Raw genomic sequence first — 57,671 nt, 5'->3', positions numbered from 1 at the left:
AGCTTTACCACGGCTCAAACAGGCCTATCAACGTCAGGAGTATTTGGTATCACGGGTACTCCGATTCTTTGGCATTGGTGAATCACAGTTGGTGACAGAATTGCATGATTTGATCGCCAATCAGACTAATCCGACGATTGCCCCGTATGCGAAGGAAACGGAAGTCACGCTACGATTAACGGCTAGCGCTGCGGATGAGGCTGCTGGGCAACACTTACTGGATGACATGATTGCGACGATTAAGGATCGCGTAGGGGATTACCTCTATGGTTACGGTGATGACAACACGTTGGCCCAAGTGGTGGTTAATGACTTGATTGCACGGCACTTGACCATTACAGCGGCCGAAAGCTTAACGGCTGGTGAATTTCAGAGCACGCTAGGGGACGTTCCCGGCGTTTCAGCCATTTTCCCTGGTGGTTTTGTGACCTATGCCAATGAGGCGAAGCACGCGTTGCTGGGAGTTCCTGAAAAAACGATCGATGAACAGGGGGTCGTGAGTGCGGCCACGGCTAAGGAAATGGCAGAACGTTCCCGGCAAAAATTGAACACCGATTTTGCACTGAGCTTCACTGGCGTTGCTGGTCCCGACGCCTTGGAGGGCCAACCGGCAGGAACTGTGTGGGTCGGTTTAGCACAACGTGGACAAGCACCTCAGGCTAAGCTGATTCGGCTGACTGGGACCCGGGCAAAGATTCGGGAGCGAACAGTCATGACCGGCTTAGACTGGATTCGGCGAATTTTACGAGATGAAAAATAAAGGGGAACTTTTGTTCTTCTTTTGCTTGCATTTTCGAACATAAGCCGGTATAGTGTTACTTGAATATTGATGTTTCAAAGGAGGATTTGGATGGCTGACGAACGACAAGCGGCGTTGGATAAAGCGCTGAAGAAAATTGAAAAAGACTTTGGTAAGGGGTCCATCATGCGGATGGGCGACAATACCAAAATGCAAGTAAGCGTCGTACCATCTGGCTCGTTAGCTCTTGACGTGGCGTTAGGGGTCGGCGGTTATCCCCGAGGACGAATCGTAGAAATCTACGGTCCAGAATCTTCAGGGAAGACGACTGTGGCCTTACACGCCGTTGCCGAAGTGCAGAAGCGTGGCGGAACTGCAGCTTACATCGATGCTGAAAACGCCTTAGACCCAGCGTACGCAACGGCCTTGGGAGTTAACATTGATGACCTATTACTCTCACAACCTGATACTGGTGAACAAGGGTTACAAATTGCAGACGCCTTGATTTCTAGTGGTGCCGTTGACATTGTAGTCGTTGACTCCGTTGCCGCTTTGGTCCCTCGTGCTGAAATCGAAGGCGAAATGGGTGATGCGCATGTGGGTCTCCAAGCCCGGATGATGTCACAAGCCTTACGGAAACTTTCTGGGACGATTAACAAGACTAAGACGATTGCCCTGTTCATTAACCAAATTCGTGAAAAAGTTGGGGTTATGTTTGGTAACCCTGAAACCACCCCTGGTGGTCGAGCATTGAAGTTCTACGCAACCGTGCGGCTTGAAGTCCGCCGTGCAGAACAAATCAAGGATGGTACCAACGTGATTGGTAACCGGACGCGAATCAAGGTCGTTAAGAACAAGGTTGCGCCGCCATTTAAGCGTGCCGAAGTCGACATTATGTATGGTCGCGGGATTTCTCAAACCGGTGAATTGATCGATATGGCTGTTGAGAAGGAAATCGTTGATAAGAGTGGTTCATGGTACTCTTATGGGGAAGACCGCATCGGTCAAGGTCGTGAAAATGCCAAACAGTACTTGGCTGATCACGCTGACATGATGGCTGAAGTGAACCAACGTGTCCGGGCCGCTTATGGCGTCGCCGATGAGGATGATGCTCCTAAGAAGGCCAAGGATGACGCTAAGGGGAAGGACAAGACTGCTGAGAAGGATACCAAGTCTAAGGCCAAGCCTAAAGACTCGCCCACTCAGATGAATTTGACCCCAGATACGCCGACAAATAAATAAGTTGTTCCTGTAAAACGTTGTTTCGTTTTCCGACCGGGAGTCGGGGAACCACAGCGTTTTTTTAGTCGCCTGAAATGTTTTCGTGACAACCGGTCGAGATTCCAGTGAGTTTAGTTGACAGCGTTCATGGCAACCATTAAAATTAAACTTGTGTCAGTTATCATAATCACCATCTAAAAAAAGTCTGATTTTAAATTAGTCATTTTTGATGATGCGGAGGTGGAATCATGAGTGTTCCAATTATAATCCTCGCAATCATCGCTATCGTTGTTGGTGTTGTGGGCGGGTATTATTTTCGTAAATCTGTCCATGAACGCAAGCTAGATGCTGCCAAGTACACTGCTGAAGGTGTCTTGACGGAAGCCAAAAAGCAAGCTGAGACTGCTACCAAAGAGGCTTTACTTGAAGCCAAAGAGGACAGCCACAAATATCGTGCAGAGGTCGAACAAGAGCTGAAAGAACGTCGTGCCGAAGTTCAGAAGCAAGAAGACCGATTGATCCAACGGGAAGAAACGTTAGACCGGAAAGATAACTCTCTGGAAAAGCGGGAAAATTCGTTGAATCGACGCGATAAAAAGCTTAGCGGTGAAGAACAGAATTTAGCTAAGAAGCAACAGCAAGCAGACTCACTGATTGAAAAACGCCAGGCAGCGGTCGAAGAAGTCGCTGCCTTATCCCAGGAAGATGCGCGGGACCTGATTATTTCAGAGGCTAAGAAGGCTCTGGCGGGTGAACGTGCCAAAATGATTAAAGAAAGCGAAGAGACGGCGCGCAAGACGGCTCAGGCAAATGCCAAGGACCTGATTGTGTCTGCGATTCAAAGAAGTGCTGCCGATATGGTGACGGAAACGACGATTTCAGTTGTGACGTTGCCTAACGACGACATGAAAGGCCGAATTATCGGTCGTGAAGGGCGGAATATTCGGACGTTGGAGACGTTGACCGGGATTGACCTGATTATCGACGATACGCCGGAAGCCGTCGTTTTGAGTGGCTTTGACCCGTTACGACGGGAAGTCGCCAAGATTGCCTTAGAGAAATTGATTCAAGACGGTCGGATTCATCCGGCGCGGATTGAAGAAATGGTGGCAAAGGCCAAAAAAGAACTGGACGAACATGTCCGGGAGCTTGGCGAGCAAGCAACCTTTGATCTCGGGATTCATTCGATGCATCCCGAATTGGTTAAGCTCGTGGGTCGCTTGAATTTCCGAATTTCTCATGGGCAAAACGCGTTGGCCCATTCAATTGAGGTTGCCAAGATCACTGGGGTCTTAGCAGCTGAACTAGGTGAGGATGTTACGTTAGCAAAACGTGCAGGATTATTACATGATATTGGCCGCGCTGCAGAGCATGAAGATGACAATTCTTACATCGCAACGGGAACCGAACTGGCAAAGAAGTACCGGGAAAGTTCCGTTGTTGTAAATGCCATTGCTGCTCAGGCAGATCAAACGGCGCCGCAATCCGTGATTGCGGAACTGGTTGGTACCGCTGATATGATTTCAGCCACCCGACCAGGCGCGCGTTCTGATTCTCTCGAAAGTTACATTCACCGTTTGGATAAGTTGGAAACGATTGCCAATGCCTTTGATGGCGTTGACCATAGTTTTGCCATTCAAGCTGGACGTGAAGTGAGAGTCATCGTGCGGCCCGAGAAGATTTCCGACACGGATGCCGTTGTCTTGGCACGAGACATTAAGAAACAAATTGAAGAGGATCTGGATTATCCAGGTCACGTCAAAGTTTCCGTTATCCGGGAAGTCCGGTCAGTTGAATATGCGAAATAAGTCAGAGAAGCTAGGCCATTTTGGTCCTAGCTTTTTTACGTCAGATCACCTGCTGATTACGTTTTACAGCAATTAAACACCTCATAAGCCGAAAGCTAGGAATTCATGTTAAAATATAGGTTATTGCCGCTTGGTTTGCCGCGGTTAAACGTTAGGTGACCAAGCTTTAAAATTAAAAATAGCGGTGGCAGATTGCCTGTCACCACTGAGAACTGGTTAAAGACCAGATGGGCCCAGTGAGGGTCTAGATAGGGGAACGAAGATGCGAATTTTGTTTGTTGGTGACGTTGTTGGAAATATTGGTGTCGCCATGATTCATGAGTACTTGCCACAGTTAAAGCGGGACCTCAAGCCACAAGTGACCATCGTCAATGGAGAGAACTCGACGCCAGTCGGCCGCGGTATCAGTCAAAGTATTTATAAGCAACTCTTAAAGGACGGCGCAGATGTTGTCACGATGGGAAACCACACTTGGGACAACGCTGAACTTTATGATTTTATTGGTGGTGCCAACCGGCTAGTGCGGCCCGCTAACTTTCCTGGGGATACGCCGGGTCAGGGCTGGACTAAGGTAAAGGTGAATCAACAAACTTTAGCCGTCGTTAACATGCAAGGCCGAGTCTTCATGAATCCCATGGATGATCCCTTTGCGAAGATGAAGACGCTACTACCCGAGCTGGATACGGACTTTATTTTCGTTGACTTTCATGCCGAAACGACCAGTGAGAAACGGGCTTTTGCCATGCGTTACGATGGTCAACTCTCCGCAGTCGTTGGGACCCACACCCACGTACAAACCAGTGATGCCCAAGTGTTACGGGGTGGCACCGCCTTTATGACTGAAGCCGGGATGACCGGTCCTGCCGACAGTGTTCTAGGGATGAAGGCGGATAGCGTAATCGAACGTTTTGAAAATCAACGGCCGACCCGTTATACGGTCCAAGAAGTCGGTCCCGGATTGTTGTCCGGTGCGGTCATTGATCTCAACGATAAGACGGGACACGCGACGAGCATCAAGCCAATCTTGATCAGTCCACAACACCCGTATCAAAGCTAAGCTCTAACGGAAGGATGAACCATTTTTCATGACGAAAACGAACACAACGCCTATGATGGTGCAATACCAAAAGATTAAGGACCAGTATCCCGATGCCTTTTTGTTTTACCGGCTCGGCGATTTCTATGAAATGTTTAATGAGGACGCCGTCAAGGGGTCGCAACTTCTGGAATTGACGTTGACTACACGTAGTCATAGTGCGAAGAATCCCATTCCGATGTGTGGGGTTCCACATAAGGCTGTGCAAAGTTATATTGATATTTTGGTCGACCAGGGATACAAGGTTGCCATTTGTGAGCAGATGGAGGATCCCAAGCTGGCCAAAGGAATGGTCAAACGTGAGGTTATTCAATTGGTCACGCCCGGAACCCAGACCGACACAGGAGCTGCGGGAGCTAAACGGAATAACTATTTGACGGCACTGACAATGGCCGCTCCTGACCAATATGGCTTTGCCTATACCGACCTATCGACCGGAGAACTCAAGGCCGCCGAAATCAATGGCCGGGAAGCCGTCATCAATGAGCTCATGAGCCTCCAGACGAAGGAAGTTGTCATCGATGACAGCATTGCCGAAGATCTGCAGGCGACGATGAAACAATTGAGCGTGATGATCTCAAAGCAGCTTGAAATTCAGACCAGTTCGGAACTGAGTTACGTGGAACAAGACTTAACCACAGCAACATTGAAAAAGGTCGTAGGGCTGCTAGTCACTTACGTCACGGTCACCCAGAAACGTAGCCTGGCGCACTTGCAACGGGCAGTGGCTTACCAACCGACCGCGTTTTTGAAGATGGATCATTCGTCGCAGACTAATCTGGAGATCACCCAGAATCTGCGAACCAAGAAGAAGTCTGGCACGCTATTATGGCTGTTGGATGAGACAAAAACGGCGATGGGCGGGCGATTGCTGAAACAGTGGCTCGACCGACCGTTGATCAACCGCCAGCAGATCGAAGACCGCCAAGCCAAGGTGGGCACGTTACTCGATCACTATTTTGAGCGTAATAGCTTGCAGGCGGAACTCGTTAAGGTTTATGACCTCGAACGGCTCGCCGGTCGGGTGGCATTTGGAAGCGTTAATGGGCGTGACCTGATTCAACTCCAGACGTCGTTGGAGCAGGTGCCACAGATTCAGCACACGATTGAAGAACTGGGGGATGCGGTCTTTGATAGCATGCTCAACAATCTTGACCCCGTGAGCGACGTGGCGGATGCCATTCGTGAAGCAATTGTCCCCGAACCACCGCTGTCCGTCGCGGACGGTGGCGTCATTCGTGATGGCTTCAATGCCCAATTGGACGAGTATCGCGATGCGATGCGCAACGGCAAGACCTGGCTGGCGGAGATGGAAGCCCACGAGCGCGAGGTCACTGGCATTAATAATTTGAAGATTGGGTACAACCACGTTTTTGGCTATTACATTGAGGTGACGAAGGTCAACCTCAATAAATTACCGACCGACCGTTATGAGCGTAAACAAACGTTGGCGAACGCCGAACGGTTCTCAACGCCAGAATTAAAGGAAAAGGAACAGTTGATCCTGGAGGCTGAAGAAAAGTCAGTTGCCCTGGAATATCAGTTGTTTGTGGACCTACGCGAACAGGTCAAGACGGCCATTACGCGCCTCCAGAAGTTAGCGGCGACGATTGCCAGTCTCGATGTGTTGCAGAGCTTTGCCGTCGTCAGCGAAGACTACCACTTCGTCAAGCCAACGCTGGTCAAGGGGCACGACCTCAAAATCAAGCAGGGACGACATCCGGTTGTGGAAAAGGTCTTGGGTCGTCAATCCTACGTGCCTAACGATGTCACGATGGATGAACAGACCAATATTTTGCTGATCACCGGGCCAAACATGTCCGGGAAGAGTACCTATATGCGGCAACTCGCCTTGACGGTCATTATGGCTCAGATGGGGTGTTTCGTACCGGCCGAGGCTGCCGAAATGCCGATCTTTGACCAAATTTTCACACGGATTGGTGCGGCTGATGATTTAATTTCCGGCCAAAGTACCTTCATGGTCGAAATGCAGGAGGCCAACCATGCGCTGAGTCAAGCAACGGCCAACAGTCTGATTTTATTTGACGAAATCGGGCGGGGAACCGCAACTTACGATGGGATGGCGCTGGCCCAGGCAATCATTGAGTATGTGCACAACCGGGTTCACGCGAAGACGTTGTTTTCCACGCACTATCATGAGTTGACGGCGTTGGAGACTTCCCTGAAACAACTCCGCAACGTTCACGTTGGTGCCGTTGAACGCGATGGGGACTTGGTCTTCTTACATCAAATGCAACCGGGTCCCGCCGATAAGTCATATGGGATTCATGTGGCCAAATTGGCTGGAATGCCTGACAGTCTTCTACAACGGGCTGATGTGATCTTACGTGGTCTGGAACAAGAAGCTAAGGAAAAACCAGCTGTGGCGGCGGTCACATCATCTGCTCCGGCGACATCACAGGCAGCTACGGCATCAGTCGAGATGGCCACAACAGTGACGGGTGAAGCTGAACCGGCAGTTGCCGACACGGAGGTTGTGCCAAAGCAACCGGCAGAAGTGGCAACTCCCACAGCGGAGACGGACCAACAGTTGTCGCTGTTTACGGACGAACCGGAGCTGAATCCAGCACAAGCCAAGGTTTTGGCCCAATTAAAGGACCTCAACCTCATGGGAATGACACCGATGGCCATCATGAATCAAGTCTATCAATGGCAACAAAAACTCTCAAAATAGTGTAGAAAGGAAGGGGCGTTATGGCTAAAATTCATGAACTAGCGTCGGTGTTAGCCGACCAAATTGCGGCGGGTGAAGTGGTTGAACGACCCGCTTCCGTCGTTAAAGAATTGGTGGAAAATGCAGTCGATGCGCACAGCACTCAGATTGATATTACGGTCGAGGAGGCTGGTCTACAGCGCATTAGCGTCGTTGATGATGGGGATGGGATTGCCGACGAAGATACTGAGATGGCCTTCAAACGCCATGCCACCAGTAAAATTACCGATCGGCGGGATCTCTTTCGCATCAAATCACTCGGGTTCCGGGGCGAAGCGTTACCCAGTATTGCGTCCGTTGCTGACGTCACGCTCACCACGTCTACGGGCGGCGTGGGGACGCTGATTCACAATGTCGGGGGCATCATCAAGGAACATACCGCAGCCGAGGCGCGCAAGGGGACGACCGTGACGGTCAATGATCTCTTTGGAAACGTGCCGGCTCGGCTGAAATACTTGAAATCACCGGCAACGGAATTGGCACGGATCACGGACATTGTGAACCGGCTAGCGTTGAGCTATCCGAATATTGCTTTTTCATTGGTCCATAACGGTCGTGAGCTGACACGAACGGCCGGCCGTGGCGACTTACAGCAGGTGATCGCCGGTATCTACGGCGTCCAGAATGCGCGGAAGATGGTTGCCATTAACGGTCAGAATCCTGATTTTCAGGTCAAAGGGTATGTCAGTCTCCCTGAGTTGACGCGGGCCAGTCGACAGTATATTTCGCTGCTGCTAAATGGTCGTTATATTCACAATTTCCAGCTCAGTAAGGCGCTAGTTGCGGGGTATGGGTCGAAGCTCATGGTTGGCCGTTACCCCGTGGCCGTCTTGGACATTACCATGGATCCCCTGCTGGTCGACGTAAATGTGCACCCAACGAAGCAGGAGGTCCGGATCAGTCAAGAACCAGAACTGACCAAGTTGATTCAAGAGACCGTGTTCAAACGGCTATCTCAGGAAAACTTGATTCCGGATGTCTTTAATGAAATGCCGCAAAATAAGCGGGAAGCCGCGACCACGGATCAACTGACCATGGCACTTAATGATGTTTCCGCAAAATATGACATGTCGACCACGGCAACGCCAACCCCATCGTCTTCGGTGTCGTCATCAGAGAAACCAGTACCTGCACCGGAAGAGTCCGCTGCGGCCACCCCACAACCGGCAGTGGCTGCGGGGCCCCAACCGTTGCAAACACCGGAAGAGGTACCGGTTGCCCCAGTCGTCATTCATGACCGAGCTGATTTCAACCAACCGGCCGCTCAGGCGTTTGATGCCAAATACCGGACCGAACAAATCGCAGCGCCATTGGGTGGTGCTGTCGTGCAACAGCAATCAGAACCAGTCGCGACTTCGGCATCTCTGAACCATCCGATCCCCACACAACGTTTTCCACAGCTACGGTATCTGGGACAGGTTCACGGGACGTATCTGCTGGCTGAGGCTGACGATGGGCTATATTTAATTGACCAACACGCTGCACAGGAACGGGTCAACTATGAGTTTTATCGGCAGGCCATTGGTGAGGTCAGTGATGACGAACAAAAGTTGCTGGTGCCTATCGTTTTGGATTATCCAACCACGGACATCTTGGAACTCACGAATCATTTGGAGACGTTGGCCACGGTCGGGATTCATTTGGAATCGTTTGGGCCGAACAGCCTGATCGTTCACGAACACCCGACCTGGTTTAAGGCTGGCCAAGAGACTGATACCATCAAAGAAATGATTGATTGGGTCTTAAAAGATGGTAAGATTTCCGTGGCGGCATTCCGAGAAAAGACGGCCATTATGATGAGCTGTAAGCGTGCCATCAAGGCCAACCATCACTTGGATGACCAGCAGGCACGGGCATTACTGAAGAAGTTGGCCACGGCCGAGAACCCATTCAACTGTCCTCATGGCCGGCCCGTGCTAGTTCATTTAACGGATCAGGACCTCGAGAAGTTGTTTAAACGGATTCAGGATCCACATCACAGTGGGGATGACTGGGGAGAATAAATGAATGCTACTCGGTTGATTTTCCGGAAACTTTCGGCGTTCGGCTGTCAGGTTGACCGGCGAATGTGGTACAATTTGAAGAGCAAACATATGTTTTCTTAAAAGGAGATTAACTGGCATGTACGAATACCTTCACGGGACGGTAGCAGCTGTTTACCCGGACCACGTGGTGATCGACGTGAACGGTGTGGGCTACTTGGTCAATACGGCCAATCCTTACCGTTACGCGGTCAACGATGACCCGACTACCATCTACGTTTACCAAGCGGTCAGTGACACTGCACAGACACTGTATGGTTTCGTGGACTACGCGGAAAAGCAACTATTTTTAAAATTGATCAACGTTAATGGTATTGGGCCGAAGAGTGCGTTGGCCATCTTGGCTAATCCGGATCATCAAGGGCTGATGTTGGCCATTAAGACCAACGATGTCAGTTTTTTGACGAAGTTTCCTGGTGTGGGCAAGAAGACCGCTGGGCAAATCGTCTTGGACTTACAGGGCAAGCTGGATGATTTGGAACCGGCTGATAGTGACGAGCTGTTCACGCCAGAAGTGGCTGGTAGTGCTGGCGACAATCCCAAGCTCGATGATGCTATTGCGGCGTTGAACGCTTTGGGGTACAAGGAGACTGCCGTTAAGAAAATTTTGCCACAGCTCAAGCAGACAGCAAGTCAGACGACGAATGATTATCTGAGTGCTGGCTTGAAATTGTTGACGAAGTAACGTCGAAGGGAGGAATTTTAATGGCCGATGATGACCGTCTCGTTTCACCTGAACCAGAGGACGAGAATGAAGATTCAATTGAAAAGTCGCTCCGGCCGCAGACATTGGCCCAATACATTGGTCAAGACCCAATCAAGCACGAACTGCGTGTTTATATCCAAGCGGCCAAGCAACGTGAAGAGTCCTTGGATCACGTCCTGCTGTATGGACCACCTGGACTGGGGAAGACGACATTGGCGATGGTGATTGCCAACGAAATGGGTGTTCACATCCGTACGACCAGTGGCCCGGCCATTGAAAAACCCGGTGATCTGGTTGCGTTACTCAATGAATTACAGCCGGGCGATATTCTCTTTATCGATGAAATTCACCGCCTACCAAAAATCGTTGAAGAAATGTTGTACTCAGCGATGGAAGACTTCTACATCGATATCGTGGTGGGGCAGGGACCAACTGCCCATCCCGTTCACTTTCCGTTGCCACCCTTTACCCTGATTGGGGCGACAACACGAGCGGGACTGCTGTCATCGCCACTGCGGGATCGGTTTGGTATCGTTGAGCACATGGCTTACTACCAAACCAATGACCTGCAGGAGATCGTTCTACGCTCTGCAGATATCTTTAACACGACGATTGCGACTGAAGGCGCCCACGAGATTGCGTTGCGATCCCGCGGGACACCACGAATCGCCAACCGGTTGTTGAAACGAATCCGGGATTTCGCGGAAGTGTCACCCGACCATTCGATGATCGATGTCGAAATCGTCGACCATGCGTTAGCTCTGTTGCGGGTCGATTCGGCGGGATTGGATTCGACTGATATCAAGTTGCTGGAAACCATGATCGATTATTACGATGGGGGACCAGTCGGCTTGAATACCCTCGCCGCTAACGTGGGCGAGGAGACCGAGACCGTGGCCGCCATGTACGAGCCGTATCTGCTGCAGCGAGGGTATTTGAAACGCACCGCGCGCGGACGGGTCGTCACGGCAGCTGGTTACAAGCACCTCGGTCGTACCTTACCAGAAGATAATCGTGAGTAAGCTGGTTATTTAACCGGCGATAATGCCGAACATCTATAGAATTTTTAGAAATAATTGGACGGATTCCTTGGATTCTGGTAAAGTTGTCCAATAGATAGGATACGAAGGAGTGTAAGACATATGGGTGGACAATACTCAACTTTAATTATTTTAGTGGTCTTCTTAGGTTTAATGTATTTCTTAATGTTACGGCCACAACAAAAGCAACAAAAGAAGCACCGGGACATGATGAACGAATTGAAGAAGGGTGACCACGTGGTTACGATCGGTCGCTTACATGGTGTAATCGATGAAATCAACCAAGCCGACAAGACGGTGACGTTGGATTGCGATGGCATCTACTTGGTCTTCGATTTGCGTGCCATTTCTAACGTGACCTCACAAGCACCAGCCGCTGTTACCGCACCGGTTGCTGCTAGTGAAGCCGCTGCTAAGGAAGAACCAGCTGACGATGCCAGTGCTGCCGCAGAACCAGCTAGCGAAGCAGCTACCAGCGAAGCTTCTGCTGATGCAGACGATTCCGAAGCAACTAAATAGGTTTATGAGAGAGTGGTTCCCATTGTGGGTGACCGCTTTTTTTTTCGGCTAAATTTTTGGTGAGCTTTTGATTGAGAACAAACGCACGTTCGGTTATAATTTAAATGTTAAAGGTTAAAAGATAAAATTCAGGCCTCCTCTCAGGATGAGTAAGCATTCGCGCCGTTAAATTAGCCTAAATTGGGCGTACTCTGGCTGCCGGGGATTCCGCCTGCTGCGGGGGCACTTCAGCCTGGAAGAACACCAGTCTTCTCGCTCGATTTGAAGCCACGAAAACCACAAGCGTTGCCAAGAAAACAGTCATCTAATCCGTAGGGAGGTGAGCCGGATGGTACCGGAACAATTTACACAGCGAAAAATTATTCACGTGGATATGGATGCCTTCTATGCGTCCATCGAGGAACGGGATCATCCGGCCTTCAAGCGGCATCCCTTGATTATTGCCCGCGATCCGCGAAAGACTGGGGGCCGTGGTGTGGTGACCACTGCCAATTATGTTGCTCGGCAAGCGGGGGTCCATTCGGCAATGAATGCAAATGAGGCATTAAAGTTAAGTCCCAATGCAATCTTTCAGGAGCCTAATTTCCCTTTGTACCGCCAAATTTCGGCTCAGATTCATGCTATTTTTCACGAATATACAGATAAAATTGAGCCGGTGGCCTTTGATGAAGCCTACTTAGATGTCACGGAGAACAAGCATCACATTCATTCGGCCGTGCAGGTTGCCCATGCCATTCAAGCTGAGATTTATGATAAAACACACCTTACGTGTTCAACGGGCATTTCCTACAGCAAGTTTTTAGCCAAGGAGGCCTCCGATTTTCGTAAGCCGGTGGGGGTCTGCGTGATTTTACCGGAGGACGCGCATGATTTTTTGATGACGTTACCCATCGAGCGGTTTCGCGGCGTGGGGAAGAAGACAGTGCCCAAGATGCATGATTTGGGAATCCACAATGGCGCTGATCTTTATCGGCGGTCACAACTGGAATTGATTCATGATTTCGGCAAATTTGGTTATATTCTCTATCAGCGGGTGCGCGGCATCGATGATCGCCCCGTTGAGTATCAACGCGAACGCAAGTCAATTGGCAAAGAACGCACGTATGGCCCGCCGCTACAGACGGTTGGTGAGGTTGAGAACCAACTACAAAAGTTAGCTGAGATGGTGGCTGTGACGGTCAAGCAAAAGCAACGGCACGGTAAAACACTGGTTTTAAAGCTACGTGACAGCGAGTTCAACACGATTACCAAGCGTGTGACCCAGACGGACTTTTTGACAAATGACCCGCAAGTCTATTACGACTTGGCCCTGGAGCTCTATCACAGCGTTGCGGCCGATGATGAGCAGGTCCGTTTACTGGGCATCACGATTACGGGGTTGGCCGCACAGACGTTTGAGAACGTGCGCCTACCGCTGTTTGGCCAGAACTAAGCGGGTACAGGTTACCTGCTTTTTTCATATAAGCGCAGACTTTCTTTGAAATTACCCGGCAAAACTTGTATACTGAAACGCGGTATCGACGCGTCTTGGTCGACAAATCGGATAGAAAACGGGTGAACTATATGGCTATTGAAGCTGCCATTTTAGAAGAAATTAAAAAGTATCAAACGATTATTATTCACCGTCACCAACGGCCTGACCCCGACTGTATCGGGGCTCAGTTAGCCTTACGGGACATTTTACAAGCTAGTTTTCCGGAGAAGAAGGTCTTAGCCGTCGGGAAGCATTACCCGGGGTTTGACTGGATGGGTCAAGCCGACCAAGACGTGGCGGATGAGGTTTATCACGGGGCGTTAGTGATCGTTGTGGACACGGCTAACCAACCACGGGTAGACGATGAACGGTGGTCCACGGGGGCCGCTGTCATTAAAATCGACCACCATCCGAATGATGATGCCTTTGGCGATATTCAGTGGGTCTTGGATCAAGCTTCCAGTACCTCTGAAATCATTTATGATTGGTTCGCCAAGAATGAGTCGGCATTGACGATGCCCGATGATGCGGCACGGTTACTTTACGCGGGGATCATCGGGGATACCGGGCGCTTTATGTACCCGGCCACTTCAGCGAACACTTTTGCTGTTGCCAGCAAGTTGTTGGGTTATGACTTCTCAATGACGGCCGTTAATCAGGCCGAGGACGAAATCTCACCAGCAATGGCGCGGTTGTCCGCTTACGTTTACCAGAACTTAGAAATTTTACCTAGTGGGGCGGCTTACTTAAAGCTGACCGATGAAATCGTGGAATCGTTCGGCCTCGCTGCCAGCGATTCGACCTCTGCCGTGGTGCCATTACCCGGTAAGATTACATCGGTCGTTGCTTGGGCCATTTTCGTTGAAGCTAAGGACAAGACGTTCCGCATCCGGTTGCGGTCCAAGGGTCCTTCCATCAATGAATTAGCTAAGAACCACGGTGGAGGCGGTCACGCACTCGCCAGTGGTGCCACTGCCCACGATCAGGCTGAAATTGATCAGGTTATCCACGAACTCGATGAAGTCGTGGCTAACGATAAAGGAGAAAATGAATGACCGCAGATTTTAAAGAGTTTAAGTTGCAGCCGTACTTAATGACGGCTCTGCACAAGATTGGGTTCACGACACCCACCAAGGTTCAAGAAAAATTGATTCCCGTAATTGCTGCGGGAAAGGATGTTGTTGGCCAATCCCAAACTGGGAGTGGGAAGACGCATACGTTCTTACTGCCCATTTTTAACCAGTTAACGTCAGAAAATCAGGTTCAGGCCGTTATCACGACGCCAAGCCGGGAGCTGGCCTACCAGATTCACACGGCTGCTGAACAATTGGCGGCTGAGTCACCCTTTGAGATTCGGATTGGGAACTACGTTGGGGGAACCGACAAGCAACGTCAGATCAACAAGTTACGGCATTTCCAACCACAATTGATCATTGGGACACCAGGACGGGTATTGGACTTGATTCAATCACAGGCGCTGGACGTGCATACGACCCGGCAGTTCGTGGTCGATGAAGCTGATATGACCCTGGATTTAGGATTTTTAGATCAAGTTGATAAAATTGCCGGTCGGATGCCCAAGGACCTTCAGATGATGGTCTTTTCTGCAACGATTCCGCAACGACTCGATCCGTTCTTGAGAAAGTACATGAACCATCCCGTTATCGAAGAAATCCCGTCCGCAACGATCATTTCGGACACCATTGATAACTGGTTGATCTCAACTAAAGGTCAAAACAAGAACCAGTTGATCTACCAATTAATCACGATGGGGGAACCCTACCTGGTTTTAATTTTTGCGAATACCAAGACACGAGTTGAACAGATTCACGATTTCCTGCAGGCACAAGGGATGAAGGTCGCCATGATCCATGGGGGCATCAAGCCACGTGAACGAAAGCGGGTCATGCGTGAAGTGAAGAATCTTCAGTATCAGTTTGTCGTGGCGACCGACTTAGCCGCACGGGGAATTGATATTGAAGGGGTCTCTCACGTCATTAACGATGATATCCCGGAAGACCTTGACTTCTTCGTCCATCGCGTTGGCCGAACGGGTCGTCAAGGGATGCACGGCACGGCTATCACCCTGTACTCACCGGGTGAAGAAGCCAAGATTGCTGAGATCGAAGCCATGGGGATCAAGTTCCAGCCTAAACGAATCAGTAACAATGAGATCGTCGATTCCTATGACCGGAACCGCCGGACGCAACGGCGAAAGAGTACCGAAAAGCTGGACCCAACATTGATTGGTTTCGTGATGAAAAAGAAGCGAAAGATCAAGCCGGGTTATAAGCACCAAATCAAGCAAGAAATTCACCGGAAAAAGGACCAAGAACGGCGAATTGCCCAACGTCAAGATGCACGTAATGAGCGGAAACGACGGAAGCGAGAGTCAGACCGTTACCAATAAACGGTCGAACTCATGAAAAGGGCGCCAGCCTGATTGACAAGCTGGCACCCGCCACCTATAATTTCAAGTGGACAATTAAATATGACTTCGAGGACATACCCTTGAATCGTGATTTTCAGAAACGTTTTGGTCGCTGTGAAAAACGAGTCAGGATTCAAGTGGTGCTCCCTCAGTTTCATCGCGACTCAGCGTTATGAGTTTAAGAGGTTAACGATTAAAACATCGTTGCAAGTAGAGTGGTACCGCGCTTCGGCGTCTCTGCAGGCAACGGTGTTTTTGACATTTTTTTGGAGGTTATTGAGAGATGAAAGAGCTAACAAGTAGTCAAATTCGTCAAATGTACCTCGACTTTTTTAAGTCGAAGGGCCACACCATCGAACCAAGTGCATCACTTGTTCCCAAGGATGATCCATCATTACTGTGGATCAACTCTGGAGTTGCAACGATGAAGAAGTACTTTTCTGGACAGGTTGTCCCAGAAAACCCACGGCTGACCAGTTCACAGAAGAGTATTCGGACTAACGATATTGAAAACGTTGGGAAGACCGCTCGGCACCACACGTTATTTGAAATGTTGGGGAACTTCTCCGTTGGGGACTACTTCAAGAAAGAAGCCATTACTTGGGCTTGGGAACTCCTGACGTCGCCAGATTGGTTTGGCTGGGACCCAGAGAAGCTGTACATGACGGTTTATCCCAAGGATACTGATGCCAAGGCTGACTGGGAAGCTGCCGGTGTTGCCCCAGATCACATCATCCCTGTTGAAGATAACTTCTGGGATATTGGTGAAGGTCCTTCGGGTCCTGACTCCGAAATCTTCTACGACCGTGGCGAAGCCTTCAATAACTTAGCTGATGATGATCCAGAAAATTACCCGGGTGGCGAAAATGAGCGTTACCTCGAAGTCTGGAATATCGTGTTCTCTCAATTCAACCATGAACCAGATGGCAGCTACAAGCCACTCCCACGGAAGAACATTGATACGGGGATGGGTCTCGAACGTGTCGTTTCTATTTTCCAAAACGCCCGGACCAACTTTGAAACCGACCTGTTTATGCCAATCATTGAAAAAACGGCGGAGTTGAGCGATGGCAAGACTTATGGTGCCAACAAGGAAGATGACGTGTCCTTTAAGGTGATTGCTGACCATGCGCGGGCGATTACGTTTGCTATTGGTGATAGTGCCTTACCTAGCAATGAAGGTCGCGGGTACGTTATTCGTCGCCTGATTCGGCGGGCCATTGTGAATGGTCAAAAGCTCGGCATCAAGGGGGCCTTCTTGGACCAATTGGTACCAGTTGTTGGTCAAATCATGCAATCTTACTATCCAGATGTCTTGAAGCAAGCCGATTACATTGCCAAGGTCGTTCGTTCTGAAGAAGATCGTTTTGGCGAAACGTTAGACGGTGGGTTAACGTTACTAAACAGTTTGATTGCCGACCTGAAGCAACAAGGTGGCACCCAAATTGCCGGGGCTGATGCCTTCAAGCTATACGATACGTATGGGTTCCCGGTTGAATTGACCGAGGAATATGCCGATGACGAAGGCATTACGGTCGACGTTGATGGCTTCAAGGCCGAAATGCAAAAGCAAAAGGACCGTGCACGTAACGCCCGGGGCAAACAAACGGCGATGGGCTTACAACACGATCTCTTGATCAACGTCAAGACGCCAAGCAAGTACGTGGGTTATACGCAATTGGCAACGACCAGTAAGTTGACGGAACTCGTCGTGGATGACCAGTTGGCCGATGAAGCCACGACCGGGACCGTTGAAGCGATGTTTGACACCACACCATTTTATGCCGAAATGGGGGGCCAAGTTGCCGATAAAGGGGACATCCTGGATGAAGCGGGTCACGTGGTTGCCCACGTTGCCGACGTACAACACGCCCCTAACGGTCAAAATCTGCATACCTTAACGGTGGTCGCACCACTGAAGAAGGGTGCCACTTATCAATTAAAGGTTGACACGGTCTTCCACAGCAAGGTCGAAAAGAACCATACAGCGACCCATTTATTGGACAAAGCGTTACGCGACGTCTTTGGCGAACACACACAGCAAGCTGGGTCATTGGTTGAAGGCGACTATCTACGGTTTGACTTTACGCACTTTGGTCAGGTCGATCCCGCTGATTTAGCAAAAGCCGAAGCCATCGTTAACGAGAAGATCTTTGCAGAGCTTCCCGTAACGACGGTTGAAACCGACATTGAATCCGCTAAGAAGATGGGGGCTATTGCCTTATTCAGTGAAAAGTACGGTAAGCTGGTCCGAGTGGTGAGTGCTGGCGACTTTGTTACTGAATTCTGTGGTGGGAACCACGTGAAGAACACCAATGAGATCGGTCTCTTCAAGATTACCTCTGAATCTGGTGTGGGTGCTGGTGTTCGGCGGATCGAAGCCGTAACCTCAGGTGCTGCCTATCGTTACCTGCACGACCATGATGACATTTTGCATGCCGTAGCGGCCGATTTAAAGGTCACTCAGGTCAGTGAAGTGGAATCCAAGGTATCTGCCTTGCAAGCACAAGTGAAGAGCTTAGAACAAAAGCAAGCGACCTTAGAAGGCAAGCTGGCTAGTCAAGAGGCTAGTGCTGTCTTTGACAATGTCACTGAAGCTGGCAACTACAAGTTGATCAGTGGAACCGTGCAAGTTTCCAAGATGGACCAATTGCGGGCCTTGGCTGACACCTGGCGTGAACAAGCGCTGTCTGACGTGCTGGTCTTGGGTGCCGAAGTAAACGGCAAGGCGAACCTGATTGTTGCCGTTAGTGCTGACAAGCAAAAGCAAGTCAAAGCGGGCGACCTGATCAAAGCCATTTCACCTAAGATCAATGGTGGTGGCGGTGGTCGGCCAAATCTGGCCCAAGCCGGTGGGAAGAACCCAGCAGGCTTACCCGATGCCATGACGGCGGCGGTTGACTGGTTGAAAGAACAAGACTAATTCTGACGCTGTAGACGGCTGGTTGTTATAGAATCAGAGACTATCACGATTGGAATTAGTGTCAAAACAGAATGCAAATAGGCGTTGTGACTGGACTGGTGGTAAGATAATCAGCAAGTCATAGCGCCTATTTAGTTGCCGTGACTGCTGCTTAGGGCTTAGACTTGAATTGGTAAACAGGCCGACTACTTTTAGTCGAAAGCCTCCCGGCGAGGTAGTCGCAGTATTACGAATAGATTACATTGGGAGTCGCCCGTTGTAGTTTATCCGTCAATCGAGTAAAATTGAGGCTAAGTGAGGAAGTGCGGGGGTGTTTTATAGTGAGTTCATTAGACAAAACGATGTATTTTGACTTTGGGGCTAACCAACCAAAGGATGTTCACGATACACTGGTAACGGTTTATCAAGCACTAGAGGAAAAGGGTTATAACCCAATTAATCAGATTGTCGGGTACCTACTATCGGGCGATCCTGCGTATATTCCACGTATCAATGATGCGCGGAACTTAATTCGCAAGCATGAGCGTGATGAGATCATCGAAGAACTGGTTCGGGTTTACTTGAACCAGAATGGGCCGGTGAAACCGTCATGAAGTTAATGGGGTTAGATGTAGGATCCCGGACTGTCGGGATCGCAATTAGTGATGCTCTGGGCTGGACGGCTCAGGGAATTGAAATTATTCCAATCAACGAAGAGGAAAAGATCTTTGGGTTGGACCGCGTAGCTGAGCTCGTCGAGGAGCATGACGTGCAGGGCTTTGTCGTGGGGCTACCGAAGAACATGAACAATTCGTTGGGGCCCCGGGCGGCAGCATCGCAGCATTATGGCGAGATGTTGACCGACCAATTTGACCTGCCCGTCGACTTTGAAGACGAGCGGTTGACAACCGTTGAAGCGGAGCGTATGTTAGTGGAACAAGCTGATACGTCACGCCGTAAGCGGAAAAAAGTGATTGATAAATTAGCAGCCGGGTTAATCCTGCAGAACTATTTAGATCGGCACGGAAAATTGACCCGAGAAAAGTGAGGTTTCCCATGAACGAAGACCAAGAACAAATCACATTAGTTGATGAAAATGGTAACGAAGAGTTATACGATGTCCTGTTTACTTTTGAATCTGACGATTTTGGTAAGTCATACATTTTGATTTACCCTTCAGGTAAGAGCGACGATGAAGAAGTTGACATCCAAGCGTACGCTTTACCAGCTGACGATGATCCAGCAAACCCTTCTGGCGGCGACCTGCAATTGATCGAGTCCGACGAAGAATGGGATATGGTTGAATCTGTACTGAACACCTTCTTGGCAGACGGTACGATTGATCCTAATGCCGGTAAGCAAGGCTAGTCATTGCGCAAAGGGCCTGGGACGGACGTCTCGGGTCTTTTTTGTTATGATCAATTGCCTGTGGGATGGGACGCCAAACGTGTCTTAGCGACCGAATTAATGGTAAAATAAGACGTTATGCTAAACAGGAGGAATTTAAAATGACTGAAGATACACACCGCTTTAAGGCCGTGATTGCGGGGAAATCCTATACGATCGTGGGTCAGGCAACGGATGAGCACATGCGGGCGGTAACCGACGTCTTAAATGAACAATTGACGCAGCTCAAGCAACTGGCACCTAACATGAGTAAGGAAGACGCGGCCATTTTGATGGCATTTAATGCGATTTCTGATCAATTGAAATTAGCGGCAGCCAGCGATCAGTCGGCAACGACCGATGATGCCAAGACTGTCGAAACAAAAACGGAGGACTAATTTGCTGTTAAGTCTGATTATCTTAGCGATTCTGATTTTTGGCTTTCGCCGGGGTTATCGGCGGGGGTTAGTTTTACAAATTTTGACCACGATTGGCTACTTGATCGTGTGGATTGCCGCTCGCTTTGGTGCGAAGCCACTGGCCGCAGGTATTGGTCAGTTTGTCGGTAACCTGTCACTGGACAATTCGGTGAGTGCCGTGGCTGCTAGTCAAAGTAGTAGTTTCTTTTTGAACGGGTTGGCGTTCTCCGCAATTCTGACAGTCGGGTATTTTATCGTCCACCGAGTGGCTTACGGGTTGAACAAAGTCACATGGCTACCCGTGATTCACCAGGTCAATTCACTAGCGGGTGGTCTGATCAATTTGGTCATTCGCTACGTGGTCATTTTTTTGACCTTAAACTTATTAATATTAGTACCCATTTCGGGATTTCAGAGTAGTTACCAGTCTTCATCAGTGGCACAGTGGATCGTTAAACAGACGCCGGTGCTATCTAAGCGGGTGTTCAACTGGTGGCTAACTGAGCAGAAACAAAAGACAACTGCAACCGGTTCGGGAGAGAGAGGCGTCCTATGAATCAAAAAACGTTAAAGATTATGGAATATGAGCGGATCAAACAGGCCATCCGGGCTTATTTGGTCTCCGCTGCGGGACAACACGAATTAAACGCGCTATCCCCAACGACAAATGCGAAAAAATTACAGATTTGGTTAGATGAAACTCGCGATGGGGCGGATATTTACCGGCTGGAAAACGGAATTCCGTTGCCTAAACTAGATGACATTCGGCCGCATTTACACCGGCTCGCAATGGAAGCCGTCCTAAACGGGGTGGAATTGGCACAGATCAGCCGGGTACTGTGGACGACTGGGTCGGTCGTGAAGTTTTTCCGTGATTTGGCCGACAAAGAGGTCACTTTACGTCGCTTAGATCGCGTGGTGAAAGAGTTGGTCACGTTGCCTGACGTGACGCGGCGCTTGCGAACGTCATTAGAAGGCGACGGTCACATTACTGATGAGGCGTCCCCAGCCCTCAAGCAGATTCGCCAGCACATTGCCCAAACAGAAGCGGCTATTCGGAGTACGATGGACCAGTATACGCGGGGCAAGGATGCCAAGTATCTGAGTGAAACCATTGTGACGATTCGTGACGACCGATACGTGATTCCCGTTCGGGCAGAATACAAGCAGCGATTCGGTGGTATCGTCCATGACCAAAGTGCTAGTGGTCAGACACTGTTCATCGAGCCCCAAGCGGTGGTGGGCTTGAACAACCGGTTACGGCAAAACCAGATTGACGAGCGCCATGAAGAACAACGGATTCTAGCCGAGTTGACGGCGTTGCTGGAACCTTATCAAGACGAAATTCTGCGGAATGCCGAGTTATTGGGCCACTTTGACTTCATCAATGCTAAGGCCAAATATGCGCATCACTTGAAGGCCACAGAACCAAAGTTGTCTTTAGACAATCAAGTTAGTCTCCGCCAAGCACGCCACCCACTGATCGACCAGAAGAAGGTCGTTGCTAACGACATCACGATTGGTAAGGACTATAAGGCCATTATCGTGACTGGGCCGAACACCGGTGGGAAGACGATTACGCTGAAGACATTGGCGTTGGTTCAATTGATGGGCCAATCTGGTCTATTTATTCCGGCTAATGAAAATAGTGTGATTGGGGTCTTCGATGATATCTTTGCGGATATCGGGGATGAACAGTCCATCGAACAGAGTTTGAGTACGTTCTCGGGTCACATGGAAAACATCGTGGCGATTCTTAAACAAGCCGATGAAAAAAGTTTGATCGTGGTCGATGAATTAGGTGCGGGGACCGATCCGCAAGAAGGGGCCGCACTGGCCATTGCCATTTTGGATGAGATCGGAACGCTGGGCAGTTACGTCATGGCTTCGACCCACTATCCAGAACTGAAGGCTTATGGGTACAACCGCCCAGATACGATCAATGCCAGCATGGAATTTAACGGTGAAACGCTACAGCCAACGTATCACTTACTGATTGGGATTCCCGGTCGTAGTAATGCGCTAGACATCGCTGCCCGTTTAGGCATGCCGAGTCAAGTGGTTGCTGCCGCCCGTGGGTTGACCGATCAGGATAGTCAAGACTTGAATGCCATGATTTCTGACTTGACCGAACAGAAACGGCGGGTCGATGCTGATGCGGAGAGTCTCCACACACAGTTGGCCGAAGCAGACGAATTACACGCCGAGTTGCAGAAGCAATTTGACGGTTACCAACATCAGAAGGATCAGTTGATGCTGGATGCTAAACGGGACGCTAACCGGTTGGTTGATGAGTCCCGCAAGCGAGCTAACCAGATTATTTCCGATTTGCGTAAGAAACAGTTAGCGGCTGGTCAAAGTGTTGTTAAGGAAGACGAATTAATTGCTGCTCAGGGAGCTTTGAATGCGTTGCAACAGGACACCAAGCTCAAAAAGAACCGGGTTCTGCGGCGCGAAAAGGCTAAACTAGACTTTCACAAGGGCGACAGCGTCTTAGTGAAATCGTACGGCCAAATTGGGGTTTTGATGGAACAACTCGATGACAATCATTGGGAAGTTCAACTGGGAATCTTGAAGATGAAGATTGCCAATGCCGATTTGGAAAAGGCAAAAGATCCTGCTAAATCCAAGAAACAGCCTAAGGCCAGCATCAAACGGACGGGGTCTAACGGCATGTCACCGACACTGGATCTCCGGGGTCACCGCTACGAAGAGGCGATGGCTGAGGTGGACCGTTACATTGATAGCGCGTTGTTAGCGGGCTATCCTTCCGTCACGATCATTCATGGCAAGGGGACCGGTGCGTTGCGTAAAGGGGTTACGGAATACTTGCAAAGTAACAGTCGGATCAAGAGCTTCGGGTTCTCACCTGCCAACGCGGGTGGCGACGGCTCAACGGTGGTCCGGTTCAAGTAGCGATGGGCAAGGTGATTCGAGCCCGACGCTAGCCAGAATTTCTGGTGCTCGCCGGACGAAATTTAGCCCACTAGCGCGACCATCAGCGCAATCAATGGCATAACACTAATAAATTGTAAGCAACTTAGTTGGTGATTGGGACAGATTCTGGTAGACTAGGACTATCAATGAGAATCTAGGAGGTAATTAGGAATGGCAGTAGTAGCAGAAACAACGGATAAGACCTTCGAACAGGACACGGCTAAGGGCGTAACGCTGACCGACTTTTGGGCAACTTGGTGTGGTCCATGTCGGATGCAATCACCAGTCGTTGAACAATTAGCGGGTGAGATGGACAACGTGACCTTTAACAAGATGGACGTTGATGCCAATCCGAACACACCACAATCATTTGGAATCATGAGTATTCCCACACTACTCGTGAAAAAGGATGGTCAAGTCGTTGACTCAATCGTGGGTTACCACTCTAAAGACCAACTGAAGAAAATTTTAGATCAGTACGTTGAAGCGTAGGTTTTTGACGTTATTAAAAGCGACTACCAAATTTTGGCAGTCGCTTTTTTAGGCTAAACTTAAAGGCTAGTCTTGTGCTGAATCATTCGGGTACACGAGTTTTAAAGGCGCTGGCGCATCATAGTCTGGAATAATATCACTGGGATCCGTGTAGACGTTGAAGATCACAGCTTCATCGCGTAACTTGCGGGGGGCGTCGGTCAACTCGGATTCCGTGGCGACACCAAGCTGTTGAGCCATCATTTCTGCTAAAAAGCCAGCTTCAAGGGTGAACCCTTCCTCAGCGTTTAGGCGTTTGCGAAGCTTAACGGGTTCACCACTTAACTGCCATTCGGAGACGCGATCATCTTGTTTGAGTAGTGTTAGGGTACCAAAGCCGGCTTGTTCGAAGAAGACACTAGCGTCCTTGGGATTCCCCAGTGGAAAACGACGGGCAAGTGATTTTCCAGCCCAATAGTTAATTGCCCCGCGATCGTCACCCAGTAATTCTGGTAACAAAGCATCGCGAAGAATTAATTGTGGGAGGTAGGCGGCACCTTCAGCATCGCCCATGACAGTTTGGTATAAGTTTTTCACAATGGTTGGCTCCTTCATCCGTATATATTCTAATTTTATTATACCTTAATTTTTCTATGAGGTTGCCTTCACGCTAAATTTAAGCATTTTTTTAGGTGGATTGGACGTTTTGCTTACCACGAAACTTGAAACCGGTTCATAAAAAGGCGATAATATAGTTTCAAGTAATTGAGAGGAGGCGTTGATTCATGCCTAGTGATCCAATTGGACTAATGGACTCAGGAGTCGGCGGCTTAACGGTATTAAAAGAAGTACAACGGTTATTACCAACCGAGAATACGGTATTCTTAGGGGACCAAGCGCGGCTCCCTTATGGACCACGGTCAGTGGCAGAGGTCACGACCTTTACGCGGCAGATTGCGGCGTACTTAAGACAACAGGCAAACATTAAGATGCTGGTGATTGCTTGTAACACAGCTACAGCAGCAGCTTTGACAACGATGCAAGCGGAGTTACCCATTCCAGTCGTTGGTGTGATTACGCCGGGTGCCCAGGCGGCAGTTAAAGTGACCAAGAATCATCGGATTGGAGTTATCGCCACGGCGGGAACGGTCAAGAGCGACCAGTATCGGCAAAAAATTTTGGCGGCTGATTCAGAAAATACGGTCATCAGTGTGGCTTGTCCAGACTTAGTCACGTTAGCCGAGGCCAATGATTTAACATCAAGTCATGCCCAAAAAGTGGTTGATGACAGTTTGGCACCATTCAAGGGGCAAAACATCGATACCCTCATTTTGGGGTGTACCCACTTTCCACTGTTGAAAGCAGCCATTCAAACAGCCATTGGGCCAGATGTTCTGCTAGTTGACCCGGGGGCAGCGACCGCTGAAGTTGCTCGTCAGCTGTTGGTGCAGGATCAATTACTGAATTCTACGGTGACAGCAGGAACGGCTGACTATTTCACTACAGGGGATGTTTCAAAGTTTAATGAATTAGCCAGTCAATGGCTGGATGTTGCACCAGTTAAGGTGGCTCATCTACCGGTTAAAACGCTGGAGTTGACCGCAACGGAGGTTTAGTGATGACCAATACAATTGTAATTGCAACGAAGAATCCCGGTAAGGCCCGCGAGTTTCGCGCTATTTTTGAACCCAAGGGTCTGACCGTGAAGACGTTGGCTGATTTTCCCGAGTTAAAACAGGTTCAAGAAACGGGTAAGACGTTCACGGAGAATGCCAAATTAAAAGCAACTGCCGTGGCCCAGCAGACCCAGCTTCCCGTCTTAGCCGATGACTCTGGACTGATGGTCGATGCGTTGAATGGTGAACCAGGTATCTATTCGGCCCGTTACGCAGGGGACCATGATGATGCGAAAAACAATGAGAAATTGTTGGCTAATTTGGCAGGCGTTCCGCAGGAGAAGCGGACGGCGGCATTTCATACGTCGTTGGTCTTAGTTAAGCCAAATGGTAAGGAACTGGTGACGACGGGGGAAGTTCGTGGTGAAATTTTAACAGCCCCGCGGGGCCACGATGGCTTTGGCTATGATCCGTTATTTTACGTGCCAGCGGAGCGCCAAACCTTTGCTGAGATGGGCTTGGCCCAGAAGAACCAGCACAGTCACCGGGCTAAGGCGACGGCGGCCATGTTACCGCAGTTCGATCAATGGTGGGAGGAATAAACCATGAAACGTTGGTTAGTCGTGAGTGATAATCATGGTGACCGGGATATCCTGGTCACGTTGAAGCAGGCGTTGCAACCAGACACGATTTTTCACTGTGGCGATTCGGAAATGGATGCCACAGACCCTTGGTTCAAGGGCGTTTACGTTGTTCAGGGCAATATGGATTATGACAGTCAGCTGCCGTTGGTGGAAACGCCGACCGTGGATGGTTGTAAAGTGCTATTGACGCATGGTCACTATGACGCCGTTCACTGGGATCTGACCAAGTTGAAGCTCCACGCCGACCAAGAACAAGCAGACCTGGTATTCTTTGGTCACACCCATGAATTGGCGACCGAACAGGTTGGCGGCCATGTTTTCGTCAATCCGGGTAGCATCAGTCAACCTAGAGGCGAGTTTCGTCAATTGGGAGGAACTTGCGCGGTCATTACGGTGACACCGGAACAGTGGGTGGTTCAGTATTACACCAGAGACGCCCAACCAGTGGCCGATTTAAAGTTCACTTTTGACCGTTAGTTTCAGAAAGGATGAGTTGACGTATGATTGACGCAGCCGTCGAGCAACTGTTGCGCAAGGAAAAGAAAAGCTATGTGATTCCCGCAGATGTCGTCGCCAATGTCACAGCGACCAACACTTTAGAGCATGCCATCATGGTTTTATCCAAGGTGGGTTACAGTCGGATTCCCGTCTTAGACGCAGATGATCACTTACAGGGGATGATTTCCCTGGCAGCGATTACCAACCAACTCTTGCAGGTTCCCGGCGCCGCGGTGGATCAGCTCAGCAACTACACGGTCGCCGACGCTATGCTGCCGGTCGATCATTGGGTAGATGATCCCACTAAATTAGAAACGATTTTAAACTACCTGATTGATGAACCTTTTATTCCGCTAGTCGATGCGGATAACGTCTTTCAGGGGATTATTACGCGCCGTGAGATTTTAAAACGGATTAATTACTTAGCGCATAATTTGAATAACTATTATGAGGTGACGCCACTGACCGATAAGGCAGGGCAAGCTGATAAATAAGGGGTCTTGAACCAAGAAACTGTATTTCGTGAGGGAGGGACCGCCGTGAAAATCGGATTAGGTATTTTAATTGCTATTCTGTGGCTGTTCACGATTGGCTTAGCCATCATGGCTGCGACAGGCACTGGTAGTTACTCGTCATTTGTCATTCTGTTCGTACTGGCAATTTTCAGTACGATCGACTGGTGGCGACTGTAATTGGATATTGTTTTTGTGAGAGAGTGGACCATCAGGCGATTAGTTTGCGAGCATTAACGTGAGAACAGGGGTTATGCCTAGTCTTGGCATAATTCTGTTCTCGGGTTAAGTGCAACAAACTGCCTTGTGGCGCACGTTTCAACACGATAATGGCCAAAAATAAAATCAGTTTTTTCAGAAAAAGACTTTCTGAAAAAGCTGATTTTTGAGTTATGCCCCAGAGAATTTACTTTTTGACTAACGGTATTGCGCGAATAAATTAGGCTAAAATGGGCGTACTCCGGCTGCTAGGAATTCAGTTCATAGCTGCTGGGGTCCCACCACCAGGCTGCCTAATCTTAGGATCAATGTTGCTGCTGGGATAGGTATGACTGGCATTTTGGAAGTCTCAATCTTTAGCCCTATAAACTTGGAGAGGACAAAGGGAGGAATTTTGTTCGAGATTCGAAAAAAGAGCCATGACCGGAGTCACAGCTCGAGAGTAACTTGTTTATTTGGCGGGTACCGTCGCGTGAGTCGGCAACGGAATATTGGCTTCCCGAATGGCTTTGAGGTAGGCTGTCAGGAACGTAGCTTGTAGCTGGAACTGACTGCCACTCTTAGCAACGATGATGATTTGATAGACTAATTCACCGGTGGGGAGGGTCACGACCCCCATGACGGTGGGCGTACCGATGATGCTGGGGTGTTCTGGAATCAAGCGGTCATTTGTCGCTTGAATGATTGCAGGAAATTTCTCAACCGGCGTGGTCGATGCAATCGGAATGTTAACCGTCGCGTGCATATCATTACGTGACCGATTGGAAACGATGGTAATATTGCGATTGGGAATGAAGTTGACGGTCCCATCGGCACTGGTGACTTGCGTGGTTCGCAGTCCGATGGCGGACACGGTCCCTTCGATCAACCCAATTTTAACGGTGTCGCCGACGTCGAATTGTTGTTCAAACAGAATCGAGATTCCAGTGACCAAGTCGCTGACGAACCCCTGAGCACCGAGGCCTAAAGCTAAACTGAAAATTCCGGCACCAGCAACTAGTGTGCCGACGGGGACGCCTAATGTGGAAAGAATGGCGTAGATCCAGAAGAACATAATCGTATAGTGGAAAATGTTCATCGTCAGCATGCTAATGGTTTGGAGTCGGTTGCTCCCCTCGGTGCTGGGTTTCAGATAACGTTTGAAACTCCGGCGTAAGATGGCCTTACCAATCCAGTTGATCACCAGAAAGAGCAGGGTCAAGAAGAGGAGTGTGACGAAGCGACTGGTGATGAGATGCATGAAATTATCCCAGTCAAAGGATTTAAAATAATTTTGAAGCCACTTGGAAGAGGTGGCGGTCGTGGTAACTAGGGCCATCAAGGCGATGGGCCTCCTTTACAATCTAAGTTTATTCTCTAGTGTAGCAGATTTTAATCTGATTCGGGGTTTTAATTGCGTGTAAGCGCTGAGAATGCTATTCTATTGGTAAGTAACGAGTACAAGGAGGGGTTGTCATGACCGGTGGACAAGTAGCGGGCCTGATCGCAGCGATTGCGTTTTTAATCTTGGTCCTCTTCATTGGCATGTTCTTAGTAAAAATGAACAAGACATTGGGTGAACTCAATCATTCAATGAAAACGATGACTTCGGACGTTGACGTAATCAGTCACCAGGCCGAAAACATCATGGCAAATGCTAACGAGTTGTTAGAGGATGTCAACAAGAAGGTGGCGACCATCGATCCCGTCTTCCAAGCTGCCGCTGATTTGGGCGAAAGTGTTTCTGACCTAAACACGGCGACCCGCAATCTTACCGAACGCGTGGGGGATACGGCTAAACAAACGGCTAAGGCGTCGTTAGCGACCCGTGTCGGCAAGACCGCGTTTGATTTATACCGGAATCATAAAAACAAAGATTAATCACGGAAAGGGAGTCACGAGTATGGCAAAACACAAGTTATTAGCAGGATTGTTATTGGGTGGCGCTGCTTATGCAGCTTATCACGCACTTGACTTGGAACAACGTGAAGCCTTAAAGGGTGCTGCACGCGACCGTTACAATGCATTCAAGGACCGCGCTGTGGATTATGCCTTTTACGCCGCAGATGCTGCGGATGACTTCAAGGAAGCCTTGGATGACCGTTTAGCCGGTAAGACTGATGCACCAGCCTGGAAAGACGGCGAGGACACGGTTGATGATGAAGATGATGACATTGTTTTAAGTAGCGATGAAGTCAACGATTTACCAAATGAAGAGGCCAAGGATGCAGCTGTAGAACCAACCACGGCTACGCCAGCAGAGGATGCTTCCGATAAGGCGGACGACAAGCCCGCTGAAGACTAAGTTAGACTTAAAGGGAAAGCCGTGGCTAATGACCGCGGCTTTTTAATTTGGTAGGTGCTAGCAGGTGTGACTAAGCGTCGCATAATTGGTGGTAGAAAAATAGCCCTCGTCAAGTTGACAAGGACTATCGAAACAAACTCTAATTAACCAATAAAAGGTTGAAAGTTCAAAGTACGGTGCATACCTGTTCTACCAACAACGGTGGTCCTAAAAGTAGGCAACATAGCGGTTGAGTCGCCTTACCGGCCGGCAGATATGGGCTGGATCGGTGCGAACACAACTTGAAGCCTCGAAAGACCGAGTCTACATCTACTAAGCCGGCAAGAAAATTCACTTACTGACTAAGTAGAACGACGCGCCTGAGCCCATAGCTGCCGACCTCTCGGCTTACATTGTGTTTTCAGACGACACTGGGACTAACTATAATTGTCGTGATCAAGTGGACCGAAAAACGTTAAGTAATCGTTCCTTACAGCCGTTGTCGTGATAACACACAGTCAGCGCCGGAGAAGGCCGGCTCCATCCCTGGCAACCGGAGTGCGCACAATTTAGTCTAATTTAACGGTGCGACGGCTTACCCATACTGAGATGAGGCCTGAATTTTATCTTTCAACCGCTAATTAACCAACGTAAGTGAGTTCCTTAGATGTGTGCGTGAATGGTAAACTCCCATCGGCCGTGACGTGAACACAGTCTTCGATCCGCACGCCAGCAACTCCTGGAATGTAGATCCCTGGTTCAATGGAGAAGCACATGCCAGGTTCAAGAACCAGGTCGTTGCCTGCCATGATGGATGGGAATTCGTGGTCACTCATGCCCATTCCATGGCCGAGACGGTGAATGAAGTATTCGCCGTAGCCAGCCTTGGTGATGATGTCCCGGGCAATCTTGTCCAGCTCGGCGGCGGTCATCCCAGGCTTAACAGCGGCTTGAGCAGTCAGCTGCGCTTCCAAACAAACATCGTAGATTTCTTTTTCCTTGGCCGTTGGAGTCCCTAAGGCCACCGTCCGAGAGGCGTCAGAAATGTACCCATCATAGACGGTTCCGAGGTCAAATAAGACCAATTCATTGTTTTCAAATTTAGTATCGTTCGTGGCACCATGTGGCTCAGCGGCGTGGGCGCCAGCTTGAACCAGACTGCCGAAGGACATTTCCATAATACCTTCCTTCATCAAGGCGTACTGTAATTCGGCCACGGCAGATTGTTCTGTCTTGCCCGCCTTGACGGCTGCGAAGCCATGTTCAAAGGCGAAATCGTCCCATTTACCAGCGATTTCTAACTTCTTGATTTCTTCGGCGGACTTGATCAAACGCATCCGTTCAATGAAGCTAGTGATATCTAAGTCGAAGTGGGGGTTGCTAAATTGCGCAGCCAAAGCTTCCATCCGTGCAACCTGGAGTTGTCCCTTTTCCAGTGCAATGTGGTCGGGATTGACATGGCGTTGCTTTACTTGGTCGGCAATCATAGCCCATGGATTTTCGTGGTCCAAGTAGCCGATAACTGGGAACTTCCAGCCGGTCGCTTTAATCACTTCAACCTCTAGGGCTGGTGCGAAGATAAATGGATCTTGGTCTGGAAAAATAACCAGGGCAAGGACCCGTTCGATGGGGTCACTCCCAAAACCAGTGAGATACTGGATAGTTTTTGGATTGCTCAGGTACGTCATACTAGCGTGTTGTTCTGCTGTCCATTGCTGGATTTGTTCGAGTTTAGTCATTCAATCACCCCTTCAAAAGATGTGTTTATTATAGCATAAGTTCCCGGCCTATTTAGTTGGCAGATGATTTAGTTCGGGGATATGAAATTGATTGTAGAAAACATGGCCAATTGGTCGTAAATGATGTGGCACACCGGCAAAAAAATTAAATAAGTCCGGATAAAATTTTTTATCGCTTGCTAAGTGGAAAATGTTTCTGTAAATAGCTTAACAACGCAGTTAACGAGACCTATAGTAAATCATATTAGCCTCGAAAATTCCCCACTATAGAGAGATGTGCCTTGAAAATTAAATGAAATTACGGTATTCTTTGACTTGAAAGCGTTTTCAATGTTGCGTGAATGATTGACTTTCTGTATACTGGTCAAGTTGCTTGAAAACGAATGAAAACAAACCAAAACAAGGAAGAAAGGGCTATCGCTATGGAAAAACAAACAGTAACGATTTATGATGTGGCGCGTGAGGCGGCGGTCTCGATGGCCACCGTTTCTCGGGTGGTTAACGGGAATCCGAACGTAAAACCAGCGACACGTAAGAAAGTTTTAGAGGTCATTGATCGATTAGATTACCGACCAAACGCCGTTGCACGGGGCTTGGCAAGTAAGAAGACCACGACGGTTGGGGTAATCATTCCCGACGTCACGAACGCTTACTTCTCCTCATTAGCACGAGGAATCGATGATATCGCCATGATGTACAAGTACAATATTATCTTGACCAACTCCGATGAAAACGGGGGCAAGGAAGTTCAAGTCTTAAACACCTTGATGGCCAAGCAAGTTGACGGTATCATTTTCATGGGAAACCAAGTCACTGATGAGTTACGTGAGGAATTCAAACGTTCCAAGGCGCCAGTTGTCTTAGCAGGTTCTGTTGATGCTGAAAAGGCACAACCGAGCGTCAACATCGATTACGTTGCTGCCGTTGCTGAAGCCGTGAAGAATTTGATTGATCACGGCAACCAGAAGATCGCCTTTGTTTCCGGCCCAATGGACCAAGCTATCAACCATGATTACCGGTTGAAGGGGTACAAGAAGGCGTTGAAGGACGCTGGTATCAGCTACGATGATAAGTTGGTCTTTGAAACGGATTACACTTACAAGGCTGGTCAATCACTCGAACCAGCCTTGACTGCTGCGGGTGCCACGGCTGCCTTTGTTGGTGACGACGAATTGGCTGCTGGGGTCATGAACGGGTTGACCGATGCTGGCGTTGACGTTCCTGGTGAATTTGAAGTCATTACCAGTAACGACACGAAACTGACTGAATTGGTCCGGCCCAAGATGAGTTCAATCACGCAACCTCTGTACGATATTGGTGCCGTAGCTATGCGGCTACTTACTAAGCTGATGAATAATGAAACCGTTGATGAAAACACCGTGATTTTACCTTATGGGTTAATGAAGCGGAGTTCGACGAAGTAGGGTTGCTTAAACGAGAAGGTTCACGAGGTCAGTTAGGATTTCGGAGCCTTCTTTTCGTTTACAGCGATTTGGGTCGTTGCTGGTCTGAAAATCGATTAGAGAAGGTTTCAATTGGGTAAAATTGGAAGCAGCGTCCTCCAAAATTTGAGTGAGACCATTAACTTAAGCTAGGTTTAACCCTTCTGAATTTTAGATGTGCTAGAATAAAAAACAATAACGGACACCTGATGCGACGAACGGTCGGTAACGGTCGTGTTGTCGTGGATGGCGGGTAACGGAGGTAGTTTTGTGAGTACGACTAGTCGAATGGAACGCTACCACTCAGCAGAACCTAAAGAACCACAGCAGCCTAGGCCAACTAATTACCAGCGACGGCCAGCTTTAGGCCGGTGGGCCGCTTTTTTGGTGCTACTGCTGACGGTCGCAGTGGGATTACGACTGACCCTATTTAACGCTAATTATGTTGCCGGTGTCGCTTCCCGGTCCACAACGGGGGAGAAGGTCATGGCCAACGTGAACAGTGATCTGAACAATCTAGGCGTGTCTGGGGACCCAGTCACGGCAGCGGTCATTCAGCCTTACTTGGAACAGGGAATCGCGCAGTTGTACGGTCAAAGTACAACAACGCCAGACAGTTCGGCACTGTCAACTGCAATTACGACCCAAGCCCAGACGCTGGGAATCACGGCCAGTGCAACCCTCATCAATAAGGTTGCCAATCAGGCCGAAAAAAGGGCAGTAGCGGCTTTTCAGACGCCAGCCATGCAGACAGTCGGTTGGAAGATTCAACGGGCTCAGCGGCTTGATTTTTGGCTGTTGGTGGCGACACTTCTCTTGCTGGTGGTCACCATTATTTATGCCTTTGGCGTACACCACTTTTTTGGTAGCTTAGGCCCCGGTTTGACATTAGGCGGAATGCTGGCAGCAATTGTCGGTATCGTTGGTTTTCTAGTGGCCCCAGCGGTGGTGACAGCGACAACTACGACGCTCACGAGTCTCGTGACTTCAGTGATTCGCAGTGGCTTAAGTGTTGTCATCTTCGCGGGTGCTGCAGAGGTTGTTATCGGTCTCGTCGTCTTACTGGGTCACCGAACATTTCGAAAAAGCTAAATCGTCAGTATGATTGTGGGCATTAAAGGTTGAAAACTAGCAAGCAACTGGTATAGATATGAAGTGTTTAATATTGGTTTGACTGTTCGCCAAATTTGGATTGGAATGCGGCGGGGAGAATGGTCAACGTTTGAAGGGTCTGGGACAACAAAGTCTCAGGCCCTTTTTGGTAGCTTCTTTTTTGCATCGTTCAAGGGGGTTCATGACGTCCAACTGAGAATGATGGCCCGGTTTCAAGGTTAATTCCCGATGGTAATGTTAAGGGCCTAACCCCCGATCCCCAGTTAGGAATTCGTGGTGTTGGGTGACTTCGGGACTAAAATACGTGCGAAGTGAATGTTCTAAGGTTGAATTTTTTTCATGATTAAAACAGTGGGTTGTCTAAAATAGGATCTGCGATTTGCATGCGGCAATCACAGGTCTTGCGTCATTATTTGGGGGGAATCAGAAATCATGCGAGAAAAAAAGACATCCAGTGTGCTCCGAAATGAGCGACAATGGGCGGCATTAGCACTGGCCACAGCTGCGATTGGACTGGGGACGTTGGCAACCGGGCCGACGGAGGGGGCACAAGCGGCGACAGTTTCATCAGCGAGTACGATAGGTTCAGCTAACAGTGCGGCAACAACATCGTCAACAGCCAATAGAATAGTAGTGGCCAGTACTGCCTCGGCAGCTTCGGTTCAAGCAAGTCAGGCCGTTGCAGCAACGGCTGTGGCCCGGACGGCTAGTCAAACGATGCCAGCCAGTTCTGTAGTTGCCGCGACTAGTAGTGCGGCCAGTTCAATCGCCAACGCGACGTTTACGGCAACCTCAGCGAGCAGTCAGACTGCTGTAGCTGCAAAGACAGCAGTCACCACTGATGGTCAACCGCCAGTTGCTAGCTCTGCGGCGGCAAATATCGGGCAACCGGCGTCGACGTCTCTGGCAACGACGAATACGATATTTAACTGGCAAACAAACGAGACGGCTGACACGGCGACTATTACGGGGGTTAATCAGGCTGTCAGTGGAACACTGCGCCTGCCATCAACGTATGTGGCGAATGGTAAAACCTATCAAGTCACAAGTATTGGCGCCGGTGCCTTCGCCTCACAGACGGGGCTCACGGCGGGGATGACCGGTGTGGTCTTTGGCAACAACTTGCAGACGATTGGAGACTCGGCCTTTGCCTATCTAAACGGGTTGAAGACGGCTGATTTTTCCGCCGATCAAGCCTTAAAGACGATTGGAAGTCAGGCCTTCGTTGGCACGGGGGTGACACAGGTGCAATTGCCTAACAGTGTCACGACGATTGGGGACGAAGCCTTTAAGTATGTTGGTGGCCTCACGACTATCCAATTACCGACAGATCTTGTAAATTTGGGCGAAGGGGCCTTTTCAGAAAATCCTAATCTTACCACGGTTGATTTCACACCAGCAACAGCGTTGACGACGATTGGCGACGATGCTTTTGCTGCGGACGGGCTCACAACACTGACGCTTCCAGCGACCGTTCAAGTGATTGGCAGCGGTGCCTTCATGAGTAATCAGCAGTTGACCAATGTGAACTTTTTGCCAACTAGTCGGTTAACGACAATTAAGGATTCCGCATTTATGTATGATACTGGCCTTCAGACGTTAACCTTGCCAGATAGCGTACAAACGATTGCGACGCAGGCTTTTTTGGCCGATCAAAATCTGCAATCCGTTACCCTGGGGAGTGGTGTGACCAGTATTGGAAATAAGGCTTTCACTTACGATGGCCGACTGACCACACTGGATTTAACGCACGCAACCAACCTGATTGGCATCGGGGATGGCGCATTTGAGTACGCCGGCATCCACGGGACTTTGACGTTACCGCAAAAGGTTCAAGAGTTGGGCGATTTGGCATTTGCTGGGAATCCGGTGACGACATTGAACCTGGACAATAACTTACAGACTCTGGGCAATGATGTCTTTGGTAGCGACCAGTTGGTTCAGATTACCGGACCGGCGCTACCTGGGTTAGCCCAGAATCAATTTGTGACGATCTTTGCTGATCCACATGATTTAATGTTGAACGATCTCTTGGCAATGAAATTAGGACAATTGACACCGGCTGATATGACAATTTCGGGCGTCACCAATGCCACCTATCAAAATGGTCAGTTTACAGTGACCCCCGGCCAGTCGAATTTCACATTCAACTGGTCGTTGGCAAATGCTGATGGGGCAACGGTCTATGCCGGACAGGCAACGGTGAATTTAAGTGACCCGGCAATCAGAGCCATCAATTCGACCTTGTTGGTAGGAAGTACCTGGCAACCCGCCGACAACTTTGTGAGTGCGACTGCGCTCGACCAGTCGTCGGTACCGCTGAGTGCCATCACGGTTAAGGGAACCGTAAATCCGGCCGTGGCAGGAACATATCCGATTACTTACAGTTATCAAGATACCAGTAGCACAGTCACAGTCACGGTGGTGAAGCGACTGGGAACGTACCAGTTGGTAGGCACATCACAGGTGACGTACACTGGGCAACAACCGACACTAGCCACGGAGGATTATCAGGTTGATTTGCCTGATGGACAGACTTATCTACCACAACCCGGTGATTTAACCACGACGGCAGCAACTATGGTGGGGGATTATCCAGTAACCTTGACTGCGGCTGGTATTGCTCATTTGCAAGCCTTACCCGAATCTAGTCGTTATGCGTGGACGTTAGGCGGTCAAGGGAGCTTACAGGTGGTTCCAGCGGCGGTCACGATTACGGTTGGCGACGAGACAAAAGTGGCCGGGGCTACGGAACCATTGCCAAATGTCAGTGTCAGTGGTCTGTCGGCTACGGGAGTGCCATTAAACTACACGGTTCAACGGGTAGCTGGAGAAACAGCGGGAACGTATCCGATTACAGTAACTTTAGGCGCTAATCCCGACTATAACGTGACCGTGATCAATGGTGCGTTAACGATTACGGCAGTCCCGGTCACCCCAGCCAAGCCAACGACCACGACCCAAGTATCGTCAATGGCAAGTAGCGCCGTGGACTCAAGTTCGGCTGCGGTTGCTGATTCGAGTGCAGCAGTAAGCACAGCAACACCAGCGTCTAGTGCATCGGCATCGAGTTCAGTGGCAAACGCCAAGCCGAGCTCATCAGCAAGTAATGCAACCAGCGCCGCAACACCAGTGTCTAGTGCGGCCGTGGTCTCAAGTTCTGTGGCAAACGCCAAGCCGAGCTCATCAGCAAGTAATGCAACCAGCGCCGCAACACCAGTGTCTAGTGCGGCCGTAGTCTCAAGTTCAGCGGCAAACGCCAAGCCGATCTCATCAGCAAGTAATGCAACCAGCGCCGCAACACCAGCGTCAAGTGTAGCCGTGGTTTCAAGTTCAGCGGCAAATGCAACCCCAAGTTCGTCGGCAAGCATGGCATCATCTACGTCAAATATTTCAGCTCCGGACAGTGATACTGCCTCGACAACGCCTAATTCAGCCACTACGAATGATTCAGTAGCAACGACTCAGTCTCCGACAGTGGCGCAGGCGCAGGCAGGTCATGCAGCGGATAGTGCGGCATCGTCAGGCACGACCAGCACGCCTGATCGTACCGGTGAGACCCACACGGTCACGGGAGATGTTGCCGTGCCTGCGACTGCCCCCAAGTCTGGACAACAGGGAACCCTGCACGTAGCGGTAGATCGGGTCATTGGTAAGCAACCGACAACTAAAGGCCAGCCAGCGACTCAGTCCAGTGCTACGGATTTGGTAGTGAGCGCTCCCCAGCCAGATAAGGAAAATGTTCCGTTACGAAAGACGGCCGTGCAAACGGTAAATCGACGACAATCAGTTCAGTCTCTGAAACAGGCAACACTGCCACAGACGGGAGAAAGTACCACGGTTAACTGGTCACTAGGGGGGATTTTATTGGGGATGTTGAGCGTGCTAGGGTTTCGGCGGCGCCATGACTAGGATGAAATCGATGATTTGAGATAGTGTCATTGAACGCCAGCCTCAGCCGTGGAAGTCTACAGTATTGAAGAGAAACTTAAGTCAACGGCGTCTAAAAAAGGCATTACCCAGCAAGTCCAGTTGTGGACGTGTTTGGTGATGCCTTTGAAGTTGGTATTGCATTCAGTTGTTACATGAGAATCTTTGAAAGGAAGTCTTGTGCCCGCGCCGTTTGGGGATTGCTAAAGAAGGCTTCGGGCGTGTTATTTTCTTGAATGTAACCATCGGCCATGAACCAGACACGGTTGGCAACGGATTTGGCAAAGCCCATTTCATGAGTAACCACGACCATCGTCATCCCTTGGTTGGCTAGCTCTTGCATAACGTTTAGCACTTCACCGACCATTTCGGGATCTAGGGCAGAGGTGGGCTCATCAAACAGCATGACTTTAGGATCCATCGCCAACGCACGGGCAATCGCGACCCGTTGTGCCTGACCACCAGAAAGGCTGCTAGGGAAGGCATCGGCATGGTCATCTAAATTGACCTGTTTCAAGAGCTCGTGGGCCCGCTTAGTGGCAGCCGCATCGTCGATTCCCTTGACCTTCATTGGGGCTAACTTGATGTTTTCTAGCACAGTCATATTGGGGAAGAGGTTAAAGCCTTGGAACACCATCCCCATTTCTTCTCTAAGTTCGTTGACCCGCTTGGTATCTAGGGTCGTTAAATCCTCACCGTCAAAGTCAACTTCGCCACTTGTGGGCGTCTCTAAGAGGTTGAGGCAACGCAGAAAGGTACTCTTCCCACCACCGGAAGGGCCGATGACAACGATGACTTGTCCTGGATCGACTTGTTCCGTGATATCTTTTAAGACGGCATTTTTGCCGAAGCTTTTTGCGAGATTTTTAACCTCGATGATTGGTTTAGTCATGTTGCATTCTCCTTTCGAAGTAGTTCAGAATCCGTGAGGCGGTAAACGTCAAGATGAAGTAAAGTACCATGATGACAGCGATAGGCGCCACGCCTCGGTAAGTGTCAGAACGGACAATATTGCTTTGGAAAATCAATTCAGAGACGCCAATGATGGAGACAATGGAACTGTCCTTAATCAAGGTAATAAATTCATTACCAAGTGAAGGCCAGATGTTCTTGAGTGCTTGTGGTAAAACAACGAAACGCATGGTTTTTCCACTGGACATCCCTAAACTTCTAGCGGCTTCCGTTTGGCCATCGTCCACGGAGTTGATCCCACCACGGATGTACTCAGCAACGTAGGCCCCGGAGTTCAGCGAGATGGCAATGATCCCAGAAGTTAATGCGGGGAGGTTCACGATCAAGCCTAAGCCAAAGTAGACGAACATGACTTGAACCATCATTGGCGTGCCACGAATGAATTCGACGTAAGCCGTTGCCAACCAACGTAAGCCAGTCTTGACGACACCGCCTTGTCCCATCCGGGCGAGGGCTAAGATGACCCCAATGATGAAGCCAAAGAAGACGGAGCAAACGGTGATGATCAAGGTGTATTCAATCCCAGTCAGAAAGGCTTTCCAGTAGTGGAACATACTGGTGTTGACCGTGTTGGTCTTAAGGTATTTCCCAGCAGCAGGGAGATAAGTCTTATTGACTAAGTTTTGCTTCTTGATTTGGTCAACGGATTTGTTGGCTGCGGCAACCAGTGCGGTGGAGCCTTTCTTGAAGGCGGCAGAGGCACTGGTATCGGAAGCGCTCAGGTCAAAGTCACTGGGGATGGCAGCCAATTCTTTGTTGTTGGCCACGTAGGCTTGAGCAGAAGGCTTTTCCATGGCGACCCCTTGAATCTTATGGCTTTGAAGTGCCAGAATCAGGTCGGACACGGAGGTCATCCCCTTGACGGTCGTCCCGGACGTTTGTTTCTTGGACTCGTTGTACATCGTTGACCCAGTTTGAGCCCCGATGGTCTTGTTGACGAAGGAGTCTTTGTTCTTGTAAATTCCCTTGTCACTCTTGTTGATGACGATACTGTACCCACCTTGATAGTAGGTATGGGTGAAGTCAACGTTCTTTCGCCGGGCTGGTGTTGGGTTCATCCCAGAGATGACCATGTCGACCTTGCCCGTTTGGAGAGCAACCAGTAGGGAATCAAAGGACATGGATTTAACGACTAACTTGACGCCCATATCCTTAGCAATCTTCTCCCCAACGGCAACGTCCATACCAACGATTTTAGTCTTACCGTGGACGGTCGCTTGGAATTCGTAAGGGGGATAATCGGGCGAGGTCCCCATGACCAACGTCCCTTTCTTCTGAACCTTCGACAGCGATGTGTCAGTCGCGGCGTTAGCCGTCGTGGGGGTCATCGCGGTAAAGCCGGTGACCAGCGCTAACACAAGCGCGAAGAATAATACCACTCTCTTTTTCATATTCTGACTCCTCTATCTATATAAGTTGTTGCCCTTGATTATAGTGGCAATTGTGTATTTATACAAGGATTATTTTGAAAATACGTCTTTTATACATAAAATATTCGATTAAACAATGACTAAATCCCTTGATATCCGGTAATTGACGGAATTAATATACATTTAATGCTGAATATTAGAATTTTTAAGCTTGCTAATTGAATGAATTGAAAGTAAGTGCTAACATGTATAGTGTCTGTTTTATACGGATATCTAAAAAAATTTTAGAAAAGAGGAGTTACGATGTCAGGACATTCTAAATGGCATAACATCCAGGGCCGGAAAAATGCTCAGGATGCAAAACGTGGAAAAATCTTCCAAAAAATCTCACGTGATTTGTACCAAGCTGCAAAAGCAGGTGGTCCTGATCCCGACGGTAACCCTCAACTTCGTTTGGAAATGGACAAGGCGCGGGCAGCAAACATGCCTAAAGACAACATCAAGCGGGCTTTAGATAAAGCCTCAGGTGTTGGTGGCGCCAAGTTCGAAGAAATTACCTACGAAGGCTACGGTCCAGCCGGGACAGCGATCATGGTTGCTGCCTTAACGGATAACAAGAACCGGACGGCTGCGGCTGTTCGTTCTGCCTTCACGCATCATGGTGGCGCATTAGGTGCAGCAGGTTCCGTTTCCTATATGTTTGATCGGAAGGGTTACATTGTAATCTTACGTGATGGCTTAGATACGGATGAAGATACGATGTTGATGGATGCTTTAGACGCCGGGGCGGACGACATGGAAACCACGGACGACGAATTCAAAATCTACACGGACGCAACCAGTGAGATCAGTACGCGTGATGCCTTACAAGCTAAGGGTTACAAGTTAGATACTGCTGAAGTTCGGATGTTCCCACAAAACACGACTGAAGTACCAGAAGCTAAGGCTTCTCAATACCAAGGCCTGATTGAAGAACTTGAAGACAACGATGACGTTTCCGATATTTATGAAGCTGCCGTTTTACCCGAAAACGTTGAATAGTAGTTCTGAAAGAAGATTCCTACGGGGGTCTTCTTTTTTTTTGCCCTTTTTTGGAAAAAATAAAATATCCGGCGTTCTTTTACGGAGTTAACTTAAAGCAATGCGGGAGGTAGGAAAGGTGATCAAATCATTTGTTGAAAAATTATTAGCACAGGCAATCGAACAGCAAGTCAGTGACATTTATATTATTCCCCATCAGGCGGGATATCAGGTTCGTTTTCGACGTTTACAGTTGGTGTCGATCTGGCAAACGGTCCCCCTCGCAATGGGGCTGCAAGCGATGGCTTATTTTAAATTCCATGCGGATATGGCCGTTAACGAACGTCGGCGGCCGCAGGTAGGGGCGTTGACGTGGACGCGTGAGCGGGTGCCAGTAGAGCTCCGATTTTCCACGGTAGGAGACTATGCCGGACAAGAATCCCTGGTCATTCGGGTGATCTATCCGTATGCAGCGACACAAGCGGCTTATTTAGTCCCACACCAGACAACGATGCTGACTAAATTAGCGAGGCAGCGAGGACTCATGATATTTGCGGGACCGACCGGGGCAGGGAAGACAACGACCATGTATGCTACGGCAAGTCGTTTGAGTGTGACAGCTTTAGTTTTGACGATTGAGGACCCGGTTGAGATTAAGGAACCCCGATTCATCCAACTTCAGGTCAATCCAGCGGCAGAGATGACGTATGCTGATTTGATCAAGGTCGGCTTACGCCACCGTCCAGATGTCTTTGTCATTGGTGAGATTCGTGACCAAGTGACTGCTCAAGCAGCCGTTCGTGCAGCGTTAAGTGGTCATTTAGTTCTGACGACCGTTCATGCACAGAGCGCAGCTGGGACGGTTACCCGCTTGTTGGAGTTGGGCGTTTCGCTCGAGCAACTCCAACAGGTCCTCACGGCAGCGTGTTATCAGCGATTAATTCCGCGCATTGCACAACCGCCGGCAGTCTTATTGGATATTTTAACTGAAAAAACAATTTGGGACGCGGACAGTCAAACAACGGAAGGATGGCGACAGGCTCTTGACCAAGCAGCTCGTGTGGGAACGATTACGGCGGCAACACAGCAGACTTTTCGGGCGGGGTAGATGGACTCTGACGCAGCAATCCCAGTTTTGCCGTCTCTTAGCAGATCAACTACAGAGTGGTTTTTCGTTGAAACAAGCAGTGCACTTTATTTGTGTCGTTGCCGATGGACTTCCTAATGAAGTGACCGACTTGGAGCGTCATTTGGCGGCAGGAGCGGATTTCGTGGGGTTAATGGCACCGTATCTTCAGGCAAACGTCTATTTTCAACTTAAACTGATGACCAAATATGGCGAGTTGATGCCAGCCCTCGATCAAGCAGCCACGTTCTTACAATTGATGGCCACACAACGCCGGCGACTTCACCAGTTGCTCGTGTATCCAGTGGGACTTCTAGCCAGTATGGCGCTCGTGTTTGTGACGTTGCGAATCGTGATATTACCGCAGTTACAGCAGGAGCTGGGCCATGGCAGCGGGGTGGCTAATGGGTGGCGAATCTACCTTATTAGCGGCGGGGGCCTCTTAATGGGGGCAATCGTCATATTGGGATGGCGTTGGTGGCATCATCAGTCTAGCTTGCTACGAGCTAAGTGGGTCTTGCATTGGCCAGTGGTGGGACACCTCTTTCGTGCTTATTACGCGTACTATTTGACCCTCAATTTAAGTCAAATGGTACATAGTGGTCTTAGCGTAAAGCAGATGTTGCGGGTGCTAGACCAGTTGCCTGAACAGGCATTACTACACCAATTGGCAACAATGTTGACCCAGCGCTTGGCGGCAGGAGATTCTCCAATTGGTTGGCTACAAGCTCAGCCTTACATTCCACCACAGGTCATTGTGTTACTCCAGAAGGGGAGTACGACCCCACAACTGGGTAGGGAGTTGACGGCATATAGTCGCATGCAGTATCGGGAATTGGTTCAGCGTAGTGAACAGGGGCTTGCCATTGTCCAACCCCTGTTGCTGGGGATTGTTGCCCTGCTGATTGTGGGCGCTTATTTAAGCCTGCTTTTGCCAATGTATCAAAATCTACAGGGGGTTACTTAGTGCGCAAACGACAAGGTTTTACGTTGATCGAAATGACGATTGTTCTGTTCATTATTTCATTATTAGTTCTGATTATTTTACCGAACTTAAATGGACAACGACAGCGGGCTCAGGGTATTCATCGTGGGGCGATGACGACGGTCGTCCAAGGACAAGTCACGGCATATATCGACGATTACGTGGCGGAAAATCACGTGATTCCCGATGTGACCTATGCCAAGTTAATGGGTAAATATTTAACTGCTGATCAGGTCAAGAGTGCTAGAGCGGAAGGATTGATCATTGATAAAAATGAAGTGAAACGGGTCAAAGATGAAAAGTAGGCGGGGATTTACGCTCTATGAGACCTTATTCGTTTTGAGTATGGTGACTGGATTAACGGTGTTAGTGGGGTTTAAGTCTTCTCAGCAAAATCAATTACTTCGTGAACGTTCCTTTTGGCCCGTCTGGCAACAAATGTGGACAGCTGGTCGTCAGTGGGCGATGGCTCACGAGTCAACGGTCAATGTCGCGATTGACGCCAGGAAACACACCATTACTTTATATCACCAGCATCATCAACTAAAGCGTTTGGAGATTCCACAGTCTCTGGAACTGATTCAGATGAATGGACACAATGGCGACATTGATCCCACGGGTGTTGCCCAGGGGCGAACGTTAGAATGGTATAGTCATGTCAGCAAGCGCTGGACCTATCAGACGTTTCAAATGGGAGGAGTGATTTTTAATGTTACGGATGAACCAGTTCGGCGATCACGCGGGGTGGACGCTTCCTGATGCCCTTATTGCATTGAGTATTGTGGCGGTGACCATTATCATGGTGCAGCAGGTCTTGATCACAAACCAACGGCAGACGGCATATCGAACGCAGACCCTGCTGGTGGCCCGTCGACAACATGATCAGGCCTTGGCCAACTGGGTGGCCCAACAATGACTAGTCGCCGGGGGTTTACACTGATTGAAACGCTGTTTGCATTGATGATTACGGCGGGAATGTTTTTACTGGTAACGGGAACTGATCATGCCTTGACCCGTGGCGTGCAGTCAGATGCCTTGGCGTGGCTGCAAATGGTCCAAGTTCTGGAGAAACCGGGAAAATATCAGGTAGTCAGGACAGCGGGGGATGTGTTAGTCGTTAAGGATCATGATAAGCGTGGCCGGCCACGGAAAATGAAGGTGCTGTTGGACCGGAAGGGCGTTTTAAAATTAGCCGCGATGGTTCAAGGTAGCCATGCGGAACAGGAGACCGCAAAGATTCAGGGCTACTATCCACTGCTTAGGCAGGTCACGGCGATTCGTTGGCAGAATTTGGGGCATGGTGTGGTTAAACTCAGGCTCAAACAGGAGAATTTACCATGGCGAGAAACGTTAGTCGATTTACGCGGCATCAAGGGTTCTTGACCTTATGGGCCCTTTTATTTCTGACAAGTGTGAGCCTTTTATTGACTTTAATTTTGGTCGGCCAGGCGGGACAACGCGCAACAACAACGGCATTGACACGTGACTATCGAGCCACTACGCAACAGATCAAAAGTGAAATTCGGACACGGCACAACTGGTCTAGTCGTTGATAACGCATGGGATTGGCCCGGGATTAACCATAAAGTTGCTTGAATAAGTCCCTAAAAATCGGTAGTATAGATAGCGGATACAAGTACCATGGAATTTCACAAGGAGGCGAAGCGCGCTGTCACAAGAACAGACTGAAGCGCTATTTAAGGTCTTAGATGAGTCAACAACGACCTTACAAGCAGCGCTAAGTACATCTTACCTAGATGCGTTTATTGAGACTGGAGACAACTTGCTCAATGGTCAGGTCCAGGTGGAAGACGGTCGTCCCGACGACAAGGTCGTGGCCCAACTGACCGATTTGTATGCGCAAGTCGATTGGCAAAGTTTTGATGCCGAGACGGTGCGACGAGCAGTTCAATTAGTGATGCTCAAAGCGATTCGGGTCGACGAGATTCAAGCGAACCATCAGCTGACGCCGGACACGATTGCCTACATCATGGGCTACTTGGTAACACGGCTGGAAAAAGGCAAGTCACATCTGACCTTACTGGATCTAACGGTAGGAACGGGGAATTTGCTAACGGCAGTGTTATCACAACTAAAAGAGGTCGTTGCTGGTAAAATTGAAGCGTATGGGGTGGATAACGATGATACCATGTTGGCCATCGCACAGACATCAAGTGACCTGCAACGGCTCCCCGTTGAGTTGATTCATCAGGATGCCTTGGAACAGTTATTGGTGCCAGCAAGTGATTTGATTGTGGCGGACTTGCCAATTGGGTATTACCCAATCGATGAGAATGCTGCTAACTATCAAACCCGCGCGGCCGATGGCCATTCTTTTGTCCATCATCTGTTGTTGGAGCAAGCTGTGAACCAACTGACGCCCGGCGGTATCGGGGTATTCTTAGTCCCTTCACAACTCTTTCAGACGGAAGAGTCGAAGGGATTATTGAAGTGGTTGCCCACTAATGCCTATTTACAAGGATTGTTGAACCTACCGAGTGAGCTTTTCATGAATGCCAATGCCCAAAAGGCTATTCTGATCTTACAGAAGCCAGGGGCCGGGGCTAAGCAAGTCGAGCAAGTGATGTTGGGAGAATTCCCCTCATTTAAGAATCAATCAGCGTTTCAAAAGTTTGTTGCGGAAATCGTCCAGTGGGAAGAACAAAACCTACTGACGGACCGTTCATAAAAGGAGAAAAAAACCACATGGGAAAATCATTAGCAATTAACGCCGGTAGTTCTACGTTAAAGTTCAAGTTATTCCAAATGCCTGCAGAAGAGGTTATCGCCGAAGGGGCCATTGACCGAATCGGTTTGGGTAACTCATTGGTTGAAATCAAGTATGACAACGGCCAAAAGTACGAAACGCACGAAGACGTTAACGATCACAGTGCCGCTATTCAATTGATGTTGAATCAATTGACTGAGTTGAAGATTATCACTGACTTCAACGAAATCACTGGTATTGGACACCGGGTCGTTGCCGGGGGTCAAGAATTCAAGGACTCCGCCATCATTGACGATGAGGTTCTCCAAAAAATCAAGGATTTAGCCGAATACGCACCATTACACAACCCAGCTGCTGCATTGGGGATTGAAGCATTCAAGAAGATTCTGCCTAACGTATTGAGTGTGGCTGTCTTTGACACCTCGTTCCATACGTCTATGCCACAAGAAAACTACATGTACGCGATCCCTTACGAATACTACGAAAAGTATGGTGCCCGTAAGTATGGTGCCCATGGGACGAGTCACCGTTATGTCGCTGGTCGGGCCGCTGCGATGTTAGGCAAGCCATTGAAAGACTTGAAGTTGATCACGATGCACCTGGGTGCTGGTGGTTCGATCACCGCTATCAAGGATGGCAAGTCATTTGATACTTCCATGGGCTTCACGCCACTGGCTGGTATCGAAATGGCGACCCGTTCAGGAGATATTGATGCCTCGCTGGTAGCTTACCTGATGGAAAAACTGAACATCGACAAGCCTAACGATATGATCAACATCTTAAACAAGAAGTCCGGATTAATCGGGGTTTCTGGTGTGTCTGCTGATATGCGTGACTTGGAAAAGGTCCAAGCAAAGAACCCACGGGCTAAATTAGCACGTGACATGTTCATCAACCGCATCGTCCGTTACGTTGGGGCTTACCTGGCTGAACTGGGTGGTGCTGATGCGATTGTCTTCACTGCTGGTGTGGGTGAAAACGACATTATGATTCGTCAAGAAGTTGCTGACAAGCTGTCTTACTTCGGTATTGGTGTCGATCCTGAAAAGAATGATATTCGTGGGGTTGAACGTGATTTGAGTGCCGCAGGTTCAAAGATCAAGACGTTGTTGATTCCGACTGATGAAGAGTTAATGATTGTTCGAGACATCGAACGGTTACGTCAAAGCAAGTAAAAATTTGTTTCATGAAGCAGTCTCTGCCGTGAGTGGCGAGAGGCTGCTTTTTTGTGATGATTATGAAAATTCTTTAGTTGAATACATTTCATCTTATTTCTTGGTAAGTGAATGAAATACGACAGCCGTGCTGGTTCACGCTGCTTAGTTTGGCGAACTAACCAGCGTCAGAACTAGCATTCCGGGATATGACGAGTATAATGAATTTCAACAAAGGGGAGATTAAGATGAAAAAAAATCAACCAAATAACGATCAAGAATTATCCCGTGGGTTGAAGAGTCGCCACGTCCAGCTGATTGCGCTTGGGGGCACAATCGGGACTGGTCTCTTCTTGGGGGCTGGCCAGTCAATTCATTTAGCAGGCCCATCTATTTTACTAGCTTACCTAATTACGGGCATCATGTGTTTCCTGCTTATGCGGGCACTGGGCGAACTATTACTGTCCGACTTAAACGTTCACTCTTACATTGATTTTATTCAACGCTACCTGGGCGACAATATGAGCTTTGTTGCCGGTTGGACCTATTGGGTCTGCTGGATTACGATTGCCATGGCAGAAGTTACGGCAGCCGGTCAGTACATGCAGTTTTGGTTCCCACAATTGCCACAGTGGGTTACCGCGTTGGCTCTCCTGGGTATTTTACTCACGCTGAACTCCGTGACAGTCAAAGCCTTTGGCGAAACAGAATTCTGGTTTGCCATTATTAAAATTGTCGCTATTATCGCTTTGATTTTAGCCGGAGCTTACATGGTCGTCGTTCACTTTCCAACGCCTGCTGGGCATGCAAGTGTGACTAACTTGGCGAGTGGTGGCTTCTTCGCGAATGGTGCCAAAGGGTTCTTCCTGTCCTTCCAAATGGTTCTGTTTAGTTTTGTTGGAATCGAAATGGTGGGGATGACAGCGTCTGAAACGGCTAATCCCGACAAGGTAATTCCTAAGGCAATCAACGAAATTCCAATGCGAATCATTCTGTTTTACTTGGGATCCCTGCTTGCTTTAATGTGTATCTACCCTTGGCAAGCTGTTTCACCAACGAGTAGTCCTTTCGTCCAAGTCTTTAAGAATGTCGGCATTCAATCTGCCGCAGCCGTCATCAATTTCGTTGTCTTGACGGCCGCAGCGTCCGCCTGCAACAGTTCGCTCTTTACGACGGGGCGGATGCTTTTCTCACTGACCTACCGTGGAGAAGGTCGATTTGCGAAACGCATGGGTAAGCTATCCCGTGCACAAGTACCGGTTTCGGCCCTGCGGTTCTCAACGTTGGTGATTGCCGTATCAGTTTTCTTGAACTTTATCATTCCGGGCCACGTGTTTGCGTTTGTTGCCAGTGTTGCCACGACTTGTTTTCTCTTCATTTGGGGCCTGATTGTGATTGCGCACCTGAAATACAAGCGGCAACAAGCCGCATTGCCTAATGCCACGGATCATGGTTTCCGGATGCCGTTCTTCCCACTGAGTGACTACGCCATCTTACTGTTCTTGATCATGGTCGCTGTCGTCTTGCTCTTCCGAGTGGACACTTTGATTGCCCTGATTGGTTCAGTGCTGTGGCTAATCGCTTTGAGTGCCGGCAAGTATTTGAAGGACCGTCGGACAGCAGCGGCTATCGATTCCGAGAGTCAACGTTAGCTGATAAAAAATGAGGTGTCTGCCAGTGATGTAACTTAAGTCATTGGCAGGCATCTTTTTTTAAGCTAATTTGAAGTGGCACGAATAGAGTCAGGTTGGCGAATCAATTGGTCGTAGGTATACAGTGGTAGTTAGACTTTCAGAAAATGGTGATGGTTGCTGGTTGTAACACAATTAGACGTGGGCTGTGGTTATATGTGGCGGCTCGAAGTGTCTGCACGGATGGCAATGAAAACGGGCTGATTCTTAGTCAAGGGACTGACGTGATAACAGCGAAAGCAGGGCGGAAGTGCTACGATAAAGGTAACTAATTCAAACGGGGTGTTAAGTGATGAAACAAGTTAAAATTGCTGGTCAACAGGTCCCAGCCATGGGGATTGGGACATGGCATATGGGGGAGCGGCCAGCACAAAGAGAAACTGAAATCGATGCGATTCAGGCGGGCATCTCGGCTGGTGCACGTGTCGTCGATACGGCGGAAATGTATGGCTCCGGAAAGTCCGAGAATCTAGTGGGTGAGGCGTTGAAGCCCTTTAAACGTGAAGATATTTTTCTGATTTCTAAAGTCTTACCCGAGAATGCCTCGCAACGCCGCATGGAAGCCAGTCTCGATGCGAGCCTTCAGCGTCTGCAAACGGACTACCTCGATGTTTACCTTTATCATTGGCGCGGCAGTATTCCGCTAGCTGAAACCGTCGCCGAACTACAACGGTTACAGAAGACTGGAAAGATCCGGTCTTGGGGAATCTCTAACTTTGATATTGCCGACCTAGAGGAGCTCTGGGCCTTGCCGGGTGGTGACCAAGCCGTTGCCAACGAAGATCTGTATCATTTGGGTAGTCGCGGCTTGGACTATGCTGTGTTGCCTTGGCAGCGGGAACACAACTTGCCCCTGATTGCCTACTCCCCGATTGCTCAGGGAGATTCCTGGGGCCATCATTTGACGACAAGTCCCGTGGTCCAACAGATTGCCCAAGCACATCACGCGACCATCTATCAGGTTCTATTAGCGTGGGTCATCCGTAATCCGCAGGTCTTAGCAATTCCACAAACGAGTTCCGTGGCGCACATGGAACAAAACATTGCTGCTGCGAATTTGACGTTGCAGGCTGACGAGTTGGCGGCTTTAGACACTGAATTCCCAGCACCAACCAGTAAACAACCACTCGATATCCTTTAAAGGGGGAGTTCATATGCAATACTTTACCTCGGACACACACTTTTTCCACGCAGACTTATTAGGGGATAATGACTTTGCGCCGCGACCATTTGCCAACGTGGCAGAAATGAACCAAACGATCATTGATAATTGGAACGCTCGCGTAGCGCCGACCGACACGGTGTATCATTTGGGCGATATCGCCCTGTACTTCACGAAGCCCGCCGTGAAATCCGATGAGGCAGTTACGGACGTATTATCTCAGCTGAATGGTCATCTTGAACTGATCAAGGGTAACCATGACAGCCGGGCACTTTTCAAATACTTGGCTGCGCACAATCCTATCGATCATGGTCAACCTAAATTTGCCTTTCACGACGTGGGCGTGTTGATCAAGTACGACCATCGACAATACTATATGACGCATTATCCGATGATGCTGGGAATTGTGAACCAGATTATCAACTTGCACGGCCATATTCACCACTATGCGGTGCCGGTCAAAGAAAATATTAATGTTGGCGTTGACACGCCCGAACAGCGGTACTTAGATGAGCAGGTGCCATTTGGGACGCCATTTTCCACCAGTGAGATCGAGCAAATGGTGACTGGCAAGGCGCAAGAGTTCCGTGACAAGCAATAGCGCTTGACCGTTTCTTCTTGATGCCGTAGGATTAAAATCAGTGTTAAGAGGAGAATGAGAACATGGAACGGATTACCATCTTGCATACGAACGACCTGCACTCACACTTTGAGAATTGGCCGCGTATTCGGCGCTACTTGGCGACGAGTAAGGCCCAAGCACAGGCGGCCGGGCACACGGTGTTCACCTTTGATCTGGGTGATCACGTGGATCGGGTCCATCCCGTGAGTGAGGCGACGAACGGACAGAAAAACGTGGAGTTGATGAATCAGATCGGCTATGATGCGGTTACCATCGGTAATAATGAAGGACTCGGGTTTATGCGGGCCCAACTGGATCATCTGTATGACCACGCAAACTTCCCAGTAATTGTCGGGAACATCCTCACGGAGGACACCCGGGAGCAGCCGCAGTGGGCACTTGATCATGAGCTGTTCACGACCAAAGCGGGGACAAAACTACTCGTCTTGGGATTGACCGCGCCGTATCAGCTGACTTATCCTTTAGCGGGATGGGAGCCCATCGGTGTGAACCAAGCGCTCAGCGGTCTTCTGGCAAAGTATGCGCAACAGGCCGATGTCTGTGTTCTCCTGTCCCATTTAGGATTAGACGTTGATCGGCAGATTGCCAAACGGTTTCCACAGGTGACCGTCATCATTGGGAGCCACACGCATCATTTGTTGCCGCACGGCGAGCAGAACCAACATAGCCTGTTAGCTGCTGCTGGTAAATTTGGACGGTACGTTGGCAAAATTGAATTGACGGTCACGGCGGACCATACCGTGGAATCGGCAACGGCCAGCGTTGTGGAAACAGCGACACTTCCGGAACAACCCACGGATCAGGCTGAAATCGATGGTCTGCAAGAACTTGGCGAGTCCATTTTGTCTGAACAGCGGGTGGCAGATCTGCCCGTGTCCATGGAGGCAGATCCCATCGGCCAACCCCGATTGGTGCGCGAAGGCCTCCACGCCATTGCGGAGTATGCTGGGACACAAGCAGCCGTGTTAAATGCTGGCCTGTTTCTAGAGGATCTTCCCCGCGGGGTGGTCAATCAGCGTCAGCTACACGATCTTTTACCCCATAACATGCACGTCATGACGGTCACCTTAAATGGCTATGACCTATGGCGACTGGTTCAGGAATTCGAGCTCATGCGACTCTTCTTGCGGCGTTTCCCACAAAAAGGCATGGGTTTTCGGGGAAAGATCTTTGGGGAATTGAACTATTTAGGCATTGCGTATGATGCACAAACGCACCAGGTTACCTGGCGTGGTGAACCACTTTCACCCAATCGGCAATATAAGCTGGCCGTGCTGGATCATTATCTATTCATTCCCTTCTTCCCAACCATCTCCATCGTGGGAGAAAATCATATTTTATATCAAGACCTCTTGCGGGAAGTGTTTGCCAAGTATTTGGCACGCCACTATCCGTTAGCTGACAAGTAGAAAGGATGACGACGGTGGATCGTAAAGATTTAGAAGCCTTAGTTGCTGAACAACGTGAAAACCGAGAACCAGCCGCCGAAGTAGTTCGGGTGGACGAAACGCATCTGACCATCAATGGCCATCCCTATGAGGTGGTCGCTGATGTCCGCGACGGTTTCGATTTTGCCGAGTTTTCGCGGCGATTCAGTACGATTTTAAGTAAATTTGATTATATTGTGGGTGATTGGGGCTTCGAGCAGTTACGACTCAAAGGATTTTACGCAGAAGATCGTGCGGGGGCAAAGCAAAACCAGATTGATTCGGTGCAGGATTACCTGTATGAATCGTGTAACTTTGGCTGTGCTTACTTTATTCTGCACAATTTAGACGTTAAAACGGCACCTAAGCCTCGGCGGAATCGTCGGCGGCGTAAACCAGCAGAAAATACGGCTTCACGGGCGACAACAACCAGACCAGTTACTGCTAAAAAGGCAGCGGGGCCTAAAGCCGCCGCTACAGCTACGACGCATGAGCAATCTCAACAAACGACCCAGCATGCGGCGAACAATAGTAATAACAGTCAACATCGACGTCGGCGGCGTTCCCGTCATCGGAATACGGCGCATCCGTATACTGAAGAACGACGAACAACGGTGAAACCAGCGCAACAGACTACGAAGACCGTAACTGTGGCTTCGGGTGGTCAGGGCCGGCGTCACTTTACCATTCGGCAGAAAAAAGAAGATTAGGGAGAGTTTGCGGTGAAAGATTATCAGGCATATTTGATTGACTTAGACGGAACGGTTTATGCGGGCTCTAAGCGCTATCCAGCAGCAAAACGGTTCGTTGAACGTTTACAGGCAGCTGGAACAGCATTTAAATTTGTGACGAATAATACGACGAAGCTTCCCATAGACGTGGTTGCTAATTTAGCGGACAATCATGATATTCACGTGACGACTGATAATGTCTATACGGCGGGACTGGCCACGGCCGACTTCTTAGATCAGCGAGCGGGTAGCGGTGAACGGACCGTCTACGTTGTGGGGGAAATTGGCTTACGGCAAGCGTTAGCAGCCAAAGGATTTACGGTTGACGAAGAACATCCGCGATATGTCGTGGTTGGGCTAGATAGCGATGTGACCTATGAAAAATTTGCTAAGGCAATTTTGGCGATTCGCAGTGGTTCAACGTTTATCGGCACGAATTCGGACTCTAATATTCCCAAGGCGCGCGGATTGATGCCAGGTGCCGGGGCCTTAGTGGACCTCGTCCGTTATGCCACACAGACGGCACCGATCTTTGTGGGTAAACCAGAGCCGATCATTTTGCAGAATTCACTGACGCAACTAGGGATTGCGCCAAAGGATGCGTTGATGGTGGGGGATAATTACCAAACGGATATTTTGGCGGGGATTCACGCTGGCGTAGATACGCTATTGACTTACACGGGGGTCTCCACGCCAGAACAGGTCGCCCAAGAGAAAATTCAACCAACATATACGGTGTCCTCACTGGATCAGTGGGATTTAGAGGTGGGGCCGTGTGAGTAGGCTAAATCGCTGGGGCGGCGTGACTGTCTTAATGTTAATGTTGATTACCCTGAGCATCACGCTGACCATCAATGCCGTTTGGCTATATCGGTTAGATATTCACTGGTTGGGGATCACCCAGCTGGTGCAAATGGGGCCGAATCGGATCATGCACAATTATTACCAAATGTTGGGCTACCTCGAGTTGCCGTGGATTACCAATCTCAATATGAGTGATTTTCCCACATCGTATACGGGCATGATCCATTTTGAAGACGTGAAACACCTTTTCTTACTGAATAATGTGGTTTTACTGGTAACGGTGATTCCAGCAGGGATGTACCTGCGGCAACTTCACCAGCTTGCAGAACAGTGGCGATTAATACGTTCAGCACAGATTGCGGCAGTGGTCCCCGTAGTGTTGGCGGCAATGATGATGGTCAACTTCAACGGCTTCTTCGTGGCCTTTCACAAAGTTCTTTTTCGTAACAACGACTGGCTATTTGATCCAGACCTGGACCCAATCATCACAGCTTTACCGGACACTTTCTTTCTGCACTGCTTCATTTTGGCTTTTGCATTGTTTGAAATTGGTGTAGGTATCCTGTATTGGCGTGGCAAACGCGCCATTAAAAACGCATAAAAATAGGCAGCATCGTCGAATAAGGGACGATGTTGCCTATTTACATGTGTCTGGTGAAATTAATCGTCTTCCGGAACGCGGTTAGGCGTTTGCGGATGACGTCGGCCCTTTAGCCACCCAACAATGGCCGGAATCAATGAAATGACGATGATACCAAGGACAACGGCAGAGAAGTGGGCTTTGACAAAGGGAATGTTACCGAAGAAGTAGCCACCGCCACAGCAGATGAAGACCCACGTAATCGCGGCGCTGGCGTTATAGGCAATAAAGCGCCGGTAAGGGAATTGTGACCCCGCCGCGGTAAAGGGAACGAATGTCCGAATGATGGGCATGAAACGTCCCAGGAAGATGGCGAGGGGACCGTGTTTGCGGAAGAATTTCTCGGATTGAGCAAGCTTATCCTTATTGATCAGTCGGCCGAACCAAGAATGGTTAGACAGGGCAGCACCGGCCTTTCCTCCTAGATAGAAGTTTAAGGAGTCACCGGCAATTGCTGCAAACAAGAAGAGACCGCTAAAAATCCAAATGTTCAACCCATATGCTGGGTTAGCGGCTAGTGCGGCCGCGGCGAACAACAATGAGTCACCGGGGAGAAACGGTAGAATCACAGCACCCGTCTCAACGAAGACGATGGCAAAGAGAATCAGGTAGGTCGAACTGCCAAAGGTATTGACGATGTTGACCAAGTGATCGTCGATGTGTAAGACGAAATCGATTAGGTATCCCATTAAGTTACTCCTTATAAATTAAGCAAATTTGAATGTACCCACATTGTAGTCAGTTTTTATCCCGCCGTCAGCAGGTACAGCGAAACTTAAGAAAAACATGACGTTTATTGGAAGGGCGTGTCCTGCTCGCTGCGGTCATCATGAGCGAGCCGAGCCGCTGCGGCAGCCGCCACGGCACCTACTAGGTCGTCTAAGAAGGTGTGGATGATACCAGGCTCATGCGCATTGAGATGTGCTAAAATACCGGGCTTCACGCGATCAATGTAACCATAATTGGTAAATCCGATTGAGCCGTAGATGTCGACAATGGAGAGGGCCATGGTCTCATCTACCCCATAGAGTCCTTCATCACGTTCAACGATGGTTTGCAGGGGTTCGAGCAAAGTATGTTTTTCAGCGGCAATATCGAGTTGGATGCCGGTGATGATGGCATTCTGGACTTCTCGTTTGCGAAGCACATTTTGGACGCTGTCCTTAGCCTCTGCTAGAGTGAGGTCTTGGATATAATCTTTTTGTAAGAAGATAACGAGTTCGGCGATGGCATCTAGGGAAACACCTCGTTGCTTAAGCAAGTCAATGGTTCGTTCGCGTAGCGCAGTGGTTGGTTTAGTCATAAATAGGTTCCTCCATCAAAAATAAGTGTTATCTACTAGTATAGCACCGATGCCGTGAGTTGCATTTTTTCTTAATGGCGGTGATAATAGTAGAGATAGAAAGTGTTTAAAAGATATGGAGGATAATTATGACAAAGTTTCCACAAATTGATTTGGCTAACGCCAGGGGTCCGCAAGTAACGATTGAAACGTCCATGGGAACCATTCAGCTGCAGCTCTTCCCCGAGCAAGCACCAAAGACAGTTGAAAACTTTGTGACTCACGCAAAGGCGGGTTACTATGATGGCCTGACTTTTCACCGGGTCATTCCAAACTTTATGATTCAAGGTGGCGATCCTACCGGTACCGGTATGGGTGGTGAGAGTATCTGGGGTCAACCGTTTGAAGATGAATTCTCTCAGGAACTGTACAATCTGCGTGGGGCCGTTTCAATGGCTAATGCGGGTCCCAACACAAACGGGAGTCAATTCTTTATCGTCCAAGACAAAGATATGACTGACCAAATGCAAGCACAAATGAAGGATGCGGGTTTCCCTGAAGAAATCGTTGATGCTTACAAAGATGGTGGGACACCATGGTTGGATTTCCGGCACACGGTGTTTGGTCAGGTTATCAAGGGGATGGACGTTGTCGATGCCATTGCCAAGGTGAAGACTGATGCTAGTGACCAACCGGCAACACCAGTAACCATGGATAAAGTTACGGTTACTGAATAAGAACGGTCTTTTTATAGAAGGAAGGTGAACGCATGGCATTTGCAATCGGTCAACGGGTTACAGGACGCATTACTGGGATTCAACCGTACGGCGCATTTGTGAGCTTAGGCGGTCACCGGCAGGGCCTTATTCATATTTCTGAGTGCCATTGTGGCTATGTTAAAGATATTCATGATTACCTTAAAGTTAATCAAGAGGTCAACGTGGTCGTTTTAGATGTTGATGAGTATACGGGCAAAATTAGTTTGTCGATTCGGTGCTTAGAGCACGTGGAACATGGTGCTGAGTTAAGTGAGCATCAACATCGACATTATTGGACCAATCATCGGGTCAACATAGGGTTCAAACCAATTGCTGATCGCTTGGAAGGTTGGAAGGCTGAAGCACTGCGACAGTTAGATCAATCAGAGACATCCTAAGTGGGTGTCTTTTTTAGTTGATCATGAGGGTGCTAAAAGCTGATAAATCGGCGTTTGGATAATTTGATGCCAATCGGTTCTGAGTTTTAGTGGATTTTATTGCAGATTTTGCTTGACCTGTTCCAGGAATATTGATAAGATATTCTCTGTTGCCGTTACGACAACTCAAATGCATAAAAATTAGATTTATGGATAGCCATACAAATTGAAATTTGTGCTTGACGAGCTAAACAGCAACTGATACAATGATTTATGTTGTCTGTTACCGACATCAACGAAATTGATTATTTCTTGAATATTGAATATATATTCAAAAGAAATTAAAAAAGTTGTTGACAAGGTTTTGACGACATGATATACTTTAAAAGTTGTCACGGAGCACTTGCTTCTCTGATAACTTGGTAGACCTTTGAAAACTGAGCATTGTTTCGACAAACCAAATATGTGTAGGGCGGTTTGATACTTAGTATCAAACCCAAACAATATTTGCGAAGTCAATTCGCTTTTAAAAAAGTAACAACAATCGATGAGCTATTCAAGCACATCATCTATAAGATGAGAGTTTGATCCTGGCTCAGGACGAACGCTGGCGGCATGCCTAATACATGCAAGTCGAACGAGCTTCCGTTGAATGACGTGCTTGCACTGATTTCAACAATGAAGCGAGTGGCGAACTGGTGAGTAACACGTGGGAAATCTGCCCAGAAGCAGGGGATAACACTTGGAAACAGGTGCTAATACCGTATAACAACAGGAACTGCATGGTTCTTGTTTGAAAGATGGTTTCGGCTATCACTTCTGGATGATCCCGCGGCGTATTAGTTAGTTGGTGAGGTAAAGGCCCACCAAGACAATGATACGTAGCCGACCTGAGAGGGT

Annotated in this window: 55 protein-coding genes and 1 rRNA gene (1 of these 56 running past the window's edge); 49 read left to right on the top strand and 7 right to left on the bottom strand. The window is 49.1% G+C overall.

What is annotated here, in order from left to right:
• The 20 genes from FAY32_RS10010 to trxA all read left to right on the top strand — a co-directional run.
• A protein-coding gene (locus tag FAY32_RS10010) for a competence/damage-inducible protein A (protein ID WP_143463300.1) crosses the window boundary here: on the top strand, window positions 1-760 show its 3' portion. Its footprint begins 491 nt before the window's first position; only the last 760 of its 1,251 coding nucleotides appear in the window; its start codon lies beyond the left edge, outside the window; it ends in the stop codon at window positions 758-760.
• 90 nt (window positions 761-850) lie between these two features.
• Window positions 851-1,981: a recombinase RecA gene (gene recA / locus FAY32_RS10005; protein WP_143463299.1), complete on the top strand. Its 1,131-nt coding sequence runs from the start codon at window positions 851-853 to the stop codon at window positions 1,979-1,981.
• Window positions 1,982-2,208: 227 nt separating this feature from the next.
• Window positions 2,209-3,768 carry a ribonuclease Y gene (rny, locus tag FAY32_RS10000; protein ID WP_143463298.1) on the top strand — a complete coding sequence of 520 codons (1,560 nt, stop codon included), beginning with the start codon at window positions 2,209-2,211 and terminating at the stop codon, window positions 3,766-3,768.
• A 262-nt stretch (window positions 3,769-4,030) separates the two neighbouring features.
• Window positions 4,031-4,825 carry a TIGR00282 family metallophosphoesterase gene (locus FAY32_RS09995; RefSeq protein ID WP_143463297.1) on the top strand — a complete coding sequence of 265 codons (795 nt, stop codon included), beginning with the start codon at window positions 4,031-4,033 and terminating at the stop codon, window positions 4,823-4,825.
• 28 nt (window positions 4,826-4,853) lie between these two features.
• Window positions 4,854-7,559: a DNA mismatch repair protein MutS gene (gene mutS / locus FAY32_RS09990; RefSeq protein WP_143463296.1), complete on the top strand. Its 2,706-nt coding sequence runs from the start codon at window positions 4,854-4,856 to the stop codon at window positions 7,557-7,559.
• A 20-nt stretch (window positions 7,560-7,579) separates the two neighbouring features.
• Window positions 7,580-9,601, top strand: coding sequence for a DNA mismatch repair endonuclease MutL (gene mutL / locus FAY32_RS09985; RefSeq protein WP_143463295.1), 2,022 nt, complete (start codon window positions 7,580-7,582; stop codon window positions 9,599-9,601).
• A 118-nt stretch (window positions 9,602-9,719) separates the two neighbouring features.
• Window positions 9,720-10,325, top strand: coding sequence for a Holliday junction branch migration protein RuvA (gene ruvA / locus FAY32_RS09980; protein ID WP_143463294.1), 606 nt, complete (start codon window positions 9,720-9,722; stop codon window positions 10,323-10,325).
• Between the two features lie 20 nt (window positions 10,326-10,345).
• The gene (gene ruvB, locus FAY32_RS09975) at window positions 10,346-11,368 is read left to right on the top strand and encodes a Holliday junction branch migration DNA helicase RuvB (protein ID WP_143463293.1); all 1,023 of its coding nucleotides are present in this window, start codon (window positions 10,346-10,348) and stop codon (window positions 11,366-11,368) included.
• 120 nt (window positions 11,369-11,488) lie between these two features.
• Window positions 11,489-11,905, top strand: coding sequence for a preprotein translocase subunit YajC (gene yajC / locus FAY32_RS09970; protein ID WP_143463292.1), 417 nt, complete (start codon window positions 11,489-11,491; stop codon window positions 11,903-11,905).
• Between the two features lie 328 nt (window positions 11,906-12,233).
• The gene (gene dinB, locus FAY32_RS09965) at window positions 12,234-13,337 is read left to right on the top strand and encodes a DNA polymerase IV (RefSeq protein ID WP_143463291.1); all 1,104 of its coding nucleotides are present in this window, start codon (window positions 12,234-12,236) and stop codon (window positions 13,335-13,337) included.
• Between the two features lie 131 nt (window positions 13,338-13,468).
• Window positions 13,469-14,434, top strand: a complete 966-nt coding sequence (locus tag FAY32_RS09960; RefSeq protein ID WP_143463290.1) for a DHH family phosphoesterase — start codon at window positions 13,469-13,471, stop codon at window positions 14,432-14,434.
• Window positions 14,431-15,789, top strand: coding sequence for a DEAD/DEAH box helicase (locus tag FAY32_RS09955; protein ID WP_143463289.1), 1,359 nt, complete (start codon window positions 14,431-14,433; stop codon window positions 15,787-15,789). The genes FAY32_RS09960 and FAY32_RS09955 overlap by 4 nt, the downstream gene beginning before the upstream one ends.
• A gap of 304 nt (window positions 15,790-16,093) precedes the next feature.
• Window positions 16,094-18,733, top strand: coding sequence for an alanine--tRNA ligase (alaS, locus tag FAY32_RS09950; RefSeq protein ID WP_143463288.1), 2,640 nt, complete (start codon window positions 16,094-16,096; stop codon window positions 18,731-18,733).
• Window positions 18,734-19,053: 320 nt separating this feature from the next.
• Window positions 19,054-19,326: an IreB family regulatory phosphoprotein gene (locus tag FAY32_RS09945; protein ID WP_020088343.1), complete on the top strand. Its 273-nt coding sequence runs from the start codon at window positions 19,054-19,056 to the stop codon at window positions 19,324-19,326.
• Window positions 19,323-19,760, top strand: a complete 438-nt coding sequence (gene ruvX, locus FAY32_RS09940; protein ID WP_143463287.1) for a Holliday junction resolvase RuvX — start codon at window positions 19,323-19,325, stop codon at window positions 19,758-19,760. The genes FAY32_RS09945 and ruvX overlap by 4 nt, the downstream gene beginning before the upstream one ends.
• 8 nt (window positions 19,761-19,768) lie before the next feature.
• Window positions 19,769-20,080, top strand: a complete 312-nt coding sequence (locus FAY32_RS09935) for a DUF1292 domain-containing protein (RefSeq protein ID WP_048732080.1) — start codon at window positions 19,769-19,771, stop codon at window positions 20,078-20,080.
• A 140-nt stretch (window positions 20,081-20,220) separates the two neighbouring features.
• Window positions 20,221-20,496, top strand: coding sequence for a cell division protein ZapA (locus FAY32_RS09930; protein WP_143463286.1), 276 nt, complete (start codon window positions 20,221-20,223; stop codon window positions 20,494-20,496).
• A gap of 1 nt (window position 20,497) precedes the next feature.
• Window positions 20,498-21,073 carry a CvpA family protein gene (locus FAY32_RS09925; protein ID WP_143463285.1) on the top strand — a complete coding sequence of 192 codons (576 nt, stop codon included), beginning with the start codon at window positions 20,498-20,500 and terminating at the stop codon, window positions 21,071-21,073.
• The gene (locus tag FAY32_RS09920) at window positions 21,070-23,433 is read left to right on the top strand and encodes an endonuclease MutS2 (protein WP_143463284.1); all 2,364 of its coding nucleotides are present in this window, start codon (window positions 21,070-21,072) and stop codon (window positions 23,431-23,433) included. The genes FAY32_RS09925 and FAY32_RS09920 overlap by 4 nt, the downstream gene beginning before the upstream one ends.
• 192 nt (window positions 23,434-23,625) lie before the next feature.
• Entirely contained in the window at window positions 23,626-23,946 is a 321-nt protein-coding gene (gene trxA, locus FAY32_RS09915; protein WP_143463283.1) for a thioredoxin, read from the top strand.
• Window positions 23,947-24,012: 66 nt separating this feature from the next.
• Here the strand turns inward: trxA and FAY32_RS09910 are convergent, their stop codons facing one another.
• Window positions 24,013-24,522 carry a YslB family protein gene (locus FAY32_RS09910; RefSeq protein ID WP_143463282.1) on the bottom strand — a complete coding sequence of 170 codons (510 nt, stop codon included), beginning with the start codon at window positions 24,520-24,522 and terminating at the stop codon, window positions 24,013-24,015.
• Window positions 24,523-24,710: 188 nt separating this feature from the next.
• Between FAY32_RS09910 and murI the strand changes: the two genes are divergently transcribed.
• The 5 genes from murI to FAY32_RS14650 are packed head-to-tail and all read left to right on the top strand — an operon-like array spanning window position 24,711 to window position 27,375.
• Window positions 24,711-25,541, top strand: coding sequence for a glutamate racemase (gene murI / locus FAY32_RS09905; RefSeq protein WP_143463281.1), 831 nt, complete (start codon window positions 24,711-24,713; stop codon window positions 25,539-25,541).
• A gap of 2 nt (window positions 25,542-25,543) precedes the next feature.
• Window positions 25,544-26,143: an XTP/dITP diphosphatase gene (locus FAY32_RS09900; RefSeq protein ID WP_143463280.1), complete on the top strand. Its 600-nt coding sequence runs from the start codon at window positions 25,544-25,546 to the stop codon at window positions 26,141-26,143.
• A gap of 3 nt (window positions 26,144-26,146) precedes the next feature.
• Window positions 26,147-26,662, top strand: coding sequence for a YfcE family phosphodiesterase (locus tag FAY32_RS09895; protein ID WP_143463279.1), 516 nt, complete (start codon window positions 26,147-26,149; stop codon window positions 26,660-26,662).
• A 23-nt stretch (window positions 26,663-26,685) separates the two neighbouring features.
• Window positions 26,686-27,177, top strand: a complete 492-nt coding sequence (gene cbpB, locus FAY32_RS09890) for a cyclic-di-AMP-binding protein CbpB (protein WP_143463278.1) — start codon at window positions 26,686-26,688, stop codon at window positions 27,175-27,177.
• Window positions 27,178-27,222: 45 nt separating this feature from the next.
• Complete coding sequence (locus FAY32_RS14650) at window positions 27,223-27,375, top strand: hypothetical protein (protein ID WP_158727579.1); 153 nt, start codon at window positions 27,223-27,225, stop codon at window positions 27,373-27,375.
• A 490-nt stretch (window positions 27,376-27,865) separates the two neighbouring features.
• Here FAY32_RS14650 and FAY32_RS09885 read toward each other — a convergent pair whose 3' ends face one another.
• Window positions 27,866-28,735 (bottom strand): mechanosensitive ion channel family protein, encoded by an 870-nt coding sequence (locus FAY32_RS09885; protein ID WP_143463277.1) that lies wholly within the window; start codon window positions 28,733-28,735, stop codon window positions 27,866-27,868.
• A 134-nt stretch (window positions 28,736-28,869) separates the two neighbouring features.
• Here FAY32_RS09885 and FAY32_RS09880 point away from each other — a divergent pair, with 134 nt between their 5' ends.
• Together FAY32_RS09880 and FAY32_RS09875 are read left to right on the top strand one after the other, a co-directional pair.
• The gene (locus tag FAY32_RS09880; RefSeq protein ID WP_048732058.1) at window positions 28,870-29,274 is read left to right on the top strand and encodes a DUF948 domain-containing protein; all 405 of its coding nucleotides are present in this window, start codon (window positions 28,870-28,872) and stop codon (window positions 29,272-29,274) included.
• A 22-nt stretch (window positions 29,275-29,296) separates the two neighbouring features.
• Window positions 29,297-29,698 (top strand): hypothetical protein, encoded by a 402-nt coding sequence (locus tag FAY32_RS09875; RefSeq protein ID WP_225428334.1) that lies wholly within the window; start codon window positions 29,297-29,299, stop codon window positions 29,696-29,698.
• 620 nt (window positions 29,699-30,318) lie between these two features.
• Here the strand turns inward: FAY32_RS09875 and FAY32_RS09870 are convergent.
• A complete protein-coding gene (locus tag FAY32_RS09870; RefSeq protein ID WP_143463276.1) occupies window positions 30,319-31,416 on the bottom strand; it encodes an aminopeptidase P family protein in 1,098 nt (365 codons plus the stop codon).
• Between the two features lie 422 nt (window positions 31,417-31,838).
• On the opposite strand from FAY32_RS09870, the gene ccpA reads away from it, so the two are divergent.
• The 3 genes from ccpA to FAY32_RS09855 all read left to right on the top strand — a co-directional run bounded on the left by ccpA (window position 31,839) and on the right by FAY32_RS09855 (window position 37,883).
• Window positions 31,839-32,840 carry a catabolite control protein A gene (gene ccpA, locus FAY32_RS09865; RefSeq protein ID WP_143463275.1) on the top strand — a complete coding sequence of 334 codons (1,002 nt, stop codon included), beginning with the start codon at window positions 31,839-31,841 and terminating at the stop codon, window positions 32,838-32,840.
• A 288-nt stretch (window positions 32,841-33,128) separates the two neighbouring features.
• Window positions 33,129-33,950: a hypothetical protein gene (locus tag FAY32_RS09860; protein ID WP_143463274.1), complete on the top strand. Its 822-nt coding sequence runs from the start codon at window positions 33,129-33,131 to the stop codon at window positions 33,948-33,950.
• Window positions 33,951-34,403: 453 nt separating this feature from the next.
• The gene (locus tag FAY32_RS09855) at window positions 34,404-37,883 is read left to right on the top strand and encodes a leucine-rich repeat protein (RefSeq protein ID WP_143463273.1); all 3,480 of its coding nucleotides are present in this window, start codon (window positions 34,404-34,406) and stop codon (window positions 37,881-37,883) included.
• Window positions 37,884-38,052: 169 nt separating this feature from the next.
• Here the strand turns inward: FAY32_RS09855 and FAY32_RS09850 are convergent, their stop codons facing one another.
• Together FAY32_RS09850 and FAY32_RS09845 are read right to left on the bottom strand one after the other, a co-directional pair.
• Window positions 38,053-38,793, bottom strand: a complete 741-nt coding sequence (locus FAY32_RS09850; protein ID WP_143463272.1) for an amino acid ABC transporter ATP-binding protein — start codon at window positions 38,791-38,793, stop codon at window positions 38,053-38,055.
• On the bottom strand, window positions 38,786-40,264 hold the full coding sequence (locus tag FAY32_RS09845) for an ABC transporter substrate-binding protein/permease (protein ID WP_143463271.1): 1,479 nt from the start codon (window positions 40,262-40,264) through the stop codon (window positions 38,786-38,788). Before FAY32_RS09845 ends, FAY32_RS09850 begins: the two co-directional genes overlap by 8 nt.
• 282 nt (window positions 40,265-40,546) lie before the next feature.
• On the opposite strand from FAY32_RS09845, the gene FAY32_RS09840 reads away from it, so the two are divergent.
• From FAY32_RS09840 to FAY32_RS09765, 16 genes are all read left to right on the top strand, one after another.
• Window positions 40,547-41,284, top strand: a complete 738-nt coding sequence (locus FAY32_RS09840; protein WP_143463270.1) for a YebC/PmpR family DNA-binding transcriptional regulator — start codon at window positions 40,547-40,549, stop codon at window positions 41,282-41,284.
• A 118-nt stretch (window positions 41,285-41,402) separates the two neighbouring features.
• Window positions 41,403-42,371: a competence type IV pilus ATPase ComGA gene (gene comGA / locus FAY32_RS09835; protein ID WP_143463269.1), complete on the top strand. Its 969-nt coding sequence runs from the start codon at window positions 41,403-41,405 to the stop codon at window positions 42,369-42,371.
• 67 nt (window positions 42,372-42,438) lie between these two features.
• Entirely contained in the window at window positions 42,439-43,356 is a 918-nt protein-coding gene (locus FAY32_RS09830) for a type II secretion system F family protein (protein WP_404820137.1), read from the top strand.
• Between the two features lie 32 nt (window positions 43,357-43,388).
• The gene (locus FAY32_RS09825) at window positions 43,389-43,679 is read left to right on the top strand and encodes a competence protein ComGC (protein ID WP_143463364.1); all 291 of its coding nucleotides are present in this window, start codon (window positions 43,389-43,391) and stop codon (window positions 43,677-43,679) included.
• Complete coding sequence (locus FAY32_RS09820; RefSeq protein WP_143463268.1) at window positions 43,669-44,133, top strand: type II secretion system protein; 465 nt, start codon at window positions 43,669-43,671, stop codon at window positions 44,131-44,133. The genes FAY32_RS09825 and FAY32_RS09820 overlap by 11 nt, the downstream gene beginning before the upstream one ends.
• Window positions 44,084-44,290, top strand: coding sequence for a type IV pilus modification PilV family protein (locus FAY32_RS09815; protein WP_143463267.1), 207 nt, complete (start codon window positions 44,084-44,086; stop codon window positions 44,288-44,290). The genes FAY32_RS09820 and FAY32_RS09815 overlap by 50 nt, the downstream gene beginning before the upstream one ends.
• Complete coding sequence (locus FAY32_RS09810; protein ID WP_143463266.1) at window positions 44,287-44,757, top strand: prepilin-type N-terminal cleavage/methylation domain-containing protein; 471 nt, start codon at window positions 44,287-44,289, stop codon at window positions 44,755-44,757. Before FAY32_RS09815 ends, FAY32_RS09810 begins: the two co-directional genes overlap by 4 nt.
• A gap of 286 nt (window positions 44,758-45,043) precedes the next feature.
• Window positions 45,044-46,063: a class I SAM-dependent methyltransferase gene (locus FAY32_RS09805; RefSeq protein ID WP_143463265.1), complete on the top strand. Its 1,020-nt coding sequence runs from the start codon at window positions 45,044-45,046 to the stop codon at window positions 46,061-46,063.
• A gap of 17 nt (window positions 46,064-46,080) precedes the next feature.
• The gene (locus FAY32_RS09800) at window positions 46,081-47,277 is read left to right on the top strand and encodes an acetate/propionate family kinase (protein ID WP_143463264.1); all 1,197 of its coding nucleotides are present in this window, start codon (window positions 46,081-46,083) and stop codon (window positions 47,275-47,277) included.
• A 227-nt stretch (window positions 47,278-47,504) separates the two neighbouring features.
• A complete protein-coding gene (locus tag FAY32_RS09795; protein WP_143463263.1) occupies window positions 47,505-48,908 on the top strand; it encodes an amino acid permease in 1,404 nt (467 codons plus the stop codon).
• A gap of 331 nt (window positions 48,909-49,239) precedes the next feature.
• Entirely contained in the window at window positions 49,240-50,088 is an 849-nt protein-coding gene (locus FAY32_RS09790; RefSeq protein ID WP_143463262.1) for an aldo/keto reductase, read from the top strand.
• Between the two features lie 13 nt (window positions 50,089-50,101).
• On the top strand, window positions 50,102-50,710 hold the full coding sequence (locus FAY32_RS09785) for a metallophosphoesterase family protein (protein ID WP_143463261.1): 609 nt from the start codon (window positions 50,102-50,104) through the stop codon (window positions 50,708-50,710).
• Between the two features lie 62 nt (window positions 50,711-50,772).
• A complete protein-coding gene (locus tag FAY32_RS09780) occupies window positions 50,773-52,161 on the top strand; it encodes a bifunctional metallophosphatase/5'-nucleotidase (RefSeq protein ID WP_143463260.1) in 1,389 nt (462 codons plus the stop codon).
• 5 nt (window positions 52,162-52,166) lie between these two features.
• Complete coding sequence (locus tag FAY32_RS09775) at window positions 52,167-52,889, top strand: YutD family protein (RefSeq protein WP_143463259.1); 723 nt, start codon at window positions 52,167-52,169, stop codon at window positions 52,887-52,889.
• A 12-nt stretch (window positions 52,890-52,901) separates the two neighbouring features.
• A complete protein-coding gene (locus FAY32_RS09770; protein ID WP_143463258.1) occupies window positions 52,902-53,693 on the top strand; it encodes a TIGR01457 family HAD-type hydrolase in 792 nt (263 codons plus the stop codon).
• Window positions 53,686-54,315 carry a TIGR01906 family membrane protein gene (locus tag FAY32_RS09765; RefSeq protein ID WP_143463257.1) on the top strand — a complete coding sequence of 210 codons (630 nt, stop codon included), beginning with the start codon at window positions 53,686-53,688 and terminating at the stop codon, window positions 54,313-54,315. Before FAY32_RS09770 ends, FAY32_RS09765 begins: the two co-directional genes overlap by 8 nt.
• Window positions 54,316-54,374: 59 nt before the next feature.
• Here the strand turns inward: FAY32_RS09765 and FAY32_RS09760 are convergent, their stop codons facing one another.
• Window positions 54,375-55,043: a VTT domain-containing protein gene (locus FAY32_RS09760; protein ID WP_143463256.1), complete on the bottom strand. Its 669-nt coding sequence runs from the start codon at window positions 55,041-55,043 to the stop codon at window positions 54,375-54,377.
• Between the two features lie 104 nt (window positions 55,044-55,147).
• Window positions 55,148-55,657 (bottom strand): phosphatidylglycerophosphatase A family protein, encoded by a 510-nt coding sequence (locus FAY32_RS09755; RefSeq protein WP_143463255.1) that lies wholly within the window; start codon window positions 55,655-55,657, stop codon window positions 55,148-55,150.
• A 128-nt stretch (window positions 55,658-55,785) separates the two neighbouring features.
• Between FAY32_RS09755 and FAY32_RS09750 the strand changes: the two genes are divergently transcribed.
• The 3 genes from FAY32_RS09750 to FAY32_RS09740 all read left to right on the top strand — a co-directional run.
• Entirely contained in the window at window positions 55,786-56,373 is a 588-nt protein-coding gene (locus tag FAY32_RS09750; protein ID WP_143463254.1) for a peptidylprolyl isomerase, read from the top strand.
• Window positions 56,374-56,405: 32 nt separating this feature from the next.
• Window positions 56,406-56,792, top strand: coding sequence for a CvfD/Ygs/GSP13 family RNA-binding post-transcriptional regulator (locus FAY32_RS09745; RefSeq protein ID WP_143463253.1), 387 nt, complete (start codon window positions 56,406-56,408; stop codon window positions 56,790-56,792).
• A gap of 551 nt (window positions 56,793-57,343) precedes the next feature.
• Window positions 57,344-57,671 (top strand): 16S ribosomal RNA (locus FAY32_RS09740); the annotation flags it as partial.

The organism is Levilactobacillus enshiensis (genome assembly GCF_007115095.1).
GTDB classification, from domain to species: domain Bacteria; phylum Bacillota; class Bacilli; order Lactobacillales; family Lactobacillaceae; genus Levilactobacillus; species Levilactobacillus enshiensis.
This window is presented reverse-complemented; position numbering and strand designations above follow the sequence as displayed.

Excerpts from the sequence above, each read along its gene's own strand:
- recA (WP_143463299.1), top strand. The coding sequence starts at position 851 with ATGGCTGACGAACGACAAGCGGCGTTGGATAAAGCGCTGAAGAAAATT.
- rny (WP_143463298.1), top strand. The coding sequence starts at position 2,209 with ATGAGTGTTCCAATTATAATCCTCGCAATCATCGCTATCGTTGTTGGT.
- FAY32_RS09995 (WP_143463297.1), top strand. The coding sequence starts at position 4,031 with ATGCGAATTTTGTTTGTTGGTGACGTTGTTGGAAATATTGGTGTCGCC.
- mutS (WP_143463296.1), top strand. The coding sequence starts at position 4,854 with ATGACGAAAACGAACACAACGCCTATGATGGTGCAATACCAAAAGATT.
- mutL (WP_143463295.1), top strand. The coding sequence starts at position 7,580 with ATGGCTAAAATTCATGAACTAGCGTCGGTGTTAGCCGACCAAATTGCG.
- ruvA (WP_143463294.1), top strand. The coding sequence starts at position 9,720 with ATGTACGAATACCTTCACGGGACGGTAGCAGCTGTTTACCCGGACCAC.
- ruvB (WP_143463293.1), top strand. The coding sequence starts at position 10,346 with ATGGCCGATGATGACCGTCTCGTTTCACCTGAACCAGAGGACGAGAAT.
- yajC (WP_143463292.1), top strand. The coding sequence starts at position 11,489 with ATGGGTGGACAATACTCAACTTTAATTATTTTAGTGGTCTTCTTAGGT.
- dinB (WP_143463291.1), top strand. The coding sequence starts at position 12,234 with ATGGTACCGGAACAATTTACACAGCGAAAAATTATTCACGTGGATATG.
- FAY32_RS09960 (WP_143463290.1), top strand. The coding sequence starts at position 13,469 with ATGGCTATTGAAGCTGCCATTTTAGAAGAAATTAAAAAGTATCAAACG.
- FAY32_RS09955 (WP_143463289.1), top strand. The coding sequence starts at position 14,431 with ATGACCGCAGATTTTAAAGAGTTTAAGTTGCAGCCGTACTTAATGACG.
- alaS (WP_143463288.1), top strand. The coding sequence starts at position 16,094 with ATGAAAGAGCTAACAAGTAGTCAAATTCGTCAAATGTACCTCGACTTT.
- ruvX (WP_143463287.1), top strand. The coding sequence starts at position 19,323 with ATGAAGTTAATGGGGTTAGATGTAGGATCCCGGACTGTCGGGATCGCA.
- FAY32_RS09935 (WP_048732080.1), top strand. The coding sequence starts at position 19,769 with ATGAACGAAGACCAAGAACAAATCACATTAGTTGATGAAAATGGTAAC.
- FAY32_RS09930 (WP_143463286.1), top strand. The coding sequence starts at position 20,221 with ATGACTGAAGATACACACCGCTTTAAGGCCGTGATTGCGGGGAAATCC.
- FAY32_RS09920 (WP_143463284.1), top strand. The coding sequence starts at position 21,070 with ATGAATCAAAAAACGTTAAAGATTATGGAATATGAGCGGATCAAACAG.
- trxA (WP_143463283.1), top strand. The coding sequence starts at position 23,626 with ATGGCAGTAGTAGCAGAAACAACGGATAAGACCTTCGAACAGGACACG.
- murI (WP_143463281.1), top strand. The coding sequence starts at position 24,711 with ATGCCTAGTGATCCAATTGGACTAATGGACTCAGGAGTCGGCGGCTTA.
- FAY32_RS09900 (WP_143463280.1), top strand. The coding sequence starts at position 25,544 with ATGACCAATACAATTGTAATTGCAACGAAGAATCCCGGTAAGGCCCGC.
- FAY32_RS09895 (WP_143463279.1), top strand. The coding sequence starts at position 26,147 with ATGAAACGTTGGTTAGTCGTGAGTGATAATCATGGTGACCGGGATATC.
- cbpB (WP_143463278.1), top strand. The coding sequence starts at position 26,686 with ATGATTGACGCAGCCGTCGAGCAACTGTTGCGCAAGGAAAAGAAAAGC.
- FAY32_RS09880 (WP_048732058.1), top strand. The coding sequence starts at position 28,870 with ATGACCGGTGGACAAGTAGCGGGCCTGATCGCAGCGATTGCGTTTTTA.
- FAY32_RS09875 (WP_225428334.1), top strand. The coding sequence starts at position 29,297 with ATGGCAAAACACAAGTTATTAGCAGGATTGTTATTGGGTGGCGCTGCT.
- FAY32_RS09870 (WP_143463276.1), bottom strand. The coding sequence starts at position 31,416 with ATGACTAAACTCGAACAAATCCAGCAATGGACAGCAGAACAACACGCT.
- ccpA (WP_143463275.1), top strand. The coding sequence starts at position 31,839 with ATGGAAAAACAAACAGTAACGATTTATGATGTGGCGCGTGAGGCGGCG.
- FAY32_RS09855 (WP_143463273.1), top strand. The coding sequence starts at position 34,404 with ATGCGAGAAAAAAAGACATCCAGTGTGCTCCGAAATGAGCGACAATGG.
- FAY32_RS09850 (WP_143463272.1), bottom strand. The coding sequence starts at position 38,793 with ATGACTAAACCAATCATCGAGGTTAAAAATCTCGCAAAAAGCTTCGGC.
- FAY32_RS09845 (WP_143463271.1), bottom strand. The coding sequence starts at position 40,264 with ATGAAAAAGAGAGTGGTATTATTCTTCGCGCTTGTGTTAGCGCTGGTC.
- FAY32_RS09840 (WP_143463270.1), top strand. The coding sequence starts at position 40,547 with ATGTCAGGACATTCTAAATGGCATAACATCCAGGGCCGGAAAAATGCT.
- FAY32_RS09825 (WP_143463364.1), top strand. The coding sequence starts at position 43,389 with ATGACGATTGTTCTGTTCATTATTTCATTATTAGTTCTGATTATTTTA.
- FAY32_RS09820 (WP_143463268.1), top strand. The coding sequence starts at position 43,669 with ATGAAAAGTAGGCGGGGATTTACGCTCTATGAGACCTTATTCGTTTTG.
- FAY32_RS09815 (WP_143463267.1), top strand. The coding sequence starts at position 44,084 with ATGTTACGGATGAACCAGTTCGGCGATCACGCGGGGTGGACGCTTCCT.
- FAY32_RS09810 (WP_143463266.1), top strand. The coding sequence starts at position 44,287 with ATGACTAGTCGCCGGGGGTTTACACTGATTGAAACGCTGTTTGCATTG.
- FAY32_RS09800 (WP_143463264.1), top strand. The coding sequence starts at position 46,081 with ATGGGAAAATCATTAGCAATTAACGCCGGTAGTTCTACGTTAAAGTTC.
- FAY32_RS09795 (WP_143463263.1), top strand. The coding sequence starts at position 47,505 with ATGAAAAAAAATCAACCAAATAACGATCAAGAATTATCCCGTGGGTTG.
- FAY32_RS09790 (WP_143463262.1), top strand. The coding sequence starts at position 49,240 with ATGAAACAAGTTAAAATTGCTGGTCAACAGGTCCCAGCCATGGGGATT.
- FAY32_RS09785 (WP_143463261.1), top strand. The coding sequence starts at position 50,102 with ATGCAATACTTTACCTCGGACACACACTTTTTCCACGCAGACTTATTA.
- FAY32_RS09780 (WP_143463260.1), top strand. The coding sequence starts at position 50,773 with ATGGAACGGATTACCATCTTGCATACGAACGACCTGCACTCACACTTT.
- FAY32_RS09775 (WP_143463259.1), top strand. The coding sequence starts at position 52,167 with ATGACGACGGTGGATCGTAAAGATTTAGAAGCCTTAGTTGCTGAACAA.
- FAY32_RS09760 (WP_143463256.1), bottom strand. The coding sequence starts at position 55,043 with ATGGGATACCTAATCGATTTCGTCTTACACATCGACGATCACTTGGTC.
- FAY32_RS09755 (WP_143463255.1), bottom strand. The coding sequence starts at position 55,657 with ATGACTAAACCAACCACTGCGCTACGCGAACGAACCATTGACTTGCTT.
- FAY32_RS09750 (WP_143463254.1), top strand. The coding sequence starts at position 55,786 with ATGACAAAGTTTCCACAAATTGATTTGGCTAACGCCAGGGGTCCGCAA.
- FAY32_RS09745 (WP_143463253.1), top strand. The coding sequence starts at position 56,406 with ATGGCATTTGCAATCGGTCAACGGGTTACAGGACGCATTACTGGGATT.